The organism is Alteromonas sp. K632G, from assembly GCF_017653625.1.
In the GTDB taxonomy this organism is placed as follows: Bacteria; Pseudomonadota; Gammaproteobacteria; order Enterobacterales; family Alteromonadaceae; genus Alteromonas; species Alteromonas naphthalenivorans.
In genome coordinates this window covers 1-57,671 of record NZ_JAGGDM010000017.1, presented here as the reverse complement: position 1 = coordinate 57,671, position 57,671 = coordinate 1, and the positions used below count along the sequence as shown (strand labels likewise).

Sequence of the window (57,671 nt, the reverse complement as noted above, 5' to 3'; positions counted from 1 at the left end):
CCACCGTCGCAATTTGGTACATCAGGTATCCGTGAGTTGTTTACCGGTACGTTAAATCCTGATGAGCACCCGTTTTACAAAGAAATAGCAGGAATTAGGGTATCTGCCCATTGTGTAATTTACCGCAACGGTGAAATAGAGCAGTTTGTTCCCTTTAACAAGCGGGCGTGGCATGCAGGGTTATCGACATTTCAAGGTCGCTCTCGTTGTAACGACTTTACCATTGGTATTGAATTAGAAGGCACGGATACTCTGCCTTACACGGATGCTCAATATGAGCAACTATCGATATTGAGTAAGTTTATATTGCAACAGTACCCGCGAATTACGTTGGGTCGAATTGTGGGTCATAATGATATTGCGCCAGGGCGAAAGACCGACCCAGGTGTAGCGTTCGATTGGCCACGCTACAGACAGTCACTTGATGCAACTAACATATCAAGCAACACGATTATTTAAATCGGTAAGCAAGGCGATTATGCGTCTGCCTATTACCTATAATTCTACGGTAGGAAATAAACATGATACTAATGAGTTTACTGCTGGTATTAAGTCTTGAAAGGCTCATTACTAAAACGCCGGTATGGCACATAGAACGTTATGCAGTTGCCTATCAAAATTGGCTTTACGAGCGAAAATGGCTAGAAGAAGGCACGTCATCGATTGCTTTTTATTTATATATGTTGCTGCCAGCACTAATCATTGGGCTAATTGAGCATTGGCTGTTCGGCGCTTTTCTTACCTTTATTGAACAAAGTATCATTTTATTTATTTGTATAGGCTGCCCGGTATTGCGTGCCACATATAAGCAATTTTTGAACGCCGCAGACCGTGGCGATTTACAAGCTTGCAGTATGTACACCGACCAACTAGGGCATTGCGGTAGCAAGCGTGATAGCGACGGTACTGCCATGGCTGAGGGAAAAAGCTTCGGCCAACACCTTACTTGGCTGAACTATCAGCACTACGCTGCGGTCATGTTGTGGTTTATAGCATTTGGTGCACCGGGTGCCGTGTTCTACTGTTTCAGTAGAAGTGCCACTGAGCGTTTCTGTGCATCTCAACATCCATTAGCTATGGCGGCGGGCAAGTTAATGTACGCACTTGATTTTATACCGGTACGCATTACGGCGTTTGGCATGTTGATGATGGGGCATTTTTCCCGTGCACTTCCTCAATGGTTGAAAGACGGACTTTCACTTAATGTTCCCGCGTACGATTTGCTTACCCGAGTATCGTCAAAAGCCGAGATGTTAACGGCTGAAGAACGTCAAGCTCAGACAGAAAATGCAGCGGTAGAGCCTAAAGTGCTGGTCAAGTTAGCAAAACGTAATGTTATTTTTCTGCTTGTTATTACCTCTGCGCTAACCGTTGTTGGCACCCTTGCTTAACTATTTCAGTTAACAAACGTATTACCATTCTATCCTGGTCTATGAATTTTTCATTTATAGATCAGGTATTTCACGTCTCATACCCTCGCCACCCCACCTCATCAGACCAGTGAGTGTTTGCTAAATTTTTGCAACAAATTCAACAATAAAGCTTAACAATAAGCAACTCCTTACAAGTTTGCTATGCTTGAGAGTATTTACCTCACTTTCGATCTATCTTAAACTATATAGGTAAAATGGTATTACCAATTGTGACTGTAGACCTTACTTGTTTACAAAATAGTCGCATACTCAAGTAAACGAAGGAATATAGTCACGCATGCGTCAGCAGCGAAAAAAACTTGCCGATGTTATCACCGAGCAGCTTGAGTCCATGATTTTGGATGGGAGCTTATTGGCAGGTCAGAAATTGCCACCAGAGCGTGAACTTGCGATTCAGTTTGAGGTATCACGGCCTTCCTTACGAGAAGCCATAGGTAATCTCCAGGCACGTGGATTGGTTGAGCGCAAGCAGGGCGGCGGCACGTTTGTAAACCGCAACCTTAACTCTGCCATGAAAGACCCATTGATGGCACTTGTCAGTAAACGGCCTGAAACTCAGTTCGATTTACTTGAGTTTCGTCATGCCTTAGAAGGAATGGCAGCGTATTATGCAGCGCTTCGTGGGCAACCTGAAGATTATGAAGCACTAAAAAATGCGCTTAATGAACTGCCCACGCCAGCACCCGAAGAAAGTAAGCGGGAACAAGCTGAAGCGCTAGGTAAGTTCTACATCATTATGGCAAGAGCATCCCATAACATGGTGCTTTTACATGTAATGAGCACCATGCAAAGTATGCTGGTGGAAAACATAGAACGTAACTTTGATATGTTAGCGACTCACCCTGATGCAGTGGCAGATATTGCTCGTCAAAGACAAGAAATTGTTGAAGCTATCGCTGCACGGGATCCAGAAGCGGCACGTCAGGCGTGTAATACGCACCTTGCGTTCATTGAAAAGACATTATTAACCATTAATCAGCGTGACACCCGTGTACAACGCGCGTTACGACGATTAGAAATTTAACATGCCTTCTTGTTTACCCAGTTTTATAAGGCGTGATTATATAAGCAGAGGCTTAAAGAGAATTTTAGCTACTGTGATATGCAAAAAGCACAGGTGAGCCATTAAGGTTCACAGCGAGTACAACGTAATTTGGTCATTCTTCTTTCGATAATTAGGTCGAAGGAAGAATTCTCTATATATAAAGCAAAAATAGGATGGCACCATGACTGATATGATGCACCAAGATGTGGATCCTCAAGAAACTAAAGAGTGGATTGATGCTCTTGAATCTGTTTTGGAAGAGGAAGGTGTAGAACGCGCCCATTATCTACTCGAGAAACTTATTGATAAGGCTCGTCGTAGCGGAGCGCACTTACCGTACGACGCCACCACAGCGTACATCAATACAATTCCTTCAGCGCAAGAGCCAAAAATGCCTGGCGACCTAACGATTGAAGCACGCATTCGTGCCGCCATTCGTTGGAATGCATTGATGATTGTATTACGTGCTTCTAAAAAAGACTTAGAGCTTGGTGGTCACATTGGTAGTTTTGCGTCATCTGCCATGCTATATGATGTTGGTTTTAACCACTTCTTTAAAGCGCCGACAGAAAACGCTGGTGGCGACTTTATTTTTGCCCAAGGCCATATCTCTCCAGGTATTTATGCCCGTTCTTTCATTGAAGGTAACCTTTCTGAAGAACAGCTAAATAACTTCCGTCAAGAATGCGCTGGTGAAGGTCTATCTTCATACCCGCATCCTCATTTGATGAAAGATTACTGGCAGTTCCCAACAGTATCGATGGGCTTAGGTCCACTTCAAGCTATTTATACTGCACGTTTCCTTAAGTACCTCACTAACCGTGGTATTAAAGACTGTTCTGAACAGCGCGTATATTGCTACATGGGAGACGGCGAGTGTGATGAGCCAGAATCATTGGGTGCTATTGGTCTTGCTTCACGTGAAGGCCTAGATAACCTAACTTTCGTTATCAACTGTAACCTACAGCGCCTAGATGGCCCGGTTCGTGGTAACGGCAAAATTATCCAAGAACTTGAAGGCACATTCCGCGGCGCAGGCTGGGAAGTGGTTAAAGTTATTTGGGGCAGTTACTGGGATGAGCTTCTTGCCCGTGATAAATCAGGCAAACTTATTCAGTTAATGGGCGAAACCGTAGACGGTGAGTACCAGAACTGTAAAGCGAAGGGTGGTAAATACACTCGCGAAAACTTCTTCAACAAGTACCCAGAAACGGCTGCACTTGTAGCGAACATGTCTGACGATGACATCTGGCGCTTGAACCGTGGTGGACACGATCCAGTAAAAGTCTTTGCTGCTTATCAAAAAGCGAAAGAGACCAAAGGTCGTCCAACGGTTATTCTTGCTAAAACCGTTAAAGGCTTTGGTTTAGGTGCTTCTGGTGAAGCCTTGAACATTGCGCATAACGTGAAGAAGATGGACGTAGATTCACTTAAAGTATTCCGCGATCGTTTCAATATTCCAATTGCTGACGAAAAAATTGAAGAACTTCCTTACTTCAAGTTCCCTGAAGACAGTGAAGAAATGAAGTACTTGCGCGAGCGTCGTGAGTCTTTAGGCGGTTACTTACCTTCTCGTAGAGAACAAGCTGACGAGCAACTTGAAGTACCTGAGCTAAAAGCATTTGATGCAATTTTAAAAGGCTCTGGCGATCGTTCAGTTTCGTCTACTATGACTTTCGTACGTGTACTTAACGCATTATTGAAAGACAAGAAGATTGGTAAGCGTATTGTGCCAATTATTCCTGATGAAGCACGTACATTCGGTATGGAAGGGCTGTTCCGCCAAGTGGGCATTTACGCTAACGAAGGCCAAAAGTACGTTCCACAAGATGCCGATCAAGTGGCTTACTATCGTGAAGATAAGAAAGGCCAGGTATTGCAGGAAGGTATTAACGAATTAGGTGCAATGGCATCGTGGGTTGCGGCAGGTACGTCTTACTCAACCTGTAACGCTACGACTATTCCGTTCTACATTTACTACTCAATGTTTGGTTTCCAACGTGTTGGCGACTTGACGTGGGCAGCTGGCGATAGCCAAGCAAGAGGTTTCTTGTTAGGTGCTACCGCAGGTAGAACCACATTGAACGGTGAAGGTCTACAGCACCAAGATGGACATTCACATGTTCAAGCGAACCTTATCCCGAACTGTGTAACTTACGATCCAACTTACGGATACGAAGTGGCTGTTATTGTACAAGACGGTTTACGTCGCATGTATGGCAACAACGAAAACGTATTCTATTACCTAACATTGATGAACGAGAACTACCAACACCCAGCTATGCCTGAAGGTGATGACGTAGCTGATCAAATCATTAAAGGTATTTATAAGCTTGAACGAGTTGAAAACAAGAAGACCAAGACCAATGTACAGTTAATGGGTTCGGGTACTATCTTGAATGAAGTACGTAAAGCGGCACAAATTCTTTGTGACGATTACAACGTTTCTTCAGACGTTTACTCGGTAACCTCGTTCAACGAATTGGCTCGCGAAGGTCAAGAAGTGGCGCGCTGGAACATGTTGAATCCAGAAGCAGATCAGAAAACAGCTTACGTTGGTCAGGTCATTACGAAAGATGCAGGTCCTGCTATTTCTGCTACCGACTACGTGAAAAACTATTCTGATCAGGTTCGTGCATTTATCGACACTGATTACCGCTGTCTAGGTACTGATGGCTTTGGTCGAAGTGATAGCCGTGAAAACTTGCGTACTCACTTTGAAGTTAACGCTGCATACATTGTAGTGGCTTCATTGTACGAACTAGCGCAACGCGGTGAGTTTGATAAGAAAGATGTTGCCGAAGCGATTAAACGTTTTGATATTAACGTTGAAAAACTAAACCCACTTTACGCGTAGCCGCAGGCAGATAAGGTATTTTACATATGTCAGATATTCAAAAGATTATCGTACCCGATGTAGGCGGTGACGAAGTTGAAGTTATCGAGCTATGTGTTGCCGTAGGCGACACCATTGATGCAGATGAAGGCGTTGTTACTGTAGAAAGTGACAAAGCCTCTATGGATATTCCTGCACCATTTGAAGGTGAAATCGTTAGCTTATCTGTTGCCGTTGGCGACAAGATTAAAGAAGGCGATGTTATCGGCGAAATGAAAAAAGCAGGTGGCGAAGAAGCCTCTTCTGAAGAGAAAGAAGAGCCAGCTGAAGCAGCACCTGCAAAAGAAGAGCCTAAAGAAGCACCAAAAGAAGAAAGCAAATCAGGAGCGGCGCCAGCAGCATCAGGTGGTGGTGAAGTGATAGAAGTTGCGGTTCCTGATATTGGTGACGACGGCGAAGTAGATGTTATTGATGTACTGGTTTCTGTAGGCGATACCATCGAGAAAGAAGATGGGCTTATTACGCTAGAAACCGATAAAGCGACTATGGATGTGCCTTCTACTCACGCAGGTACGGTGAAAGAAGTATTCATCAGTACTGGCGATAAAGTAAAAGAAGGTACGCTAGTTATTAAACTAGAAACCGCTGGAAGTGGTGAAGCAGCTAGCAGCGATGCGCCTGCTCAGTCAAGTTCTGAAAAAGCGGCACCTTCGGCTGACTCATCTTCTGACGAGGCGGCTTCATCTGCCTCATCTTCAGAATCAGCTGGTGGCGTGGTAGAAGTTGAAGTTCCTGATATTGGTGAAGACGGTGAAGTAGACGTTATCGATGTATTAGTTTCTGTGGGCGACACCATTGAGAAAGAAGATGGTCTTATTACCCTTGAAACTGACAAAGCGACAATGGATGTGCCTTCTACCCATGCAGGTACAGTAAAAGAAGTCTTTATTAAAGCCGGTGACAAAGTTAAGCAAGGTACGTTAGTTATTAAGCTAGAAACTGCCGGAAGTGGCGGTTCAACTAGTAGCGAAGCACCTGCACCGAAGAAAGCGGAATCTGCGCCTGAGAAGCCGAAAGCGGCTGAAAAACCAGCTGCGCAAAATAAGTCTCCTGTACCAGCACAAGAAGCGCCAGAGCCTAAAGGCAACGGTAAAGCACATGCTTCTCCTTCTGTGCGCCGTGTAGCAAGAGAGTTTGGTGTAGACCTTACCCTTGTTAATGGAACAGGCCCTAAGAATCGTATTCTTAAAGAAGACGTACAGGCTTACGTGAAAGCTGAACTTGCTAAGCCGAAAGGCAGTGCTGCAAGTGCCGCTGCACCAGCAGGCGATAACGTACTTCAAATTGTGCCGGTTAAACCGGTCGATCACAGCAAGTTTGGTGAAATTGAAGAAGTTAAGCTTTCTCGTATTCAAAAGATTTCTGGTCCGTTCTTACACCGCAACTGGGCGACTATCCCTCATGTAACACAGTTTGATGAGGCTGATATCACCGATGTAGAAGCGTTCCGTAAAGAACAAAACGCCTATCATGCGAAAACCAAGTCTGGCCTTAAAATCACGCCACTTGTGTTCATCATGAAAGCCGTTGCTAAAGCACTTGAGAAATACGAAATATTCAACTCTTCGCTTTCTGAAGATGGTGAAAGCTTGATTATCAAGAAGTTCATCAACATTGGTATTGCGGTAGAAACGCCAGGTGGCTTGGTAGTGCCGGTAATCAAAGACGTGAACAAGAAAGGTATTGAGCAGTTGTCTCAAGAATTGATTGAAACGTCGAAGAAAGCCCGTGACGGCAAACTGAAGTCTTCAGACATGCAAGGCGGCACGTTCACTATTTCTAGCTTAGGCGGAATTGGTGGAACAGCGTTTACGCCAATTGTTAACGCGCCTGAAGTTGCTATTTTAGGTGTGTCTAAGTCTGATATGAAACCGAAGTGGAATGGTAGCGAGTTTGAACCTCGTCTAATGGTTCCATTAAGTTTATCTTACGACCACCGTGTTATCGATGGCGCAGTAGGTGCAAGGTTCTCTACTGAAGTGGCAGCAAACTTAACCGACTTGCGCAGAATTATACTTTAAATAAAAATACGAGAATGTTTGTTATATCATGAACATTCTCGATGATTTTATAAGCCCTTGGGGCAGTATTTAGGTTATGCTATTACGCACAAGTTGATAGCTAACAAAAAATAGGATTGAGGTTCACAATGAGCGAAATTAAAACGCAATTAGTGGTACTGGGCGGCGGCCCTGGCGGTTACTCTGCAGCATTCCGTGCTGCCGACTTAGGTATAGAAACCGTTATTGTTGATTCACGCGAAGTGTTAGGCGGCGTATGTCTTAACGTTGGCTGTATTCCTTCAAAAGCATTGCTTCATGTAGCGAAAGTGATGAAAGAAGCGAAGCACATGGCTAGCCACGGCGTAACGTTTGGCGAACCAGAAATCGACTTAGACAAAATTCGCGAATATAAAGACAGCGTTGTAAAACAGCTGACTAACGGTCTTGGCGGCATGTCTAAAATGCGTAAAACCAAGCACGTTAAAGGTTACGGTAAATTTACCGGTGCTAATACCCTTGAAGTAAAAAATGGTGACGACGTTACTACTATTACTTTTGAAAAAGCGATTATTGCTGCGGGTTCTGAGCCAGTAAGCTTGCCGTTTATTCCAGAAGACGATCGTATTATCGACTCAACTGGCGCTTTGGAAATGAAAGATATTCCAGAGAAAATGCTAGTACTTGGTGGCGGTATCATTGGCCTAGAAATGGGTACAGTATACGAAGCGCTAGGTTCAAAAATTGATGTTGTTGAATTTTTAGATCAGCTTATTCCAGCTGCTGATAAAGACATCATGAAAGTCTTTATGAAAGACTATAAAGAAAAATTCAACATCATGCTTGAAACCAAGGTTACTGCGGTTGAAGCAAAAGAAGACGGTTTGTATGTAACGTTTGAAGGTAAAAATGCACCTTCAGAACAAGTACGCTACGACAAAGTATTAGTGGCTGTTGGGCGTCGTCCAAACGGTAAAATGGTTGGCGCAGACACCGCTGGTGTTAACGTTGACGACCGTGGCTTTATTAACGTTGATAAGCAAATGCGTACTAACGTTGAGCATATCTTTGCTATCGGTGATTTAGTAGGCCAACCTATGCTTGCACATAAAGCGGTTCACGAAGGTCATGTTGCTGCTGAAGTTATTGCTGGGCAGAAACATTACTTCGACCCACGTGGTATTCCTTCAGTAGCGTACACTGAGCCGGAAGTTGCCTGGGTTGGTGTTACCGAGAAAGAAGCGAAAGAGCAAGGTTTAAGCTACGAAACAGCCGTATTCCCATGGGCTGCTTCAGGTCGTGCTATTGCCTCTGATGCGACTAACGGTATGACTAAAATGATTTTCGAAAAAGACACCGGTCGTGTACTTGGTGGCGCAATGGTAGGTACTAACGCGGGCGAAATGCTTGGCGAGATTGGTCTTGCTGTTGAAATGGGCGCAGATGCGGAAGATGTTGCTTTAACAATTCACGCTCACCCAACGTTAAACGAATCAATTGGTTTAGCGTCTGAAATCTTTGAAGGTAGCATTACCGATTTGCCTAACGCTAAGGCAAAGAAAAAGAAGTAAGTTAGCTAATTAGTTAACGCAGAAACCCGCCACATGGCGGGTTTTTTTATTTTTGGTGCAGCTAACTTGGCGCAATCTACATGTAGCACCTATTATTAATGCAGGTTATTAGCAGTTAGATTTAAACGAGACAAAATGGTCCCGAGCAACATTCATACTATTGGAAAGAACACCTCTCATGCAGAAACTAAACACGCCGAATATGATATTGAGCTCAAAGGAAATGTGCTCAGAGTAGACGGGCGAGGTGTGGTAAACGAAGAAATTTTAAAGCAATACCACGAGGACGTTAAAGATATTGTTATTAGCCTTAAAGGCCAAAAATGGGGCTTTTTAGGATTTGTTCAAGGTACTGGGATTTTAACGCCGGCAGCAGAATCTACCTTAATAGACTCAATCAAACTTCGTAAAATATACGGTATGTCAGCCTGTGCTTTAGTGGTTGCCAACGCTGACATTCCAGCGCTGGTTCAAAGTCAGTTCGAGCGGGTGTACTTGGCAGCAGATATCGATTATTTCTTTTGTGTTGATGAAAAGGAAGGTTTAGCGTGGCTTGCCAGTAAAGAATGCAAGTACAAGTAAGCCTAAGCAGGTGAAAGCTGTCTATCAGAGGGACGGTAATAGCAGCTTATCTTCAATGCTTATTGTAAGCAGACCCCAACACGGCTTATTTAAAAAACTACGCAATTACTTTCCCCTTTGGGTCATTCACAGCGTTATCTAAATTTAAAATGTCGGCCGTCTCGGCTGCGTCTATCTCTTCACCATGCTTAATATGCGATGGCGTACAGTCGCTGCTGTCTATATTACGTTGAGCCAAGAAGCGCTTAACGGTTTCGGCGCAATAGGCTTTACGGCAGCATTGAGATAGCAGCATTTCGTGGCGCTCTACGCGCTCGCGAATGAACTTCACCACTAATTTACGTAACCACTGTAACCCAGCATCTAAGTCTTGGCGTTTGTGCCACATAACAGACATTGGCAGGCCTTTAATTTCAACAGGTGTTTCAAATACTGCGAGCTCACCAGAGAAAATCTCCTTCTCAACGACCAGTGATGGTGCAACACATATTAAGTTGCTTTCTTTTAGCAGCGGCGTGGCGTTGTAGAACTGATTGACCGACATAGCAATACGGCGTTTTAACCCCATGTTAGCTAATACTTGATCGGTAGGGCCGGTAACATCGCCTGTTACCGACACCAATAAGTGATCTGCGGCAATAAAGTCTTCCAAGGTAAGCTGCGCTTTTGCTAGTGGGTGATCGGGGCGCATCACCACTACCCAACTAGGGTCTAAAACGTGCTCGGTGCGTATTACCGCATCGGGTTGATGATATTTAGAAAAGGTCAGTTCAGCCTCTGCGTCTTTTAAAACCTTATCAGTGCCTAAATCGTAACTGGGAATAGCGTGAATATTAATGCCTGGAGCTTCATTTTCAATTACCTTGCGAAGCGGCCCCCACACCATAGCAACAATGCTATCGGTGGCCGATATACGAAAGGTTCGCTTGGCCGTGGCAGGGTCAAATTCCGCCGGGCTGACGGCAACTTCAAGTTGTCCTAATGGGCCTTGAATTTGGCTCCACAAATTGGTGGCAAATGACGTAGGTTGAATACCACGCCCATCCTTTACGAATAACTCGTCTTTCCATGCGGTACGCATGCGAGAAAGGGCGTTCGAGACAGCTGGTTGGGTCATCGACAATCTATCAGCAGCTCGGGTAATCGCGCCCTCTGTCATGATGGCATCAAATATCATCAATAAATTTAAATCATGTGGACGCATCAGTCTCTCCGGTTATTCGTAAATTAGTTCTGTACCAGTATATTAGGCCGAGCAGAGGAAATACTCCGTAAACACGCGGTAAACCCATCCATGGGCGCTCCGCAATCGCATCCAAGCGATTGAGGGGGGCTTCACGTTTACGAGACACGTATTTCCTCACCTCGTCCTCAGTACGATGTGAGGCCGCGGTAAGGAAATACTGCATAAACACGCGTGAACTCATCGCTTTTTATCACGTGAGTTTATCGCTAAACAGCGCGTTTAAGTATTGTCACCACATTTATTTGCTTCATGTTGTGCTGCCAAATTACAGGTAACACCTTGAGCGAAATAGCCTAAATTTCATACTTCTCAATATATATCATTTTATGATGTGTTGCATACGAAAATATAATTATTTTTATTGTATTGCCATGTGCATAATGCACGCCTTCACACTTTTAGAGACTCTTGCAATGACGACTTTAACTCGATTTTTGGCCATTCTAAGCCTAACAGCACTTGTCGCCGCATGTGGTAGCGACGATACGGATCCTGGCCAGCAAATGCATGCGAATGCGGGCATTCCTGTAGATGTTGCGCCAGTGGTCTCGCAGCGTTTAACCGAATGGGACAGCTTTACTGGCCGTTTAGAAGCGCCACAAACCGTATCCCTTCGCCCACGTGTTTCAGGCTACATTGAATTTGTAGCGTTTGAGGAAGGCGAATATGTAGAGCAGGGCGAAACCTTGTTCCTTATTGATAACCGCGCTTTTAAAGCAGAAGTTGAGCGTTTAACCGCGCAACTTGAAGAAGCAAAAAGCCGTTACGACTTATCAGTGCAAAGCTACGACAGAGTCGTCAAGCTTCGTAAAACCCAAGCGGTTTCGCAAGAAGTGCTAGATGAGCGTTTAGCGGGTAAGAATCAAGCTTTTGCTAGCATTAACCAAACAAAAGCGGCGTTAGACGTTGCCCGTTTGAACCGCGGTTTTGCCCGTGTGGAAGCGCCTATTTCTGGCCGTGTGTCTCGCGCAAATATAACTGCAGGCAACTATGTAACCGCAGGGCAGTCTGAGCTCACCAGCATTGTATCTACCCATCAGCTTTACGCTTACTTCGATATTGATGAGCAAACGTACCTAAATTACGTGAGCAGTGATGATAAAGCCGACTCTGCGGTTAACGACCAAGCCGTGGCTATGCGTCTTGCCAATGAGCAAGATTATGGCCATTGGGGACAAATCGACTTCGTAGATAACCAAGTGAATGGCAATACCGGAACCCTCCGTGTTCGCGCGGTTTTCAACAATGAAAATGGTCGTTTAATGCCGGGATTATTTACCCATCTAAAACTTGCGGGTGATACCAACGAACAAGGCATTTTAATTAAAGAAAAAGCCATTGGTACCGACCTTAACAACAAATTTGTGTTGGTGGTAAACGGCGAAAATAAAGTGGAATACCGCGCTGTTACCTTGGGTGACAAAGTAGGCAGCATGCGCATTATTCAAAGTGGCTTAGTGGCAGGCGATACCATTGTAGTAGATGGTCTGCAGCGCGTACGCCCAGGTGCTGTTGTTGCGCCAAACCACGTTGATATGGGTGATAAAGAAGCACTAGCAAGCCTGCAAAACTGGCAGTCTCGTGTAGACAATGTAACCAATTTGGCTAACGTTGATGCTCTTACTGGTAGCGCAGCGGGTACTGGAATTAATTAATGAATTTTTCGCAATTTTTCATTCGCCGCCCAATTTTTGCAGGTGTACTAAGCCTGCTCATTTTCATTGGTGGTGCGATAGCTGTTTGGCAGCTACCTATAACAGAATACCCAGAAGTGGTGCCGCCTACGGTAGTGGTAACGGCTAACTATCCTGGCGCTAACCCCAAAGTTATTGCCGAAACCGTTGCTACGCCCTTAGAGCAAGAGATTAATGGCGTGGAAGACATGATTTATATGTCTTCACAGGCCACATCTGATGGCCGTATGACGCTTACCATCACGTTCGCTATTGGTACCGATCCTGATGATGCTACTACGCTGGTTCAAAACCGTGTTAATCGTGCTACACCGCGATTGCCACAGGAAGTACAGCGCTTAGGTATTGTTACCGAAAAATCATCACCAGATTTAACCATGGTGGTGCATTTAACCTCACCTGATAAACGTTACGACATGCTTTATTTGTCTAACTATGCCGACCAGTTTGTGAAAGATGAACTCGCACGTGTTGAAGGGGTAGGGCAAGTTCGTTTATTTGGTGCTGGTGAATACAGCATGCGCGTATGGCTAGACCCCAATAAATTAGCCTCGCTGCAAATGAACCCTGGTGATGTAGTTGCTGCTATTTCCGAGCAAAACCAACAAGCTGCGGCAGGGAGTTTAGGCGCACAGCCCACGGGTACCAGTGAGTTTCAACTGCTTATCAATGTACGCGGTCGCCTAGAAGATGAAAGTGAATTTGAAAACATTATTGTTAAGGTGGGAGACAACGGCCAAATTACCCGCTTAAAAGACGTCGCTCGCATTGAGCTAGGTGCCGATTACTACACCTTGCGTTCATTGTTAAACAACAACCCAGCAGCTGCACTACCTATATTTCAGGCACCAGGTTCTAACGCCATACAAATTTCTGACGATGTGCGTGCTCGCATGGCCGAGCTTGAAAAAATGTTTCCAGAAGGGTTGGAATACGACATTGTTTACGACCCTACCGTCTTCGTACGTGGTTCCATTGAAGCGGTGGTAAATACGTTATTTGAAGCTGTGCTACTGGTTGTTTTGGTTGTAGTGCTGTTTTTACAAACCTGGCGCGCGTCTATTATTCCTTTAGTGGCCGTTCCCATTTCATTGGTTGGTACTTTTGCGTTTATGCAATTGATGGGCTTTTCGTTAAACGCGCTATCGTTGTTTGGACTAGTACTCGCTATCGGCATTGTAGTTGATGATGCCATTGTGGTGGTGGAAAACGTAGAGCGGAATATTGCCGATGGCAAAGCGCCATTCGATGCCACTGTGCAAGCTATGAAAGAAGTAACAGGCCCTATTATTGCGACCACCTTGGTATTGGCAGCGGTGTTTATTCCTACCGCGTTTATGAGCGGCTTAACGGGGCAGTTCTATAAGCAGTTTGCGTTAACCATTACCATTTCTACGTTTATCTCAGCGATAAACTCATTAACCTTAAGCCCAGCGCTGTCGGCGTTATTATTAAAGCCTCATGGGCAATCGAAAGATTGGTTAAGCCGTGGTATGGATAAACTATTTGGCCGTTTTGTATTTACGCCATTTAATAAAATGTTCGATCGCGGAGCCAAAAAATACACAGGCGCTGTAGGTGGGCTTATTCGCAAAAGCGGTGTGGTAGTGGTGCTTTATGCCGGTTTATTAGGCCTAACCTATTTCCAGTTTGCTAACACGCCTACTGGCTATGTACCACCGCAAGATAAGCAGTACCTTATTGCATTTGCTCAACTTCCTAATGCATCGTCGCTAGATAGAACCGAGGAAGTGGTACGTGAAATGTCACGAATTGCGATGGAGCACCCTGGGGTTTCTGATGCAGTAGCGTTTCCAGGTTTGAATATTAATGGCTTCACCAATAGCCCAAGTTCCGGTGTGCTGTTTACGCCGCTAAAGCCTTTTAGTGAGCGCCAAAGTCCAGAGCTTTCAGCCGGTGCAATTGCGATGCAATTAAACCAGCAATTTGGTTCTATTAAAGGGGCGTATGTGGCTATATTCCCGCCACCACCGGTAATGGGGCTTGGCACCATTGGTGGGTTTAGGCTGCAAGTTCAAGACAGAGGAAATTTGGGTTTTGCTGAACTTGAAAAAGTAACTCAAGAGGTGATTGGCAAAGCGTGGGCGCACCCTGCATTAACCGGTAACTTCACTAGCTTTACGGTTAATGTACCTCAGTTAAATGTGGATGTAGATCGCGAGAAAGCCGTTAGCCAAGGGGTAAATATTGGCACCTTGTTTGACACCATGCAGGCGTATTTAGGCTCGGTGTATGTGAACGATTTCAACTTGTTCGGTAGAACCTATCAGGTGAATGTTCAGGCCGATGCACAGTACCGCCAAGACGTTGAAAACATCACTCAATTTAAGGTGCGAAACGATAAAGGGGATATGATCCCGCTAGGTTCATTCCTAGATATTCAGCACAGTGCAGGGCCAGACAGGGTGATGCATTACAACGGCTATGTCACCGCTGAAGTAAATGGCTCACCAGCGCCGGGCTACAGTTCAGATCAAGCCAAAGCCGCGATTGAGCAAATTCTTGATGAAACGCTTCCGCTAGGCATGACCTACGAGTGGACCGAGCTAACCTATCAGCAAATATTGGCAGGTAATGCGTCGGCCTTTATTTTCCCGTTAGTCGTACTGTTGGTGTTCTTAGTGTTGGCGGCACAGTATGAAAGCTTACGGTTACCACTGGCTATTATATTAATTGTTCCCATGACCTTGCTAAGCGCATTAATTGGTGTGGTGATTTATGGCGGCGACAACAACATATTTACCCAAATTGGCTTAATTGTGTTGGTGGGGCTTGCTACTAAAAATGCCATTCTGATTGTGGAATTTGCCAAAGAACTACAAGACAAGGGTATGGACGCACTATCAGCCATTAAAGAGGCCAGCAAGTTGCGTCTTCGCCCCATCCTGATGACATCGATTGCTTTCATTATGGGTGTGTTACCTATGGTGCTTTCCACTGGTGCGGGTGCAGAAATGCGTCAAGCCATGGGCGTAGCGGTATTCTCAGGCATGATAGGGGTTACCGTGTTCGGCTTAATTCTTACCCCTGTATTTTACTATTTGTTGAAACGTAACGGTTAACTCTCCCGTTTACCCAAGCGTTGCCTCCTCCTCGTACTTTGGAGGCACTACAGGCCACTTAATTTAAGTGGCCTTTTTTTATGGTAGGCATAGGGGATGGGCCACAATGGCTCAACGCTACACCCCTTTATTTTGTGATAGCAGAATGCATTTGTACTGTATATTTATACATGATATAACGGCTTTGTAATCTAAAAACCACCTATAAATACACACTTCTATTTTCGTATTTTATTACCGAACCCGCTGATTTTGTGTATTTGCTTAGAGAAAGTGACAATTTGCAATGCATGACAAACTGATTCAAAAACTCGAAATTCTCTCAGATGCAGCCAAGTATGACGCTTCCTGTGCAAGCGGTTCGGCAGGTAAACGAAAGGCAGGTAAAACTGATAAAACTGGTATTGGTTCTCTTACTGGCGGAATGGGTATATGCCACAGTTTTACTCCTGATGGACGGTGTGTTTCTTTACTGAAGATACTCATGACAAACTACTGTATTTACGATTGTCACTATTGCATCAATAGAGTATCGAGTAGTGTTCAACGTGCCCGTTTCACGGTCAAGGAAACGGTTGAGCTAACACTGAATTTTTATAAGCGTAACTATATCGAAGGTTTATTTCTTAGTTCAGGCATTGTCGGTTCGCCAGACCTTACAATGGAAAGCATGGTGCGTATTGCCAAATCCTTACGTATCGATCACGGATTTAAGGGGTATATTCATCTTAAAACCATTCCCAATGCATCGCCTGAACTTCAGGCCGAAGCAGGTTTATACGCTGACAGGCTTAGTATTAATGTAGAAATGCCTACCCAGCCTTCATTAAATCAATACGCGCCCGAAAAAGATCTCGGCGCTATTCATAGCGCGATGAATACCCTGAAAGACAAAATTACTGAGCATAAAGTAGATAAAACGCATACAGGCAAACGTCCTCCTCGTTTTGCCCCTGGCGGGCAGTCCACTCAAATGATTATAGGAGCCGATGGCTCAAATGATAAAACCATCTTGGGAGCGAGTGTTCAACTTTATAGCCAACAAAAGCTGCGCCGAGTTTATTATTCTGCGTTCTCGCCAATACCTGATGCATCAGAAGTTTTGCCTTTGAAACCTGCGCCTTTGGTGCGAGAGCATCGTCTTTATCAAGCTGATTGGCTACTGCGTTTCTATGGATTTACGCTTGACGAAATCGTGCACGATGACATGCTTGATATGGACCACGATCCTAAACTTGCGTGGGCATTGCGCAATCGTCATGTGTTTCCCATTGATTTAAATAAAGCAGACAAACTCATGTTGTTAAGAGTGCCAGGTCTTGGTGCACGCACCGTACAAAAAATTCTGGCGATTCGTCGTTATACAAAGCTTAGCTGGATGGATCTCACGAAATTGCGTCTGCCATTACAAAAGCTGAAACCTTTCATTAGCGTAAGTGATTACTCACCTGCTATTCACTTACTCGATAGTAATAATTTTGAGTTGCAGTTCAAACAGCCGAAGCAGTTTGAGTTATTCGGCGCCTAACTGAAGTAGGATTAGCAGTAAGATCAAGATGAAAACAATTACAATCACTTCGGTGCCTGGGTACGATGAGTGGCGCATTGCAGCAAGAGAATGTTTGGCGCAAGCTATCCCCCCTGAAAATATTATCTGGCAAAATTCAGAGTCGATACAAGACGACCTGTTTGGCGATGGGGAACAAGACATAGCAGCCAGTAAGCCAAAAACGCAACACACTATTCCCAAGTCAGTCTTAATACTTTTTAAATATGCACTGTGTCATCAAGATGCGAGCCGATTCGCATTGTGTTATCGGGTGTTATGGCGCGTTATTTTCGAGAACAAAAACCTTATTCAGTTAAAGACTGACCAAGATATACTGCAACTTACTACGTTAGCCAAAGCGGTAAAGCGCGATGCATATAAAATAAGTGCTTTTTTGAGATTTCGAGAAGTTACGCTTGACGGACAAGAGCACTTTATCGCTTGGTATGAACCAGAACATTTTAGCTTAGAGATTAAACTCGACTTCTTCCAAACTCGCTTTAAGAATATGCGGTGGTCTATATTGACGCCTTATCGGGCTGCTCATTGGGATACTGAAAAGCTAGTTTTAGAAGATAATCCCGATCCGAGAGTGTTTCCTGATGAAGATCGTATCGAAAAATATTGGCTCACTTACTACGCTAATATATTTAATCCCGCCCGTATCAAAAAGAGCGCAATGTTGAGCTCAATGCCCAAAAAGTACTGGAAGAATATGCCCGAAACAGCTTTGATTGACGATATGATTCGAAATTCGGATGCGAGAGCGCGCAAAATGATAGTTGATGGGAATAAACGCTAATTCATTTCTCCAGCCTCTTTGCGGCCACAATTGGTCATTATGTATCGTTAAGTATCAACAATCTCGGCTTTTTTCATCCCTAAATTCGACTCCAACTGAACGTAAGCTAGCACTATCAACAATAAAAACTGGAACGAGAGTTATGAAGATAGGTGCAGCAGTGGTAGTGGCAATAGGGATGGTGAGTGCGCTTGGCGTATTGGGTCAACAGGTGTCTTCGGCCTTAAACGAGATGCAAACGTGGGACAGGGTAGTTACCGTTAAAGGATTATCAGAACGAGAATACGTGGCTGATCGCGTGATTTGGCCTATTCAATTTGTTGATGCGGGCAATGATTTACCCGCGCTATACAACCACATTGAAGCTAACAGCATGAAAGTATCTACCTTCTTACAGAATAACGGTATTGCCAAAGAGGGAATTTCCATCGGTAAGCCAGACATTACCGACAAGCTAGCCCAGCAATATGGAGGAACAGAAAAAGCGCCGTTTCGTTATAGCGCAGTGCAAACCATTACCGTGTTTTCAAACGATGTAGAAAATGTGCGCTTAGTCATGAGCCAGATAGGTAGCTTATTAAAGTCTGGTGTTGTGCTAACCAATCAACACTATCAAGCACAGCCCGAGTATGTATTTACGCGTTTAAATGAAGTGAAGCCGGCAATGATTGAGGAAGCCACAGTTAACGCTAGAGAAGTGGCTGAAAAATTCGCGCAAGACTCAAAAAGTACTTTAGGGAAAATAAAACGGGCTAATCAGGGACGGTTTTCTATCTCTAGTAGAGACCATCATCACCCCTATATTAAACAGGTGCGGGTAGTTTCGACTATTGACTATACACTGGTAGATTAATACTCATGTATTATTACAGAGTTGCTATTTTGGTGAGTTTGCTCAAAATATACTGGAGTAATGTAAAAGCTATCTTAGTTTACGTGGCCAGTAACACTATATTAGTGGCATTAAGAACGTGTTTTTAATTTAACGCAACGCGTTTTAGCAAACGCATACAGGTAAACATGACAGACCAAAAGCCACCAGCACAGCAACTGGAGTTCTTTGAAATTCCAAGCCCCTGTATTGGTGTTTGCGAGTCTGGACCGCGAGGGTATTGCAAAGGATGCTACCGCAGCCGAGAAGAGCGATTGTATTGGCTCAAGATTGACGACGGAACTCGCCGAAAAGTCATAGTGGCATGTCAGCGCCGTAAAAAATCGGCCTTAAGCAGAGCCCGTCGTCAAAACGAAGCAACAAAAGAAGTCCGAGAGCCTAGTCAAATTTCTATGTTTGATACGCCTCCCGAGAAAATTGATAAAGCATAAGTGGTGTAGTTTTTATCTTTATACACCCTCATGCAATAGTTAAAAGTGGAACCTTTGCATGTCTTTAGATAAATATGTGTCGTTTGCTACAAAGTCATTTGCCTTGCCAGATATATGTATACGCATCCGCTCGGTATTAGATAACCCGCGTTCAAGTGCAAGCGACCTTGGCGATTTAATTAGTTTGGATGCGTCATTAACAGCCAAGGTGCTGCGATTGGCAAATAGTTCACTGTTCCGATTTCCTTCACAGGTAGAGTCTGTTTCAAAAGCCATTAACATTATTGGTGGTGAAGCATTGTATAATTTGGTAATGGCAGAAACCGCCAACACCGCGTTTAAATACTTTGATACCCAACTTATTAATCTTGATAAACATTGGTTCGATTCGGTGTATTGTGGAATGGTGGCGAAGCAATTGGCCAAGGCTAGTAATATACGTGGTAGCGAGCGTTTCTTCGTGATGGGTATATTGCAAAATCTCAGTGAGTTGGTGATTGCTAAACGCTCGCCCGAGCTTTACAAAAACTACATTGAGCAAGATAACGATATGCTGCTAGGGGCAAGACAAATTCACCATTTTGGTTTTACCTTTTCTAACTGTAGCGGTACCATATTAGAAAGTTGGAAGCTTCCTCTTGTGCTCTATTATCCGGTTATGCACGCTAATGATATGTCTAGGCAGGCTGCAGATAGCGATATTGCGCTACTGGCATTAGCGTCAAGGGTCACTTCCATGCAGCAAAATAAAAAAACTGATGCTGACATTGAACTTTTTTTAGAAGACATAGCCAATAATAGTGGTGTGAATCTAGATGACGTGGCAAATGCCATAGAGTTCGCCGATAGAGAAACAGCAAAAATTTCTATGCTTATACATTGATTTACCGGCAGTGAGGTAAAACAATGGTAAGTAGCTTTGGGCTTTATGTGGCGCAAAGCAGCTTGATGGTTGTTGAATATGAATTTAGAAACCGTTCTACAAGCGCTCGATTGTACAACTAAGCGGTAAAAAGCAAAGCGGTAAAAAGCTAAGCGGTAAAAACACATAGCTTACGTAATACCCACGGAAGGGCATAATAGGGTGTTAAATGGCTATGCCATAACAGCACCGAACCTATAAAAAATTACTAAAAATTATGCTTAATCTAACCAAATTATTTTGTGCAGCATGCTGTCTACTCAGTATAAGCACTGCCGTCTTTGCGGCAGATCGCGATTTAATTCAAACGCTTTATCACGCCGATTTTACGCCAGACACCGACGACGAAGTACCTAGATTTTCGCTGAACGGTGAGTTAGGTATTCTGTCAAATACTGGAAATACATCTGCAGCGAGCATCAAAGCGGGTATTAACGCCGATCATGAAACTGAAAATTGGAGCAGTCTGTACTTTGCAGAAATGCTTTATCAAGAAAGTAATACCGATGGCACTGGTCGCGAAGTATCGGCCAAACGCTTCTATGGTAGCGCTCAGTTCGATTACAAATTAAACCAGCCTGGTAGACGTTTATTCATGTACGGCGATTATGAAGATGATTCTTTTAGCGGGTATGATCATCGTGCTTCACTGGCTGCTGGTTGGTCACAGCGTGTGTGGCGAGACGAAGTCAGTGAGTTTCGTTACAGTGTTGGGCCTGGTTATTCTTTTGTCGAGCTTGAAGAGCCGTTAGATGAAGATATCAACGACGGTGTAATTGTAAGGGCATCTGCTGAATACAAATACCATTGGGCATCGGGTGCTAACCTTCGACAATTTGTTAGCACTGAAGCGGGTGATGAAAATACTAAATCTCGTTCTGAGACGTCTTTGTCAGCCAACGTTTTCGGCTCTTTAGCCATGAAGCTGTCGTTTATTTTAAATCACGAAACCGATACTACCGAAGATGTAGATGGGTTAAGTACAGAGACTTCGGTTGCTTTGGTTTATCAATTCTTCTAATAATCAGGCTCAAAGCTTGTCAATAAGTGTAAATTTTGCGTCTTATAGTCTAATTTTTATTCGACCCTCATTGACTCGCTCTATTAGGTAGGTACTATTGGCGCAGATTTTTCAGGCTATGCTGGCTAGCGCTTACGCTGGGTATTCACAGCATGGCAAAAGGATAAAACACTACTAGGATTGCTAATGAAAAAACAGCTTATCGCATCACTTTTGGCCTTGTCTTTCTCTTCTGTTACTTTTGCTCAAGATGACGTTAAACCTTTCACTATGGAAGGTGAGCTAGGCATTATCGCAACAACAGGTAATACTGAAACATCATCAATTAGTGCCGGTATTACTGCTCACCAAGAATTAGAGCAGTGGAGCAACGACTACATTCTTGAAGGTTTATACAAGAAAGAAACGGTAGATAACGACGATGGTACCGAAGAAGAATACACATCGGCACAAAAGTTTTACGGCTCTGCACAGGGTAACTACAAGTTAGATAACCCTGATTATCGTTTGTTTGGTTTCGCATCGTATGAAGATGACCGTTTAAGTAACTTCGACTATCAATCAACACTTGCTGTGGGTTGGAACCAAAAAGTACTTGAAAATAAACGTCACACTTTAGAGTACTCAATCGGTCCTGGTTACTCGTTTGCTGAAACACAAGAAGGCGAAGAGCAGAACAGCATGATTGTTCGTGCTTCAAGTGCTTACTCTTGGAAAATTTCAGACACAGCTAAATTTACTCAAACAGTGAGTACGGAAGTGGGTTCTGACAACACGAAATCTCGTGCTGAGTCTGCGCTTACGGCTACTATTAGCGGTAACCTTTCTATGAAGGTGTCGTTTAAGTTAGACCATAACTCAAACGTATCTGACGACGTTGAAAAGCTTGATACTGAAACTGCAGTAACGCTAGTTTACAACTTCTTCTAAAACCGTATTAACGGTTGTAGAAACAAAAAACGCTGTCAATTGGCAGCGTTTTTTTATGTCTTCAAAAGAGTATGACGGTAACTAACGACCGCCACCCCTAGCATTAGTGAAGAATACGGGTCTTAATCGTACCGTCAATCTGTTGTAGTTGTGCAAGCGCGTCATAAGCTCTGTCTTGCTGAACATCTACCACTACATAACCAATTTCTGCGTTAGTTTGAAGGTACTGGGCTTCAATGTTAATGCCTTTCTCTGCAAATGCTTGGTTAATCTGTGTAAGAATACCCGGCTGGTTTTTGTGCACGTGAAGCAGACGAGAGCGGCTAATGTGCTCTGGTAATGATACTTCAGGGAAGTTAACTGCAGATAAGGTAGAACCATTATCACTGTACTTCGCCAATTTACCGGCTACTTCTATGCCAATGTTTTCTTGGGCTTCTTGAGTGCTACCACCTACATGCGGCGTAAGAATCACGTTATCAAACTTACGTAGAGGTGATTGGAATTCTTCGTTATTCGACTTAGGCTCAACGGGGAATACGTCAATAGCAGCGCCATTTAACTGCCCGCTTTCAAGTGCATCGGCAAGAGCGTCAATATCTACAACCGTTCCGCGTGAAGCATTAATAAAAATGCTGCCTTTTTTCATTTGCGCAAACTGCTCAGCTGCAAACATGTTTTGCGTTTGCTGAGTTTCAGGCACGTGAAGCGATACCACATCAGAAGTGTTTAATAGCTTCTCTAACGACTTTATCTGCGTAGAGTTACCTAATACCAACTTATCTTCAATATCGAAAAACTGTACGCGCATACCAAGGTGTTCAGCAAGAATACTTAGTTGGGTACCAATGTGTCCATAACCAATAATACCCAGTGTTTTTCCACGGGCTTCGTATGAACCATTTGCTGTTTTTTCCCACTCACCGCGGTGCGCTTTAGCACTTTTGCTAGGCACTTGGCGAAGCAAAAGAATAAGCTGACCAAGTACAAGCTCTGCTACTGAACGGGTGTTAGAAAACGGCGCATTAAATACCGGAATACCACGGCGCTGTGTTGCTTCTAAATTCACTTGGTTAGTACCAATACAGAAACAACCAATAGCTACCAATTTCTGAGCAGCATCTACTACCTTCTCAGTAATTTGAGTACGTGAACGAAGGCCAATAAAATGCGCATCTTTCACTTTCTCAACAAGCTCTTCTTCAGGAAGGGACGTTTTGAGATACTCAATATTGGTGTACCCATTATTCTTAAAGGTTTCTAGTGCACTTTGATGCACACCCTCTAACAACAATATCCGGATCTTATCCTTCTCTAGTGAAACTTTGCTCATGGATTTGCTATCTCTTAAAAAGTATTAGTATTTACAGAGCTCGAGGCTGGTGCAGGCGGGGTAGGTAAGACTGGAGCAAACCCTCCGCCGCATGGATGCGGCGGCGGAGCTCCCATGGATGGGTTCACAGCGTGTTTGCGGAAGTCTTACCTACCCCGACTAGTACTAACCTCAAACTCTCGAAAGGCCATCTAGACGTCTAAACGGAAATCTAACAGAAATCAGTTTAACTTGAAAGCTATTATTTAAAGGTATCAACACCGGTTTCGGTGGCCGATAGTACGATGTCTGCGCCACGTAGGGCGAATATGCCGTTGGTGACCACACCAGGAATATTATTAATCGACTGTTCAAGCTCTCTTGGGTTTAAGATTTCAAGGTTATGTACGTCTAAAATAACGTTGCCGTTATCGGTTACTACGCCTTGACGGTATTCAGGATCGCCGCCTAGTTTTACCAACTCGCGAGCCACAAAAGATCGCGCCATTGGAATAACTTCAACAGGAAGAGGGAATTTGCCAAGCACGGGAACGCGCTTGCTATCATCTACAATGCACACGAATGTGGTTGATGCACCGGCCACAATTTTTTCCCGGGTAAGGGCTGCACCGCCGCCTTTAATCATGTGTTTGTGCTCGGTAACTTCATCAGCACCGTCGATATACACTGAAATATTGCTAACATCGTTTAATGCGAATACTTCAATGCCTAGGGCTTCTAGCAACTTGGTAGAGGCATCAGAGCTTGATACTGCTCCTTCAATGTTATTTTTAATTTTGCCGAGTTCTTCAATGAAAAAATTAACCGTGGAGCCAGTACCTACACCAACAATACTGCCGTTTTCAACATATTCGATGGCTGCTTTAGCGACTGCTTGCTTCTTTGCATTTTGATCCATAGTGACTCTCCTAACTAAATTTTCATCAGTTTACCGGAAAACCGCTAGCTAACCCACCGTGATAGGGGAATTTACGGTGCGTTATGTACGATTAAAGCTCAACTGCTGTGTGGGGGTGACAATTGCGTTTACAGGAATGTCCCATTGCTGAACGGGAAGTTGGTCTACTTGCTGGCAATCGTGGGCAATACCAATGAGTTTTGGCTTTATCATTTGTGCTTGAATACTAGCTAACGTGCGGTCGTAATAGCCACCGCCCATGCCCAAACGATTTCCACTCGCATCGAACCCTACCAATGGCATAAGTATCACCTGATGATGGAAAGTCGGAATAACATCTGGGCAGGCTAAAACTGGCTCTTCAATGTTGTATTTGTTCACGCGCATTGGCGTTTTTTCTGAATATCGAAGAAAAAGCAGGTGACCTTTGCAAACCGGATGCAACACAGGCAAAGAGGTATAAAGGGCAGATGCGTTGTTCAGCTTCCAGCAAGCATGCATAAAAGGGCGTAAGTCAACTTCACCGTCGTTAGGCAGGTAACAAGCAATAGATGATGCGTTGGTAATATCGGGCAATGACATGAGGTTGTCGCGTACTGCGATAGCAGCGCGCTGCTGCTGTGATTCAGGTAATTCGTTGCGCAATGCTCTTAATGCCTTTCGCAATGTTACTCGTGATGTTTTTTTTGGCATAATTTGTGACGTGTTCCGTTCCATACAGCAGGCTTCCAGTGGCTCCACGTTGTCTTACTTTCCTAAATAGTGATTAAGTACCCTAATAAGCTCTGCGTTTTCAACGGGCTTGGTGAGTAGGTCGTCTAAGCCATTTTTTAATAACAAATCTCGTTGCGTGATAACATCTGCGGTTAAGGCTATAACAGGTAGTGTGGCGCGCACTTTCTTAATTTGCCGAGTGGCTTCTGTTCCGTCAATTCCCGGTAAGTTGATGTCCATCAGCACCAAATCTACAGGATTAGATTTTACATACTCTACGCCTTCTTCACCGCTACCTACAACTGATATTGGCAAACCAAGTTTATCAAATATGGTTTTTATCACTATCTGATTAATATAATGATCTTCCACTACTAATACGTAAGAGTCAGTAGGAATATTTAGCTTTTGGGGCTGTAAAAGCGCGGGGTCGTGTTCGTTAGTATTGGCACTAACTTCTTCAGCAGGAATGGCTACGCTTACACGCGTACCTTCGTTTAGCTTACTGTTAAGTTTTATAGACCCCCCCATCAACTCAACCAGTTTCTTGGTAATATTTAGGCCTAAGCCTGTACCATCAAATTGATGCGCGTTCTGCATTCGCTCGAATGGTGCGAAGAGCTTTTTTTGTTCCTCTTCGCTAATGCCAATACCTTCATCTTTAATCGCCAGCAACAAATTCCCTTGCTTGTACTTTACTTGAATGGAAACGTGCTTGTTGGCATGGGTATATTTAATGGCGTTCGACAATAGGTTTAGGGCTACTTGGCCAAATTTAGTGTCGTCAAAATTGAGAGAGTGGGGAACATTGTCATCAATAGCTGAATTAAAAATAACATTCCCGTCTTCAGCGCGAATTCGGGTTAATGAGAATAAATGAGTGAAAAAGTCAGCTGTACCTACAGCGCGGGGCATGACGCGCATTTTACCCGCTTCTATTTGCTTCATATCCAACACAGAGTTCACTATTTCAAGCAAGCGCTCACCGCTTTTGCTTATATGCCCAAGCGAGTCTGTAAAGTTAGTGGGCAGTGAAAGTTGCTTGGCTTCGCCTTCAAGCAAGTTGCTGAACGTGTTTATCGCATTTAGGGGCGTTCTAATTTCATGGCTAATGTATGAAAGAAAGTCAGATTTAAACTGGCTGGTTCGCTCAAGTTCTCTGTTCTTACGTTTCAATTCCAAATGCGCAACCACTGATTCACTTAATGTCTTAAGTGCATTGCGTTGAAGACTAGTTAGGGTTTTGGGTTTATCGTCTATTGCGCATAACGTGCCAATGGCATGTCCTGATGGCGTTAATAGCGGTGCGCCGGCGTAGAATCGAATATTGGGCTCGCCCGTCACTAACGGGTTATCATGAAAGCGCGGATCTTCTTTTGCGTTAGATACTTCGAACACTTCACGCTGTAAAATAGCATGTGAGCAAAAAGCGATATTACGAGAGGTTTCGGTGGCTTCAATCCCTACACGAGATTTGAACCATTGTCTGTCGGGGTCAACTAGGCTAATTAATGCAATGGGCGCGTCACAAATTTGTGAAGCAAGTTGAGTTAAGTCGTCGAAGAGTTGTTCGGCGTCCGTATCAAGTACATCGTAGCTTAATAGCTCTCTAAGACGCTGTTCTTCGTTTGCTGGAACCTTGGCAGGGATCATTCTTTCACATTACCTCAACTCAACTAAAATGTGAAAACAGGAGGCCGACTACCATAGAAGAGCCTCCTTTCACATCTATAAAGCGTAGGTGTCTATGAACAATTGTTCCAATTTAGCGTGATCTACTTTTGTAGCCACTTTAATAGTGTTCGCATTGTTCCACAGTGGGCTAGGGGTTGTACCCTTAGGGGCCACTGCTGTTTGACCACGATCCAGCTCGCCAGTACCAACACGAACATGACCTTCGGTGAGTTCGAATAACTCAGGGTGGCGTAAATGTGCAAGCGGGAATGCATCGTGGAAGAAACAAACACGATCCTCACGATTGGCTGAATAGAAATCCATATAGAACTGGGCAGTGTCTTTTACAAAACCACCAAGCTTCGCATTCTTTTCTTCTAATGTTTCAACAAAAGAAGGAGAAAACGGCGTGTCGTTAGTTACGTCTAAGCCGAACATGGTTAAGTCCCAATCTGCACCAAATACAATTTCAGCAGCGTAGGCATCGTTCCAAATATTTGCTTCGGCAAGTGGTGTTACGTTACCACGTACAAAGGCTGCGCCGCCCATAATGGTAACGCCCTTGACTAACTTGGGCAGTTCTGGCTCTAAACGTAGTGCTAGCGCTAAGTTACCTAATGGGCCGATAGCTACAAGCGTCACTTCGCCAGGGTATTTACGGGCCATATCCACAATAAACTGAGCAGAACTACGAGGGTCTAGTTCGGTTTTAGGCGCTTCTGGTTTAATGTGACCAAAACCATAATCACCATGTACAAAATGCGCGTACGTTGATTCAGGGCCCACCCAAGGCATACCAACACCTTTGGTTACTGGAATGTCTTTACCTGCAATTTCGCAAAGGGTAAGGGCATTCTGTGCCGCCATGGTGACAGGTACGTTGCCGTAAACTGTGGTTAAACCAAGTACTTCAATATCTGGAGACTGAAACGCAAAAAATATTGCCATCGCATCATCGATGCCAGGATCCGTATCTAAAATTATCTTATGTGCCATTAATAATACTCTAGTGCGTTTTTTATTTAGTGTGCTTTGCCAAGAAACGGTCTACTTCTTTCTGCGTAGGAATACTCTGCGCAGCGCCCTCTCGGGTAACCGCAATAGCAGAAGCTGCACAACCTCTAATTAATGCACGTTTCGCATCAGTGTGAGTACTGTAAGCAGATAAAAAGTAACCTATAAAAGTATCGCCAGCGGCGGTGGTATCTACTGCATCAACAGAAAACGCTTCCACTTCTATGGTATCGTTTCCTCTTAACATCATTACACCCGCTTTACCTAGTGTAATAATAACTTCGCAATGAGACCACTGCTCTTTAAATACCGTGAGAATATCGTCTAATTCTTCTTTATCCGTTAATGCTGCTGCTTCCGTCTCGTTTACAATCAGTAAATCGATACAATCTAAAGGAAGGGCTTTAACCGACTCACTCATAGGTGCAGGGTTAAAGGCAACTTTAAGCTGACTTTCTTTTGCCAAGCGAAGTACGTCAGCAATACTGCTGGTTTCGTTTTGGGTAAGTACCCAATCGGAAGACGACGTATCTAACAAGGCTTTGTTTACGGTATCGGCAGTAATGGTTTGGTTTGCGCCACCAAATAACACAATAGCATTTTCGCCACTGGGCGTTACTTGAATAATGGCATGACCTGAAGGGGTTTCAGAGCATTTAACACCACGACAATCTACGCCTTTTTTAATTAGCGTTTGTTTGAACGTTGCGTCATTTTCATGAATGCTACCTACGTGACGAACATCTGCACCGGCTTGCGCTAGGGCAATTGACTGGTTCGCACCTTTACCACCAAGTAATTGTTGGTAGTGAGTAGACGCAAGAGTTTCACCAGGTTGAACGAAGTGATCTACCTGATAAACATGATCGATATTAATAGAGCCAAAATTTATTATTGCCATTTCTTCTTCCGTCGAAAGAGGGCGTCTCCCGAAATGCCGCTGTTCATCGTTCGCCCGTGAACCGAAAGTTCAGGGCGGAAGCATCACTATGGCCGTAGGCTTCTCGATACGAGCCGAGCTTGCACAGTAGCCATGGTTTCAACTTCCTAGTTTAATAGCATCGGCCAGGGACAAGAGTGAACTGGCGAACATTCCAGGAAACATTGTTATTGTATAACGCAACAGGGTATATCAAACGCGGTGTGGGGTGAAGTAGATCACCAAAGCGCCAATGAATTATTTGCGTAGCTAATTTAACCATTACTGATGAGATTCGATAAATCTAATCTTGACCAGTTGGTCAGCAATTATACACGCTATTCACTTAAGCTCAAATTTGCTTCGCTTAAGTAAGGTCTACTTTACTCATTTACCTTAATCTGCTGCAAAGGAAGTTCCATATCCAGTAACGACGATCATAGAGCAATTGATCCTATGTTGCCAGTTAAAACCCATAAGACCAGTACTACTTGAATAACATCTGACCAAATCACCAATGGTGTGTTTTATAGCGCTATTTTGCTAATATTAAGTTTCAACGAAAAAGGAAACCTATTTGTGGAAAAACAGCTCGATTACGACAGCGTTAGCAACAAGTTATCGCAACACGGCATAGTGGTAGATGGCGCCGAAGTTCACGGGATTTTATGTGGCATGTTGTGTGGCGGAATGTCGCTAACCGATCAGAAGTGGCTTTCTGCATTAAGTGACACTGTTAATCAAGGTGAAAACTTCAACGATGCGACCACTTATCTGTTAAACACATTGTTTAATCAAACGTGTCAGCAGTTACTTGAACCTGAGTTCGCCTTACAGTTAATGCTGCCTGACGATCAAGCCCCTATCAATGACAGAGGCGAAGCGTTAATTAATTGGGTGCACGGCTTTATGTTAGGGTTTGGCTTACACCAGCAAGATTTAATGCAATGTTCTGCCGATGTAAAAGAAGCATTAGAAGATTTTGCTGACATCGCCCGTATGGAAGAACCTATGGATGCCGATGAAGAGTCGGAACGCGCCTTATTTGAAGTGATGGAATATGTGAAGATATCCGCTATTTTGTGCTTTAGCGAATTAGGGCAGTCTTTGCTTGATGATCAGCAAGATAAGCCATCTGTTCATTAAATAAACAATCTCAAGCTTGTTGGAGCGCGTAAGCAATAAAACGTTGTTCCATAAGGCATGAGTGAAGTGACAAGCAAGGGTAATCTTTCGAATAGCATGATCGTCATTAGATGCATGAGTTTTATAATATTGATGAAGAAAGGCGAATGAGATGATTAGTGCGCAAGAATTTATCGCTCGTCAAGATAGACTGTTAGCGCAATGTTTGCCTAATAGTGTCTGTGTTATTCCGGCAGCAGGTTTAGTGACCCGAAGCCGAGATACTGAATACTTGTTCAGACAAAACAGCGACTTTTGGTATTTAACCGGGTTTGAAGAAGCCGACGCTTGGTTAATTTTATCGAATCATCCACGCTATGGTGAAAGTTATCGTGCCATGGTGTGTTTACCAAAAGATAAAGACGCTGAAATTTGGCAAGGCAGACGTTTAGGCGCAGAAGCGGCACTATCACGCTTTAGCCTAGATGAAGCCTTTGAGCTATCTGAACTAGGTGATGCTTTGCTTGAATCACTTCAAGGCCAAGACCATCTTTATTTCGCCTTAGGTGAAAATGAAGAAGCCGATGCACAGGTGAATAGCGCTGTTGCTACTTTGCGCAATGCACCAAAAGAAGCCTTAGCACCCAAAACTATTACCGACGTTCGCCCTATTTTGCATGAAATGCGGGTGTTTAAATCGGCCTGTGAAGTGGCCATGATGAAAGCCGCCGCAGAAATTACCGCCCGCGCGCACAAGCGGGCTATGCAATATGCCAAACCTGGCTGCTTCGAATATCAACTGGAAGCGGAATTACATCATGAGTTCGCTATGGCTGGGGCTCGCGCGCCGGCTTACAGCACAATTGTGGGTAGCGGTGAAAATGCCTGTATTTTGCATTACACCGAAAATTCATCCCAAACCCAAGACGGCGATTTAGTACTAATAGACGCAGGCGCTGAATTTCAGGGTTATGCCGCTGACATTACCCGTACTTTCCCCGTAAATGGTAAATTTACTAAGCCCCAGCGCGAGATATATGAGCTGGTGTTAAAAGCACAAGAAAGCGTATTGGCCATGCTTGGGCCAGGTATTACCTTAACCGATGCTATGACCCACAGCGCTGAAGTCATCACCGAAGGCTTGGTTGCCCTTGGCGTGTTAAAAGGCTCGGTAGGTGAAAACCTTGACCAAAAAGCATGGCGGCAGTTTTACATGCACGGGCTAGGGCACTTTTTAGGCTTAGATGTGCATGATGTAGGTAACTACAAATTGAACGGCCAAGACCGCTTATTAAAACCCGGCATGGTGCTTACCGTAGAGCCGGGTATTTACATTGCTAGCGACAGCGATGTGCCTGAACAATACAAAGGTATTGGGGTGCGTATTGAAGATGATGTTGTGGTGACAGCAACAGGCGTAGATATTCTAACCGCCGATGTACCTAAAACCGTGAAAGACATCGAAGCCCTGATGCAGCCAGCTAATAAAGAAAATACGGCAGAAAGTAAAAAAGAAAATACAAAAGAAGGTTCAAAAGCGTGAGCCAGCAAGACGTAGTGATTGTAGGTGGCGGCATAGTAGGCTGCGTGTTGGCTAAAGGCCTATCTGAACAAGCCGGCCTTTCGGTGACTTTGGTAGATGCTGCCAGCCCCTCAAATGCAGCTAGCTCTTCCAATGCAAGCAGCTTCTCTAATGAAAGCAACGTCTTTAACCCGTTAACCGATACGCGGGTAATCGCCCTTGCTAGGCGAACAGTCAATGAGTTAGATGCCATGGGCGTAGGGCTAGCTGAGCTAGCAAAACAAAACCAAGGCAAAATTGAACATATTGAAGTAAGCGATAAAGGTGGTATTGGCTTAACGAATTTATCGAGCAGTGAATTTGGTATTAACACCTTTGGGCAAGTAGTGTCGCTAAGTGCGCTTACCCATAATGTGATGTCGCAAAGCAAGCAGTATCAGCACATTGCACCCGCCACGGTCACTCATTTAGCCCGCGAAACCGACGGTACTGCAGTTACGCTTAATAACGGCAGCACTATTAATGCAAAACTATTGGTGATTGCCGATGGTGGTCGCTCTTCACTTGCTCAGCAAGTAGGGCTTACCCGCCACACTGACGACTACCAGCAAGTGGCTATTATCTTCAATGCCCATACTAGCGAGCCTCATCACAATAAAGCTTACGAGCGTTTTACCAAAAACGGGCCCGTTGCATTTTTGCCTTTCGACAGTGAAATTAATAGGCATGTGGCGAAAGGAAAAGGGTTTTCCGTAGTATGGACGGTTGCTCGTGAGCACGCGGAATCACTTATTCAGCTTAGCCCTGAAGCGTTTATTCGGCGGTTACAGCAAGAATTTGGTTACCGGCAAGGGCAAATTACAGCCATCAGTGAATTGGCTAGCTACCCACTAGCATTAAGTTACACCGATGCACTTACCAGCCATCGTGCGGTAGTGGTAGGTAATGCGGCCCAAGCATTGCACCCAATTGCAGGGCAGGGGTTTAATCTTGGACTTCGCGATATTATTACCTTGGTGAACACGCTTAAAGGCGTGGCCGATCCGGGGGAATTCAACGTACTTAATGATTACGCCGCCAAGCGCAGTAAAGACAGAACCGCCACTATTACGTTAACCGACACGTTAGTACGTACGTTTTCAAATAGTTATTTTCCCTTAGTGGCAGCAAGAAACATGGCACTAACTGCATTAAATGTGATGCCAAGTGCGAAGCGTGCGTTTGTGCAGCAAACCACAGGATATGGGCGCAGTGTTTAAGCTATAGGGCTGGCAAGATACAGCTAAAACCAAGACCTAGAACCCAAAAAAACAGAAAAAAAGAGAGCCGATATGCAACATGCCGATATCGCCATTGTAGGCGGTGGAATAGTAGGGTTAACCCTGGCCGCAGCGCTAAAAGACGCGCCGTGCCGTATCGCTATTATAAATAAAGGCTTGATAGACCAGCCACTAGGCGACAAGCCAGGGGCACGGGTTAGCGCAATTAATCAGGCTAATATTAGCGCGTTGAAAAAAGCCGATGTTTGGCAGCATATCGATGCAAGCAGAGCTAACCCGTACAATGCCATGCACGTGTGGGATAAAGACAGCTTTGGTGATATTCACTTTGCAGGTAACGATACTCACTTTGCTGGTAAAGATACTGGGGGTGAACTAGAAAGCGATACCTTGGGCGTTATTATCGAAAATCAGGCTTTAATTAATGGCCTAGCCCATTCGGTACTAAAGCAAGATAACGTTGTGGTAATTGATACCACCATAGAGCGTGTATTAAGTAGCGCTCAGCAAAACATGCTAATGCTAGAAAACGGCGATGCGCTGTCGTGCAGATTATTAGTAGGCGCCGACGGTGCTAATTCCTTCGTGCGCAAACAAGCTAATTTTCCTATTACGTTTCGCGATTACGAACACACCGCCATTGTTGCTAACATTCGTACCCAACAACCTCATGAAAACGTAGCGCGCCAAGCATTCACGCCAACAGGGCCATTAGCGTTATTGCCTATGCGCGACCCCAATGTATGCTCTATTGTATGGTCGCAAACCCCAGATGCCGCTAAAACCTTACAAGGGTATTCCGATAGCGAATTTTGTAATGCGCTAGTAGCGGCAAGCAACAATGCATTAGGCCCAGTATCGCTTGAAACCTCTAGAACCGCATTTCCGCTAACGATGCGTTATGCTCGAGAATGGGCAAAAGATGGCATAGTGCTGGTGGGTGATGCTGCCCACACTATTCATCCCTTGGCGGGGCAGGGGGCCAACTTAGGTATGCAAGACGCATTAGCCTTGGCTACATTACTCGGTACCTTGTTAGAGGAACAAAAAGACATAGGCCAGCTTCGTTACCTGCGCCCTTACGAGCGAGCGCGTAAAACCGAGGCAATGAAGATGATTGCCGCGATGGATGGGTTTAAATTTTTATTCGATGGCAACGACCCGCTTAAAAAGCTAATTAGAGGTGTAGGCTTAGCCGCTACCGATAAACTTAGCGCGGTTAAACAGGCTTTTGTCAACCACGCAATGGGGCTTTAAACACATTCAGGCACAACCGATCACATTTTCAGTCACGTTATCAGCCACATTCAAGCCGCATACAAAAGCAGCCAAATACGCCCAAATGCATACCAACGATTGAGCTAGGCGCTGTATAACGATACTCTTAAGGTATCTGTTTTATACAAGCGCCTAAATTAATGATAATTCGTCAATTTATCCAGAAAGTTTGTTTTACTTCTTCGTTTACTGTTCGCACCTCTTCACTTACTACCAGTAAGTCTGGGCTAATGGCTTTTGCCTTATTGGCGCTAGCCAGTATAGGATCAGCCAGTGTAGCGCTACCCGCGTTAGCGCAGGCAGATACGCCTTCAACGCTTGCCATCAGCGACAGCGACTTAGACTTATATCGTACTCATGTTAGTACGTTAGCAAGCGACAAGTTTGAAGGCCGCGGGCCCTTGTCAGCAGGCGAAACCCTTACCGTTAATTATTTAGTGGAAGCCTACAAAGCCCTTGGTTTAAAACCGGCTTTTGGCGATAGCTACACCCAGCCTGTGCCCTTGGCAAAAATTACCCCTTCAAGTGATATGGCCTTAACCTTAGGCCAGCACACCTTTGCTGGTGGCAGTGCATTCACCGCTAGAACTCAACGAATTGTGAAAGACATCACATTAAAAAATAGCGATGTCATTTTTGTGGGCTACGGCATTAATGCGCCTGAATATAATTGGAATGACTACGCTGGGTTAGATGTGAAAGGCAAAACAGTGGTTATGCTGGTGAACGACCCTGGCTTTGCGTCAAAAGACCCTGACTTATTCCAAGGCAATGCCATGACCTACTATGGCCGCTGGACTTACAAGTACGAAGAAGCCGCCCGTCAAGGCGCTGAAGCCGTATTTATTGTTCACGAAACCATGCCTGCTGGTTATGGCTGGGGTGTGGTTGAAAACTCTAACTCAAATACCAAATTCACCTTAGTAGATAACAATAAAAACTTATCTCAAGTTGGCGTAATGGGGTGGTTACATCTTAATACGGCACGTACGGTGTTCGAACAAGCTGGGCTAGATTACGCCGCACTTAAAGAACAAGCATCAACGCCAGGGTTCAAACCTATTCCTATGAAAGTGAAAGCCTCGTTGACCTTTTCAAATACCATCACCCATGCTCAGTCGCTGAACGTAGCCGCCATATTGCCCGGCGCATCGGCCGCAGACGAGTGGGTAATGTTGCATGCCCATTGGGATCACTTAGGGAAAAGTGAGAAAAACGGTAAAACCGTGATTTATAATGGCGCGGTAGATAATGCCTCGGGCGTGGCCGGAGTGCTAACCCTAGCCAATAACTTGGTAGCACAAAGCGAGCAAACACCGTTTGAACGTACCCTAATGTTCAGTGCATTTACTGCCGAAGAAACCGGCTTACTGGGCGCCGATCACTTTGCCAAAAATCCGCCTATTCCAACCGCTAATATGGTGGCGTTTTTAAATATAGACGGCATGAACGTAAATAACGCGGTAGATTATATTTTGCAGTATGGCGAAGGGTACTCTTCACTTGAAGATGATTTAAGTGCTACTGCCGCAGCGCAAGGGCGCTCGGTGAAGCTCGATCCGCGCCCACAAAATGGGTTGTTCTTTCGCTCTGATCATTTCGCGCTTGCTCGCCAAGGCGTGCCTTCATTATTGTTTATGAGCTTAGGCGATACCGACCCTAATTTTATAGCCAAACGCTATCACAAGGCCGACGACGATTACCTACCAAGCTGGACATTGGGCGGCGTACAGCAAGACTTAGCCTTAATTGGCACTATGATGTCTAATTTAGCAAACGGCGAGCAATGGCCGGTTTGGAAGCGCGATTCTGATTTTAAGAAAAAGCGTGCGCTGGATACCGCCGCGCCCAAAGCATTAGATGCACCACAATAAGCGCTAGCTCGGTAAGTAGCTCGGTAAGTAGTTCGGTATGTGACATGCACAGGTATATCGGGTACCGCCTGTAACACGAAGTTAGCAACAAAAAGCGAATCTATATCGATGAACTGGGTATTTTACACCCTAGGCGCGGTAGTCTTACAAACTGTTCGTAATGCCCTGCAAAGCAAACTTAGCACCCACGTAGATACCGTGGGTGTAACGCTTTCTCGATTTCTATTCGCGCCGCCTATAGCGCTTATTTACGTGGTGGCGCTGCATACTACATCGCCACAGCAGATACCTAGTTTTAGCCACCATTTTATTATCATGGTGTTGCTGGCTTCGGTGCTGCAAATAGCTGCCACGGCATTCATGGTTATGCTATTTAAACAAAAGAATTTTGCCATAGGAGCCGGGCTAGCCAAAAGCGAAGCGCTGGTAGCCGCTGTGTTGGGCATGCTTTTCTTTGGTAGCTATTTAACCGTGCTTGGCTGGATAGGTATTGCCGTAGGAGCTGTGGCTGTATTTGTACTAAGCAGCGGGAATAGAGCAAAAGGCTTAAGCTTAAAAACCCTAGTAATAGGTATAGCTTGCGGTACGTGTTTCGCGCTTACGTCGTTATTCGTAAGAGAGGCTAGTCATATGCTTGCTATGCCATTTGTTCACGGGGCTGCATGGGTACTTCTATGGGTGCTATGTACACAAGCAATAGGGTTAAGTGTATATATATTATTTACTAACCCGAATGTTTTCAGGCAGCTGTTTGAACGATTCACCCATACGTTGGTTATCAGCACGGTAAGCTGTTTAGGCTCTATATGCTGGTTTACAGCCATGGCACTTCAACATGTGGCCTTAGTAAAAACACTGGGGCAACTAGAAGTGCTATTAACCTTATTGTTAGCGCACTATTGGCTTAAACATAAAGTGACTGTTCAGGAAATAGCAGGCTTGTTCTTAATTGCGATTGCCGCAGTACTTGTTATGTGGGCGTAGGCAAAGCCAAAGCCTTCACCACTATTATTACTAAAGGAATGATAATGAAAAAACGCGATTTTCTTAAACTTTCAGGCGCGGCAGCATTAGCCCCTTTGGCGTTAACGCCACTAACCAGCCTGGCAGCAGCTAATGCAACAGCCAGCGCTAAAAACAGTTCATTATCGTTACAACCTATTACTTCTGGTATTTCGCCCATTACCAATGCCGAGCGTGAAGCGCGTATTAAAAAAGCGCAGTCGTTAATGGCGCAGCATAATATGGCGGCCATGATCATAGAGCCGGGCGCGGCCATGGATTATTTCTCGGGTATTCAGTGGTGGCGCAGCGAGCGCTTAACGGCATTAGTCATTCCGCAAAAAGGTGAGGTAGCCGTGGTTACTCCCTTCTTTGAACAACCCAGTGTGTTAGAAAGTTTAAAAGTGGGCGACGACGTACGTGTATGGCAAGAACACGAAAGCCCGTTCGATGTGGTCGCCAACATATTAAAATCTCGCGGCATCGAAAAAGGCAATATTGGCTTTGAAAGCAGCGTTCGCTATTTTGTGGTAACAGGCGTAACCAAGGTACTGCCAAACATGAATATTGTGGCAGCCGAGCCGGTTACCCGTGGCTGTAGAATGTATAAAACGGCGGCTGAACTTACCCTTATGCATAAAGCCAACGAAGTTACCCTTCGTGCTTACGAGTATGTATTCAGCAAGCTTGAAATTGGCATGAGCCAAGCCCAAGTGAAAAGTTTAATGAATAGCGCACAGCAACAATTGGGCGGTAGCGGCGCATGGTGCTTGGCATTGTTCAACGACGCCAGTGCGTACCCGCACGGCACCAATGCCAAACAAACCATTAGTGAAGGCTCGGTAATATTGTTAGACAGCGGCTGCAGCGTACATGGGTATCAGTCGGACATTAGCCGTACATTGGTATTTGGTAAAGCATCACAGCAGGTGGTAGATGTTTGGAATACCGTGCGTAAAGGCCAAAACGTAGCGTTTTCTGCGGCTAAAATTGGTACGCCAGCAGGCAAAGTAGATGATGCGGTTCGCAAATATTATGTTACCCAAGGCTACGACAAAGACTACGCGTTGCCAGGCTTAAGCCACCGTACAGGCCACGGCATTGGTATGGAAGGCCACGAAAGCGTGAACTTTGTGCGCGGCGAAACCACACCACTTAACAAAGGCATGTGCTTTTCAAATGAACCCGGCTTATACATACCAGGCAAATTCGGTGTGCGCCTAGAAGACTGTTTATACATGACCGACAAAGCGCCGGTTTACTTTACCGAACCACCAGAAAGTATTGAGAAACCCTTGGGTAAGTTGGTGCCTTTAAGAGCGTAAAGCAAGGTGACGGTGGGCTAGTTTCTGGCATGTGGCCTGGTATTCAGCAGTTATCTAGTAGCTATCTCGTAGCTATCTCGTAGCTAACGCCTAACAGTGCGTCGGCTTTTAAACGCCAATATCTGCGGTTTTCAAAAGTATGAAAGCCGCGGCGTTTAGCGTTAGCGCTTATGCACTGTCTTTGAGTCGCGAGGTTATAAACTCCGCCAACGTTTTACTAATAACCGGGTGTTGGGTGTCTTGGTTGAATAGGCAAATATTTACTCTGCCTAGTTTAGGGAGTTTGGGGTGGTTAAGGGGTGATAAGTTTTGCGGCAAACTAGAGCGGGCAAGGGCGGTAATGCCTAAGCCTTGTTGAATAGCCGCCACCAAGCCGCCTAAATCGGCGTTGGTATAGGTAATTTTCCACGCAAAGGTTTGCTGTTTTAATTGCTCTATTACCCGGCTTCGGTACATGCAGCCATCAGGGGCAAGCACCAACGGAATACTGTCGCCTACAAATGGGCGGGTGGCATCACCTACCCATACTACTTCATCTTCAAGTACCACTTCCCCTTCGGTATCTTCACTAGGGTTTACCAGCGCTAAAATTAAATCGAAATGATCGCGTTGGCTGGGGTGCAGTAAATCGCGGCTAAGTGATGATGTTACCTCTAGCGACACATCAGGGTAGCGCTTTGAAAATTCACCAATAAGCCCAGGCAGTAAGGTTGATGCAAATTCGTTGGGAATACCCAAACGCAAACGGCCACTTAACGGCGCAGGAATTAGGCTTCTAAATATGTTGTCGTTAAGCTCTAGTAGTTCCTTGGCTTTAGGGTAAAGCCAATTGCCATCGGCGCTAGGTAAGTGCCGTTGACCTACTTTGGTAAACAGCTTTCGCTCTAGCTGGGATTCTAGTTTTTTTATTTGCAAACTAATAGCAGGCTGAGAACGGCCCACAAATTCACCGGCTTTGGCATAGCCGCCAAGCTCTATAACACTCACAAAAGTGCGCAAATTATCTAGCGATAGCTGCTTCATTAAGATTTGAATTCCTGATGTAGTAAATCGTATACATTACCTTTATAAATGTATTGATAAGAATTTTCAATTTGTTGCGCCTTATTTCACTCACTATACTCGGTGGTGTTTTCTACCCTTACCTAAGAGAAAGTGGAATGTCTAACACCACCGCCCTACATGCCAAGCACCTAGAATCTGGTGCCAAAATGGTTGATTTCTTTGGCTGGGATATGCCAATTAACTACGGTTCTCAAATAGAAGAGCATCACGCAGTTCGCCAAGATGCAGGCATGTTCGACGTGTCGCACATGACCATTGTTGATGTAAAAGGCACACAAGCCAAAGCATATCTTCAACACCTTCTTGCCAACGACGTGGCCAAACTTCAAGTAAAAGGCAAAGCGCTATACAGCGGCATGCTTAATGAAGAAGGCGGCGTGGTAGACGATTTAATCGTGTATTACTTCGATGAAACTAACTATCGCCTAGTAGTAAATTCAGCCACACGCGAAAAAGACATGAACTGGCTTAATAGCAACGCCGAAGGTTTCGACGTATCTATTACCGAACGCCCAGAATTCGCCATGATTGCCGTGCAAGGCCCTAACGCCAAAGAAAAAGCCGCAACGCTTTTCAGCGCCGCGCAAAAAGAAGCGGTAGCAGGCATGAAGCCATTTTTCGGTGTACAAGCTGAAGATTTATTTATTGCCACCACGGGTTATACCGGAGAAGCAGGCTACGAAATTATGGTACCAACCGCGCAAGCCGCAGGCTTCTGGCAAGACTTGCTAGACGCAGGCGTTAAGCCTTGCGGTTTAGGTGCACGTGACACCCTTCGTTTAGAAGCAGGCATGAACTTGTACGGTCAAGATATGGATGAAACCGTATCGCCACTAGCCGCTAACATGGGTTGGACCATTACGTGGGAACCAAGCGACCGTAACTTTGTTGGCCGCAGCGCACTAGAAGCACAGCGTGAAGCCGGTACCGACAAGTTAGTTGGCTTGGTTATGACAGATAAAGGCGTGTTGCGCCACGGTCAAAAAATTAAAACCGAAAGCGGCGAAGGCATTATTACCTCGGGCACATTTTCACCTACATTAGGCCACTCTGTTGCGTTAGCACGAGTACCTTCAGATGTTGGCGAAACTGTTGAGGTGGAAATGCGCAAAAAGTGGGTTACAGTAAAAGTGGTTAAGCCCTCCTTTGTTCGCAACGGAAAAAGTGTTTTATAAGTTAACAGAGAATAACAGGAACGATTATGAGCAACATTCCAACAGATTTACGTTACGCATCTACCCATGAATGGGTTCGTCCAGACGGCGACGGTGTTTTCACAGTAGGTATTTCTGAGCACGCTCAAGGCTTGCTTGGCGATATGGTATTTGTAGAACTGCCAGACGTTGGCGATACAGTAAGTACTGGCGACGATATCGCTGTTGCTGAATCGGTAAAAGCGGCTTCAGACGTTTACGCGCCTATTAGCGGCGAAGTCGTTGGCGTTAATGAAGACCTAGAAGATTCACCAGAGCTTGTAAACTCAGACCCTTACGGCGATGGCTGGTTATTCAAAATTAAAGCAGATGATGCCGAAGAAGTTGAAGGCTTGTTAGACGCTGAAGGTTATGAAAACAGCATTGACGAAGAGTAATTCGTTAGTTGCTTCTAAACCGGAGCGTAGTAACCAGTAATAATTAAAAAGGGGCTTCTAATTGGCCCCTTTTTATCTTTACGTTTTTATTTGTGTTTTATCCTGCCTTTCGGGGCAATACATTGCGAGTGCTTAACAACGTTATGTCGAATACTTCCCCTACATTAGCTCAACTAGAGCAAAAAGACGCATTCATTCGCCGCCACGTAGGCCCAGGCGAAGAAGAAATTCAACAAATGCTGTCGGCCATTGACGCAACATCGTTAGACGATTTAATTGCGCAAACCGTACCGGCTGGCATAGCGCTACCCGAGCCGCTAAAAGTAGGCGAAGGGGCAACCGAAGTAGATGCACTAGCCGCATTAAAAGCAGTTGCTGGCAAAAACGTAGTGAACCGGTCTTTCATTGGTATGGGTTATTACGACACCCACGTACCTAACGTTATTTTGCGCAATGTATTGGAAAACCCAGGTTGGTACACCGCCTACACCCCGTATCAGCCAGAAATTGCTCAAGGCCGTTTAGAAGCTATTCTTAACTTCCAACAGTTAACCATCGATTTAACCGGCTTAGAGCTAGCGTCTGCTTCATTACTTGATGAAGGCACCGCCGCCGCTGAAGCCATGTCATTGGCAAAGCGCGTATCAAAAAACAAAAAAGCCAGCAGTTACTTTATTGCTGATGACGTACACCCACAAACTCACGACGTAGTAGCCACACGCGCTGAAATGTTTGGTTTTGGTATTATTACCGGTCCAGCTAGCGAAGCTGCCGATCACGATGTATTTGGTGCGTTACTGCAATACCCAAGTACTACCGGTGAAGTAACCGACATTTCAGACATTATTGCCGCTGTACAGGCCAAAAAAGGCATAGTGGCAGTAGCCGCCGACCTAATGAGCTTGGTGTTATTAAAATCGCCCGGTGAACTAGGCGCAGATGTTGCCTTAGGCAGTGCACAACGCTTTGGTGTACCAATGGGTTACGGCGGCCCACATGCTGCCTTCTTCGCCACACGCGACAGCTACAAGCGTTCATTGCCTGGCCGTATTATTGGCGTAAGTAAAGATACTCGCGGCCGCCCAGCACTACGTATGGCGTTGCAAACTCGCGAGCAACATATTCGCCGCGAAAAAGCCAACTCGAACATTTGTACCGCGCAAGTACTGCTAGCCAACATGGCCAGCTTTTACGCCGTATACCACGGCCCTAAAGGCTTAAAAACCATTGCGCAGCGCATACACCGCTTAACCAATATTTTAGCGGCAGGGCTTACAAACAAGGGTGTAGCCCTTAAGCACAGCACCTACTTCGATACCCTAACTGTATTGGTAGATAACAAAGACGCTGTACTAAACAAAGGCTACGAACACGGCCTAAACCTACGTGCCGATTTAGAAGGCGCAGTAGGGGTTTCACTTGATGAAACCACTACCCGTGACGACATTGCTACCTTGTTTAACGTTATTCTAGGCAGCGACCACGGCCTAAGCGTAGAAGCACTAGATGCCGATGTAACCACGCAGCCAGCTAGCGCTATTCCAGAAAACCTATTGCGCACTAGCGATATTCTTACTCACGAAGTGTTTAACCAGTACCATTCAGAAACTGAGGTGCTGCGTTATATTAAAAGCTTAGAGAATAAAGATTTAGCTTTGAACCACTCAATGATTTCATTGGGTTCGTGCACCATGAAGCTAAACGCTACCGCGGAAATGATACCCGTAACATGGGCAGAGTTTGGCCAAATTCACCCGTTTGCACCACTAAACCAAGCAGAAGGCTATCAAGAAATGATTGCCGAGCTAGCCGAGTGGTTAATTAACGTCACTGGGTACGACAACCTGTCTATGCAACCTAACTCAGGCGCACAGGGTGAATACGCAGGCTTGTTGGCCATTCAGCGTTACCATGAAAGCCGCGGTGAAGGGCACAGAAACGTATGCTTAATACCAAGTTCAGCACACGGTACTAACCCAGCTTCGGCACAAATGGTTAGCCTAAACGTAGTGGTAGTAAAGTGTGACAACAACGGTAACGTAGATTTAGACGACCTTCGCAAGAAAGCCGAAGAAGTGGGCGATAACTTATCGTGCGCTATGATCACTTACCCATCTACCCACGGTGTGTACGAAGAAACTATTCGTGAAATGTGTGAAATTGTGCACCAGTACGGCGGCCAAGTGTATATGGATGGCGCGAACATGAACGCGCAGGTGGGCATTACGTCACCTGGTTATATTGGCTCAGACGTATCGCACTTAAACCTACACAAAACCTTCTGTATTCCACACGGTGGCGGCGGCCCAGGTATGGGGCCAATTGGTGTTAAGTCGCACCTTGCGCCTTTCTTACCAAACCACACGGTAGTGAATATTGAAACAGCAGGTAAAGACTGCGGTGCGGTTTCAGCAGCACCATGGGGCAGTGCGTCTATTCTGCCAATAAGCTACATGTACATTAAGATGATGGGCTCGGCAGGCCTACGTAAGGCAACCGAAGTAGCCATACTTAACGCCAACTACGTAGCCAAGGCATTAGAAGGGCACTACAACGTATTGTACAAAGGCCGAAACGGCCGCGTAGCCCATGAATGTATTATTGACCTGCGCCCCTTAAAAGAAGCCAGCGGTGTAACCGAAGTAGATATAGCAAAACGCTTGAACGACTACGGTTTCCACGCGCCAACCATGAGCTTCCCAGTAGCGGGCACGCTAATGATTGAGCCGACTGAATCGGAAGCGAAGTACGAGCTAGATCGCTTCGTAAACGCCATGATAAGCATTCGCCAAGAAGTGGCGAAAGTAGAAAGCGGCGAGTGGGATGCTACCGACAACCCGTTACATAATGCACCACATACCCTAGCCGATATTTGTGACAGCGACTGGAACCGCAGCTACGACCGCAACCTAGCGGCGTATCCAGTACCAGAAGTACACAGAAACAAATTCTGGCCGTCGGTTAACCGCATTGATGATGTGTTTGGGGACCGTAATTTGATTTGTTCTTGCCCTAGTATAGAGAGTTATATTGACGGGTAGGGGGAATTGACAGCTTTACTGTTATAGCTAGATCTAATTTGGAGCGAGCCATTTGGCTCGCTTTTTTGTGCCAGTATATACCTTTGAAGTGCTAGTGTTTAATCGACTGCTGTGTACGTATTGCAGACCTTCAGGCCTTTGAAAAATAGATACGACTACAAAACTTTAGATTAGCGGTCATTTATTAATTTCTAAGGTTAATCACCTAAATCAATATACAACATCCACCGTCCCTTTTGAGGGCTAGCAAGAATTTTTCATCGGCCAATAAATATGCGTATACTTAAAGCTCAACACGATGAACAGAATAATCAAATAGGCCAGTAAAATGAGAGTGCTCAGCATAACCAAACACCTAAGAGAGCAAAATTGGGTCGCAGTTTTTTTAGATTTTTTAATTGTGGTAGTTGGTGTGTATATGGGTTTGCAAATGCAAGAGTGGTCTTCTAAGCGTGCTCAAAATGCCGAAGCCGCTGCTTATCATGAACGTCTGGCCTATGAATACGCAGCGCTAAGTGACACGCTCAAAAAACACAGCGAGCATTATGAAACTTACCTTCGAAACGGCATTAATTTAACTGCTTTGCTGCTTACAGTGCAGGAGATTGATCAAGGCAGAGCTAACCAACTGATGAATACTAGTTTATTTTCGATTCCACCTTTAAAAGATCCTGCCGTGTTGGATGAAATGATTTCTGCTGGAAAAATGGGATTCATAGCAGACCCAGCGCAGCGCACACAATTGCTAAATGCTCGATATAGCTTACAATTTTTAGGAACATACTATGAGTTTCTGAATGATGGACTTGACCAAATACTACCGATAGTACAACGATGCACCGTTATTGATGAAGTACAGCCTTTAGCAGAAAACGCTAATATACCAGAAGATTTAGTCACCTTTCACTATGATTTTACCTGTATGCAATCTGAACCATTGATGCCAGCCTTAATGTCAGAGTGGCTGCAAAGGCTACATGGAACGCGCAACCTCTATATTGAAGCAAACTTAGAATTTGAAAGGATTGCTAAGAAACTACAAGACTTAGCTAATAAAAGTCGTTAGCGTTCGTATAGAAGTATTTTCTAATTTTAGCGACATTTTGTTAGTGCTAGCGTTCACAAGCCAATCACGAAATTGTTCGTTCTTTCCTTTCGTTGATGATTTTGAATTGTGGCCTTGTGACATGAAACTGAAGTAGCAAAACAAAAGCTCTGACGCCTGCTCCTTGACTCAAGGTGATTCTGACACCGTTAGGCTGCTCCGTACGTATGGCAGACAGTCGGAAATGTTTTCCTATGAAAACACAGATTATGGTTTTTCAGGGGAAACGGGTGTTACTATGAATACTCAGTGATAAGCTGTTATGTAGCTAAGAAGGGAGTCCACCAAATGAACGTTGTCGCTGACCTTAAGCAGATAAAAAACAACATCGCCGAGCTGGAGCGAGGAAGGAGATCACGCGGCAAGGAGCAAGAGGAATACCAGGCACTGGTTAAGCGCGGTACTTGCTTTTTGCCATACGAATCAAAAACTGGGCTGTCATTTGCACCCTCAAGGTTTTTGGGATACATCGGCAACAACTTGGCAACCCATGCAAATAACCCTAACAGAGACGGACGTGTTACTAACGCAGCTATAACTCTGGTGCTTGGAACAAAGCCAAGTACGAACACTGCGCTCGAGCGGGCTTATATTGATTTCTGCGGGTCAATTGGGGTGATTCCATCTAAAACGGGAACGTTTGGGGTTGAAAGAAAATATTGGGTAACCCCAGAGGTTTCAGAGTTGCTTGAGAACAGAGCTGAGAGTGAAATTTCTCAAGACCCCAACATCACAGAGACAGAAAAACTACAGTTGATAAAGGCACGTATCGGCCAAGGTGCGTTTCGAGAGAGCCTGCTCGCTATGTGGGGTGAGTGCTGTGTTACTGGCTGCGACTTCGTCAATATTCTTCGTGCCTCACATGTCAAACCATGGAGAGACTCTACGAACGCCGAGCGCCTCGATAAATTCAACGGTCTTCTTCTTTCACCTAACTTCGACGCACTTTTTGACAAAGGACTGATCTCGTTTGCAGATTGTGGTGATGTGCTGATATCAAAATCATTATCAGCCTCCGTATGCAAAGCGCTTGGCTGTTCCAGTGAAGCTAAGGTGAGCCTAGAAGCACAACATGCAAAGTACATGAAGTGGCATAGAGAAATGGTGTTCGTCGATGGTGCAGCATAACATGGCGCTCAATTCCGCTACCCTTGGGCACTTGAGGCTGCGCTATAAAGCCGCGTAGCGCCAGTTAGCTCTATGTTAAATGTCCGCTTTGTCTTTAGCGGACTAACGCATTATGATTATTTGAAATTCGTTAATCGCTCATTTATACATTAGACAGCTGTTTTCAAGAGTCCAATTGGTCAAAAGCAGATATCTTGGCCCTAGCTCCCCAGGGCTGCTTTGTACGTTAAGCGGACCTTGAGATAAAGAATTTTTCCACCTCAAAGGACAGTAGACTAAACCTATCTACTTATGGACTCTAATGGGTTGTTATGTGGACTCTGTGTTTTCCTTCAATTCATTGAATAATAGTGGTTAAATCTTATATTTCGGGTTTTATTTAGCATACTGTATCTAGATATAGTATCTAAGCTTTGTTAAAAAAGAGCCTAATCAATAGTATTAGGAACTGCAGATGAGTGAGATAACAAGTTTATTCAAAACAATATTGAGTCTACCGACGGAGCATCTTGCGCTATTACTAGTCGGTTTTTCGCTGGTAGTAGTGTTTTGTGCGTTGCGAATAGTGATAAAAGTATTGGAACCAGCCAAAGCTAAGGAGAGTAACTAATGCTTGAATGGACAAAAATGCCCAGTGTTAGGTTTTTAGATGTTGCGGATTCTCCACTGCATAAAATGAAATGGAGTGGAGACGCCAAGTCAGATTACATTGCTGCCCTTATGTTACTTATAGTTTTGTCTCATCATGCTAGCGACAAAGATAGTTTAGCGAATGGGCGGTTGGGTGATACCCAAATGTCTTACGATAAGCTCACAGAATTGTTGGGCATAAGTAGAACGAAGGTCTCTAATGGTATAAGAGTTCTTGAGAGCCTTTCACTCATAAAGGTGAGTACTAATAAGAGACCTAATATATTCACAATAATAGGTCTTGCCGATGGAGTAAGATGGGGTAAGTTGCCAGCAAAAGGGCTATATGACAAAAAACTTTCAAAGGTAAAAGTTTTTGAGTCATTCAAATTAAGAAGCAAAGTTGAATTAAACGCTCTTAAGATTTATTTTGTCGTTGTTGCATTTAGAGATAGTCAGATTGGGTATACTAAGCTCGGGTATGAAAAAATTACCCAATACGCTGCTGTACAACGAAATGATATTAAACCTGCTTTGTCTTTCTTAATCGCAAATGACTTTTTGCAAATCGATACTGAGGCCACCGACTTAAATCAGTTCAGTACTGCAAATGTATATTGGCTTAGACATATCGAGCCCCATAAACACCGAGGAACTATTGGGCGAAAGGATGTAACTCAAAGCGCGGAAGTTGAGCCCTCGTCATAGTTCACCAAAAACATGATTTTTGACATGATATCATAGAGATGTTGGACAATTTATTAGGAAATCCAGAATCCCTGAACAGTGAACTTAGCCGTATTTTTGAATATGGACCTGTTGATGACCGTCAGCGTATTACCGCGAGTTGCATTATGTGCTTTGGGCACTAGGGTATTCCGGAAGTTTACGGCATCTATCTATGAGCGGGAATTTCATTAGATTATTAACCGAGCCCTGTACTCTCATTTGTACGTAGAGCGTACAATCTCATAATTGACTGATGGTCTGGGTGGAACAAATCAGCAGTCGATACAAAGCAGACCTCTAATTAAGGACAATTACTGTGTACCTATCCGAGCTTAATATTAGTAATTTTAGATCATTTGGCCCTGACGGCATTACAGTTAAATTTCGCGAAGGATTAACAGCGCTTGTGGGGGAAAATGACTCTGGTAAGACAGCAGCAATTGATGCTCTGAGATTTCTCCTCGGAACAACAGATCAAGAATGGCTTCGGTTTAGCGATGATGATTTCCACAAGACAAGTGAAGGCAACTCTGAATCAAGTGAGATTAAAATATCTGGCACATTTAAAAAATTAACGCACGGCGATAAGTTAGGATTTGCAGAATACTTAACCTACGGAGTTGGTCAGGGAGATGAACCTATCCTTCACCTTACGCTTACAGCAAAGCGCATGGGAACTAGGGCAGGAAGGCCATATATCGCCACAGACCTTCGATCTGGTAAACATGGAGAAGGTCCAAATCTGGATAACAACTGCCGTTTATTACTCGCGGCTACATATCTAAGGCCACTTCGTGATGCTGAGCGAGAGCTTTCTTCTGGGCGTAACTCAAGGCTTTCGATGGTTTTAAATTCACTTGATGGCGTAGATGTAGGCGAGCTGTTCGATGCGGAAAGCGCTGATCTATCTTTGTTTAGTCCCGATGAAATTAAAAAGCTGGGTTTGCTAGGACTAGGTGATTTATTCAATAAACTTATAGTAAGTCATCCTCATATAGAGAATGGGAATTCAAAAGTTAACAATCACTTAGAAGAATTGCAACTTCATGGGGATTCACTAAAAAGTTCGATATCTGTTAGTCAGAGTGGCTCTGATTCACAGAGGCTGAGACAACTTTTAGAAAAGCTAACTCTTAATGTGGACAATACATCTGGGCGGCTGGGACTTGGATCAAATAATATCCTTTTTATTGCATGTGAATTAATACTTTTAGCCGATGACCAAGATAACTTTCCATTATTGTTAATAGAAGAACCCGAAGCACATGTGCATGCACAGCGCCAACTTAGGCTAATACAATATCTTCAGAAAATAGTTAATTTAAAAGAAGATAAAGAAAACAAACCACAAGTAATAATCACTACGCATAGCCCAAATCTAGCATCTGAGGTTGCTCTCAACAATTTAATTATTATTCGAGCTGGCAAGGCTTTTTCTACCGCTGATGGTGAAACTAAGCTTGATTCAGATGATTATAAATTCCTCTCACGTTTTCTAGACGTAACAAAAGCGAATCTATTTTTCGCTCGTGGTGTCATGATTGTAGAGGGCGATGCTGAAAATATTTTGATGCCGACCTTAGCAACGTGCATTGGGAAAGATTTTACTGAACATGGAGTTTCCATGGTTAATGTCGGAGGCGTTGGGCTGCGACGATACGCTAAAATCTTCATGAGAAAAAATGCTGAACAAGATGGAATACAACCTACGCCAGTTGCTTGTGTCACCGACTTGGACGTTATGCCAGATTGTGGCCCCTATATTATTAAAATCATCAAAGACAATAGTGATTGGCCAATATTAGAGAATGGGGATGAGAGAAAGTGGCGTGCTAAGCGAGATTTTCAAGGGACGGGATTAGATGAACATAAGGAAAAGATTAAATCCAAGGCCCATGGGCAGAGTGTTAAGTCATTTGTGGCAGATGAGTGGACGTTAGAGTATGACTTAGCATTTGCAAACGACAACGCTTTGGCTGAAGAGGTCTATATTGCTGCTCAATTAGCGATATGGGATGAGGGTGAAAATCACTCTGGAAAAACAGCTAAGGAAAAATTTGATATGGCTCAAACCAAATACGCTGTCTTAAAGGAAGAAGCTGACAAACTTGCAGCAGACAAGGATTGGGAAAAGAAGGAAGTTTTAGCCAGTAAAGTCTATGCAATGTATGTCACAGGCTCTAAAGCATCAAAGTCCATCGCGGCACAGTATTTGTGTGAAATTATCTTGGATAAGACAAAGCGTGACAAAGATTATGATTTAAGGGCTAGTCTCCCAAGCTACGTTGTTGAAGCAATAGACTACGTTACATCGAATCTTAATACAGCTCCAGGAGGCTAGATTCGTGGAAGTTGGTCTGCAAAAGATTACGGATGATGATATTGCTTGGGTGGTGAGAGTATTGGGCTTGCCTGCTGATGCTTTTTCCCCAGAAAAAGATGGGGGCGCGAGGGAGCGAATACTTAAGTCTATTAGTGAAACTTTGGATGTATCTGCTTGCCCCGGCAGTGGTAAAACAACTTTGCTTGTTGCTAAGCTGGCAATACTCGCACGTAACTGGCCTTATCGACGCCAAGGTATGTGTATTTTATCGCATACGAATGTTGCGAAAGAAGAAATTGAAAAGCACCTAGGAGGAACGGAGGTTGGCAGGTCGCTTCTGTCGTACCCACATTATATTGGAACTATACATGGGTTTGTTAATGAATTTATGGCTCTCCCTTGGCTGAGAGCAAAGGGATTTCCCATAAAAGTTATTGATTCAGAATTCGCATATAGTTGGCGCTGGAATAAATTAAAACCGTGGACTAGAGAAAACGCTGAAAAAGCATTTGTGTCTAAAAGTGTGATAACGGCTACTAATGCTCAACTCTCTATTGGTCAAGTGCCCTGGGGGAAAGGCATATTGGGTGTAGATAAGCAACCATATAAGGACATGTCAGACTCTTGTCGAGAATCTATCCAAAAATTCGGTATTCATACGCATGATGAAATGTTTATGTGGGCAAATGATCTTATGGATTGTTTACCTTCCATAAAACAGCATATCCGAGGTCGCTTCCCCCTTGTATTCTTTGACGAAGTTCAAGATAACAGTGAGGCTCAATCATCTATTCTTCACAGAGCATTCATCGAAGGTGATGGCGCAGTTTGCCGTGTACGATTCGGTGATAGTGACCAAGAAATATTCGATCATGCTGGTAAGGTTAACAGGGCAAATGCTGATAAATTTCCATCAGACGACGTTAAGTATGACCTTCCCAATAGCCATCGCTTTGGTAAATCAATAGCAAATTTAGCTTCTCCTTTATCGGTAGCAAAAATGAGTTTGGTAGGCCAAGGGCCTAAGGTCGGTTCATCAAAAGACACAGCTCACGCTATATTTTTAATTGACGAAGGTAGCACTGGGGCTGTTTTAAAAGCCTATGGGCAGTATCTGCTCTCAGTATTTGATGAAGAACAAGAATTGTTGGATCGATTTACTTTTGTCGCAGTTGGAGCCGTACACCGAGATAAAGATGGGGCTGAAAAAAATAAGCCCCACAATTTATCTCATTACTGCATTGGATACGATCCAGATATCGCTAGTAAAGACCCACGGCCTAAAACTTTTTTGCAATATGTCAAAGCTGGTCATAGGCTGGGACAGAAATTTTCCACCGAAGGGACTGGAGGTGAATCATTCACTACAGTTGAACGTATTACTTTGGGAATCATGAACTTCGCTAAAGAAGTATCCACTCAATTCGATCCTAAACCAAGGAACAGAAATCATAGATTCATTTTGGAGTTGCTAAGGAATGACAAAGCGAGTTGTGATAAATACCTTAAGCTTATTGGCTATCTCGCTATTGACCGAAATTTTCCTTCGGAAGCTGATTGGAGTGCCACATGGAAGGATATTGTAATCGACGTCGTAGCTTCGCTATCCGGAGTAGCTCCAAATCGCGACCACCCTTTCCTAGATTATCAACTATTTGAAGGCTTTTGTTCAAATCATATTGGTACTCAGAACAATACATATACTGTAGGGGATGACGAACGGAAAGTGAATATTAAGTTAGGATCAATTCATTCCGTAAAAGGCGAAACGCATACCGCAACTTTAGTGATGGATACATTCAATAAAACGCATCATTTAAAAAAGATTTTTCCGTGGATAAAAGGCAAACCCAAAAAAACAATTCCTGATTCTGATGTAAAGCGATTAAAGCTTCATTACGTAGCTATGACACGGCCCTCACATCTAATTTGCTTGGCAATGAAAAAGAGCCATATCGAAAATGAAAATGGAGAAATAAAACAAAAGGAAGTCGACATGTTGAAGAAGCATGGATGGAGTAAAGTGGCTGTTGTTGATAACACAGGTAAGTGTAATTGGTTGTGATGTACCTAGTGTCCGCTCTTTGTCTATTGATGCCCGTCAAGGCAAGCTGTAGGTCAGCTCCGTACGTATTGCAGACATTGAGGCGTTGAGATTCTAGCTGATTTTCTTGACGGGCAAGTTAACGCCCAAACAGGACGGTCAGCCAGTCGTAAATTAGCTAGCTGTTAGTCACACTAGCCTACAAAGAATTCAAGGAAGAATGCATGTGCTGGCAACGCAACAAAGTGAAGCATACAAACGGCATCGCCCGGAAACAACGCTACTCTATCAATTGGTTGAACGTTACTACCCAGGTTTTACCGCAAACTTAGCCGACCAAGGCAAGTATTTACCCAAGTATGTTGAGCGTGAGTTTGATGATTTCTTGCGTTGTGGTCGGCTAGAGCACGGCTTTTTACGCGTGGTGTGCGGTGACTGCAAACATGAGAAGTTGGTTGCATTTAGCTGTAAGCGACGTGGATTTTGCCCTAGCTGTGGCGCTAGGAGAATGGCAGAAAGTGCAGCCTTGTTGGTTGATGACGTATTACAAGGCTATCCAGTTCGCCAGTGGGTATTGAGTTTGCCCATCCCCCTTCGATTACTACTAGCAAGATACCCAAATGAGCTGAGCAAAGCGATGCAAATCATTCATCGCGCCATTTCCACTCACAGTGTGAACAAAGCAGGCTTTACCAACAAACAGGCAAAAACCGGTGCCGTTACGCTCATTCAGCGATTCGGTAGCGCTCTTAACCTAAATATTCACTTCCACATGCTGTTTCTGGAAGGCGCAATAAGTGAAAATCCATGGGCAAACGCTTAGCTCCTATCACCAGCAACACTAAACTATTTGAGCCAGCCGCCTGCAGCGCAGGTGGCCCCCATCAAGGATTACAATGGCGCTTCTGCTTCGTTTTTGTCGGCAAAGATTTTGCCTAAAAGTGCCAGGGTTGGCGTTTGCAATAAGGCCAGCCACATTTGCGATATCTCAAAGTAGGTTTCAAACGACATGCCTTTAAAGCCAACTAAGCCAATTAACGGCATCACCAGACAAAAGATATAAAAATACACGAACGCCTCGGCTAACCCCGCGGCCATGGAATGCACACGTTCATTACCAGTACCGGTGCGCGCTACCGCCAGCCAGAGGCCAATAATTAACCCCGTTGCCGGCATGATCGACGTGGAATACCACGAACCTGCCGCTTTGGCTAAGTCAGGGTGGCTACCCACCAGGGCAATTAAATAAACAAACAGTATTGCCGCAGCAATCAGCCAAATAAGAGTGATGCGTTTGCGAATTTTGAGTAAGTCTTTCATATTGTCCTACAACTGAATGTTAGTGGTAGCGAGATGATGTTTTGCCGATAAGCCCGAGCGGTGGATTTCTGCCCCTGTTGCAGCGCGCTTGCGGGCCATTTCGTACACTAATACATTAAGGTTAAAGTCATCTGCAATGGGTATCTCCCGGATATCTTCAGGTAGTGTAATGGCACCGTCATTGGCAAGGGCTGCAACGGCGGCCTCGTTTTCGAGCGGTTCGTCAAACACAATCACCTGATTCTTATCGATAACTACAAACACCAGCACGCGATAATAGCCCGGCTCAGCACCCACCAGCACTCGTACAAGCTGAGCAAGACTAAAGCTGTCTAACGACGCGCTGATATTATTAATATCCCAGCGTTCCGGCATCGGGAAGGGTTTGCCCTGCTCATCAACCCGCTCCAGCTGTGTTGCCATGGCAATACCCATTGGCAGGTTGTAATACTTAAATTCTGCGTAGCCCGCCTGCCCTAAAACAGATTCCAGCGAGTCAGTCATTTCACCAATTGACGTTTTGCTTATATTGGCCAATTCGTTATCACGCAGGATCAGATAACTACTCGGTTTCGGGATTGGCCAGGGAAAAGCCGGTAAATCGGCGATGCACTCAAAGGTGACCGGATTAGTTAAACACGGCGGCGGACTGCCAGGCCCCGGAGATGTGGTCGGTGGCGGAGGCGGAGGAGGCGGAGGAGACGGCGGATAGCCATTTTCATTGTTGTACTCTTCGGCATAGAGCGTGCAACCATCGGCATCCACGCTGCTGTCCAGGGGTGTGTTTGGGCACATATCTGCACTATCCACAACGCCATCAGAGTCACTGTCAAACTCTCCAGACTGTTTAACTGGTTCCGGCGCTGGTGCAGGCGGTTCTTCAGTTTTAGGGGCGTTACACGCACTCAGCAGAAGCAGCGCGACAAAACAAATCATTAATCTAAAGCGGCTCATTGTCTGTCCTTAACAAGCAGATGAAAGCGCTACTTAGGCCTACTACTCCATCAGTAACTTTAACTCAAATTTTGGATATTTTTTAAACAATAAACTACATACTTAATCTATTCAACTGGTGCTCATTTGCGGGATTTACAACAGTGGGGGGAATTTACTGAATTGTGTTGCGCTGTGAAACCATTAAGCAAGCAAACGCCAGTAATAGCATTTAAGTCAGTTTTCTTTGACTACCGTCAGAATTAGAAAATAGCAGCGTTTAATATCTGCTCCTTGTCTAAATAAATACCTGACGCTGTGGGGCTGAAAAGTACGTGAAACGGTCATAGCCTACCAAAATTCAAACATGATTTTAGATTCATTTTTTCAATAGCAATTGATGCCTTGACTGGCTCCTATGGGGGCAAAAGCTGACATACGATTTTCACTAATTTGCTGTTTTAGAATCTCTAAATTCAGACCGGTGGCACTGCACGGCGGGATATCAAGGCACGAAGTGATGAATCTTTGCAGTATGACTAGAGATCAGTCGTACCTGTTATTTAAAAACTTCTCGCCGTATTGCCCATTTTTCATTTGATTGGTTTTACTACACCAACACAGTTTACGATATTTACTCCTTACATTATCAATGTATTTAGAATTCGTAAATCTTCTACAATTGGGGTAAGTATTCCATGAAAAACTGATTAATTGAATTTATGAGACCCCAATTGAACAAAAAGTTTAATACCATTAACGACGGTAAAAGTACGGCAAAAAATATTCTTGTTTTAAATATCACCAATATAAAAATAGAGGCTGCAAAACCGTACGCGTAATACTCATCTATACGCGAGAACGCAAAAATGAAACACAAGTAATTGATATAGGCCAAAGTTGCCTGTACTACATATTTTCTGCCTCTTTCAGGATCTAAAAACCAATCTGAAATGTACAGAATTAGCCCCATAAGCCCTAAAGCAAAAATGAGTAAGAGAGCAAAAGATGCATAGGTATAATAATTCGCGTAAGAGGCCGTGAATTCAAATGACATAAAAAAAGACATAAAAAAAGCATTCAGTGTTTGTATTACGCCTGCAACAAACCAACCAACAATAACCAACACGATCACAAATGAGATCAATTTTGAGGAGCCGGAATTATCAAGTCTTTGCTGCTCTGCGGCTCGTATTTCACGGCCACCATGATGATTTAACCACACATATTCATTATTTTCATTTTCAGTTGGCATAGCATTATTCCATATATAGTTTTTTAAGTTATGATTGACAATATATCATATTGACTACTTGAAAATTTGAATGTTAACTGTACGTAATCCAGCTCAAGTGGTAATGAAATCCTACCAAAAAAGTAGCATTTTTATTTCCTGAGTTGGCCGTACATAATATTTATATGAGTTTTTCACCACGCCAAACTACTAAAAAATAATTGTAAAAATGCTCCCAATACAAATTAGAAGGAGCCAGAGATAACAAAACCCAATAAGCAACAAATATAGTGGGTCGCCGAGCAGAGCAAGGCTGTTTATTGCCGTCAAGATATCAGAAGTTGCATCCGTTTTTATATTTTTGACGTTCATGATTTTTTTCATGTCTAAAAACAATTTGGCTCGTTCGATGAGCTCTGTTGTTTTGATTTTAGTTTTTCCTTTTCCCATTGAGCTTTTAATATCATCAAAAGATTTTTGAAACTTTTCTTTGATACTTTCTTGATTAGATATAAGACGAATAAGCTCTCCCCTCCCACTATCCAGTTTTTTAACATGTAACAATTTTTGAGCTAGTCTTAAAATAATAAAAATGGGAATACAGCTCACTAACAGAAAAGGTATGGCTAAATAAAGTGTAGAGGCAAAAAATAACGAAACAAGAAGCAGTGCGACCGAAACATACACAAATAGCGATAGATGTTTACTGACACCAGTAACTTTAAAAACGGTGTTATCTATCAAGGTATTGAGTTGGCTTACCAACTTGGATTCTGACATTAAAAAGATCCCTTTTATTGATTATGTCTCTATACACGCAAACTTCGATTAAGTATGCGATCACCATATAACATCAGTATAAATAAAAATTAAAACATAGCACTGTTGCAGTATGATGTATGGATTAGATGCCTTCCGTTGTGGAACGAAATTATAATAGCTGATGGCAAAATTGTAGCCTGACAATAAAGTTTGATACGTTACAAAAAAGTATAATACTATTTTTGATGATTGACTCAGGGCGTGAGGCCGACATATTGGAAACTGTCTGATAGTCAGTATATAGGTCATTTTTCGCCCCCAAAAATACAAATCACTTTATTCAATCGTGCGAGCACAAGAAGAATAAACGCTGTGTACTACCACCCCTTGGTTACAACTCCCTTTTAGACTAGCTCAGTTTGTTAAAATGTTAAAATGTTAAATTGTGTGAATTTTTTAATGATTTAGTTTGCAATGTCATGCGACGATAGGCGTTTGGTGCAGTATTAGAAAATTAGCGCTCGAATTTTCCAATTATTTAATAGTATGTTTTTTTGACTATTTCAGTAAAGTTGGTCTATACCCCAAAGTCAAACCAACGTTGAATAGTAAAGTCGTTTGCGTATTATTCATCCGATGGCACACGCATAGATTGCAACACCGTTGTTTGCGCAGATGTTGGGTACTTTTTATCTAAATGTGCGAATATTCTTGTTACAATTAGCATTCTAAATTTGAACTATTTCAATGTCCGCTATGGGCGTAAGCTAGGCTTAATCTACCAAACTAATAATTAGGTACCATACTTATACCTCCGTTAAATAGGAGAATTACCATGTATGCATTAACCATTTATGTTCCCAAAGAACCCTGGAACAAGAATAAACTTATTGGGCAGAAACTTCCGCTCAAACTTCAACAAATTTGGTCTATTCGAATACGGTTAGAACTATCCAAAAAGATAAGAGATCTAGCACTTTTTAATCTGGCAATAGACAGTAAGTTGCGTGGTTGCGATCTCGTCGCATTACTGGTCAGAGATGTTTGTCATGGCAATATTGTCCAATCTCGGGCAATTGTTATTCAGAAGAAAACACAGCAACCTGTTCAGTTTGAGATAACTGAAAATACCAGAAAATCTATTTCAGTATTGATTGCCACACAAAACCTAAGTCCAAACGATTACTTGTTCAAATCGAGATCCAAGCCCTCAGACCATATTTCTACGAGGCAACATGGCAGAATTGTTGATAATTGGGTTGATTCAATCGGTTTGGACAAAACTCAATATGGTACGCATTCGATGCGACGAACAAAGCCATCACTCACTTATAAAAAGACGAAAAACTTAAGAGCTTGTCAGTTATTGCTTGGGCATAGAAAACTTGAAAGTACCGTTAGATATTTGGGTATAGAAGTGGATGATGCGCTTGAGGTATCTGAAAGTATTGATGCGTAGCTAGATTGCCAAAGGATACACAACCCTTTGGCAAGTTCTCTCATAAACAGGGGGGCGGGTTTGATGGTTTGATGAGTCTTGATTTCGTTCGTACCTTTTTAATGCTTCAATTTTTCGCCTAATATAGACAAATACGAACAGGAAGGAGCTTCGATAATATGCGAAATGTTAATAGCCCCCTGTGTCAGGATAGTTGTCGCCTCAGTTTTTCATAGTATTAGACAGGGTGCGGAAGTTAGGCATGAGTGAGAC

The 57,671-nt window shown here is 44.1% G+C and carries 44 protein-coding genes, 1 other RNA gene and 1 pseudogene (1 of these 46 running past the window's edge); 33 read left to right on the top strand and 13 right to left on the bottom strand.

What is annotated here, in order from left to right:
* From ampD to J5X92_RS21130, 7 genes are all read left to right on the top strand, one after another.
* A protein-coding gene (gene ampD / locus J5X92_RS15995) for a 1,6-anhydro-N-acetylmuramyl-L-alanine amidase AmpD (RefSeq protein WP_208806108.1) crosses the window boundary here: on the top strand, positions 1–459 show its 3' portion. It extends 102 nt beyond the left edge of the window; only the last 459 of its 561 coding nucleotides appear in the window; its start codon lies off the left edge, out of view; it ends in the stop codon at positions 457–459.
* A gap of 62 nt (positions 460–521) precedes the next feature.
* Complete coding sequence (gene ampE, locus J5X92_RS15990; RefSeq protein ID WP_208806107.1) at positions 522–1,391, top strand: beta-lactamase regulator AmpE; 870 nt, start codon at positions 522–524, stop codon at positions 1,389–1,391.
* 319 nt (positions 1,392–1,710) lie between these two features.
* Positions 1,711–2,457 carry a GntR family transcriptional regulator gene (locus J5X92_RS15985; protein WP_208806106.1) on the top strand — a complete coding sequence of 249 codons (747 nt, stop codon included), beginning with the start codon at positions 1,711–1,713 and terminating at the stop codon, positions 2,455–2,457.
* A 202-nt stretch (positions 2,458–2,659) separates the two neighbouring features.
* Positions 2,660–5,335 carry a pyruvate dehydrogenase (acetyl-transferring), homodimeric type gene (gene aceE, locus J5X92_RS15980; protein WP_208806105.1) on the top strand — a complete coding sequence of 892 codons (2,676 nt, stop codon included), beginning with the start codon at positions 2,660–2,662 and terminating at the stop codon, positions 5,333–5,335.
* A 26-nt stretch (positions 5,336–5,361) separates the two neighbouring features.
* Positions 5,362–7,395: a pyruvate dehydrogenase complex dihydrolipoyllysine-residue acetyltransferase gene (gene aceF, locus J5X92_RS15975; protein WP_208806104.1), complete on the top strand. Its 2,034-nt coding sequence runs from the start codon at positions 5,362–5,364 to the stop codon at positions 7,393–7,395.
* A gap of 128 nt (positions 7,396–7,523) precedes the next feature.
* A complete protein-coding gene (gene lpdA / locus J5X92_RS15970; RefSeq protein ID WP_208806103.1) occupies positions 7,524–8,945 on the top strand; it encodes a dihydrolipoyl dehydrogenase in 1,422 nt (473 codons plus the stop codon).
* A gap of 135 nt (positions 8,946–9,080) precedes the next feature.
* Positions 9,081–9,527 carry a hypothetical protein gene (locus J5X92_RS21130; RefSeq protein ID WP_244360907.1) on the top strand — a complete coding sequence of 149 codons (447 nt, stop codon included), beginning with the start codon at positions 9,081–9,083 and terminating at the stop codon, positions 9,525–9,527.
* Positions 9,528–9,624: 97 nt separating this feature from the next.
* Here the strand turns inward: J5X92_RS21130 and J5X92_RS15960 are convergent, their stop codons facing one another.
* Positions 9,625–10,731 (bottom strand): LysR family transcriptional regulator, encoded by a 1,107-nt coding sequence (locus J5X92_RS15960; RefSeq protein ID WP_208806102.1) that lies wholly within the window; start codon positions 10,729–10,731, stop codon positions 9,625–9,627.
* A 455-nt stretch (positions 10,732–11,186) separates the two neighbouring features.
* Between J5X92_RS15960 and J5X92_RS15955 the strand changes: the two genes are divergently transcribed.
* From J5X92_RS15955 to J5X92_RS15915, 9 genes are all read left to right on the top strand, one after another.
* Positions 11,187–12,428, top strand: coding sequence for an efflux RND transporter periplasmic adaptor subunit (locus tag J5X92_RS15955; protein ID WP_208806101.1), 1,242 nt, complete (start codon positions 11,187–11,189; stop codon positions 12,426–12,428).
* Positions 12,428–15,550: a multidrug efflux RND transporter permease subunit gene (locus tag J5X92_RS15950; RefSeq protein WP_208806100.1), complete on the top strand. Its 3,123-nt coding sequence runs from the start codon at positions 12,428–12,430 to the stop codon at positions 15,548–15,550. Before J5X92_RS15955 ends, J5X92_RS15950 begins: the two co-directional genes overlap by 1 nt.
* Positions 15,551–15,836: 286 nt before the next feature.
* On the top strand, positions 15,837–17,078 hold the full coding sequence (locus J5X92_RS15945) for a putative DNA modification/repair radical SAM protein (RefSeq protein WP_013782966.1): 1,242 nt from the start codon (positions 15,837–15,839) through the stop codon (positions 17,076–17,078).
* A 28-nt stretch (positions 17,079–17,106) separates the two neighbouring features.
* Positions 17,107–17,901: a TIGR03915 family putative DNA repair protein gene (locus J5X92_RS15940; protein ID WP_126873761.1), complete on the top strand. Its 795-nt coding sequence runs from the start codon at positions 17,107–17,109 to the stop codon at positions 17,899–17,901.
* A 142-nt stretch (positions 17,902–18,043) separates the two neighbouring features.
* Positions 18,044–18,754 carry an SIMPL domain-containing protein gene (locus J5X92_RS15935; RefSeq protein ID WP_208806099.1) on the top strand — a complete coding sequence of 237 codons (711 nt, stop codon included), beginning with the start codon at positions 18,044–18,046 and terminating at the stop codon, positions 18,752–18,754.
* Between the two features lie 167 nt (positions 18,755–18,921).
* Entirely contained in the window at positions 18,922–19,224 is a 303-nt protein-coding gene (locus J5X92_RS15930; RefSeq protein WP_129739848.1) for a DUF1289 domain-containing protein, read from the top strand.
* Positions 19,225–19,282: 58 nt separating this feature from the next.
* A complete protein-coding gene (locus tag J5X92_RS15925) occupies positions 19,283–20,107 on the top strand; it encodes an HDOD domain-containing protein (protein WP_208806098.1) in 825 nt (274 codons plus the stop codon).
* Positions 20,108–20,363: 256 nt separating this feature from the next.
* Positions 20,364–21,167 carry a DUF481 domain-containing protein gene (locus J5X92_RS15920; protein WP_013782971.1) on the top strand — a complete coding sequence of 268 codons (804 nt, stop codon included), beginning with the start codon at positions 20,364–20,366 and terminating at the stop codon, positions 21,165–21,167.
* A 186-nt stretch (positions 21,168–21,353) separates the two neighbouring features.
* Positions 21,354–22,097, top strand: a complete 744-nt coding sequence (locus tag J5X92_RS15915; RefSeq protein WP_208806097.1) for a DUF481 domain-containing protein — start codon at positions 21,354–21,356, stop codon at positions 22,095–22,097.
* Positions 22,098–22,200: 103 nt separating this feature from the next.
* On the opposite strand, the gene serA is transcribed toward J5X92_RS15915, so the two are convergent.
* The 7 genes from serA to ssrS form a co-directional block, all read right to left on the bottom strand.
* Positions 22,201–23,430, bottom strand: a complete 1,230-nt coding sequence (gene serA / locus J5X92_RS15910) for a phosphoglycerate dehydrogenase (RefSeq protein ID WP_013782973.1) — start codon at positions 23,428–23,430, stop codon at positions 22,201–22,203.
* 241 nt (positions 23,431–23,671) lie between these two features.
* Entirely contained in the window at positions 23,672–24,328 is a 657-nt protein-coding gene (gene rpiA / locus J5X92_RS15905; protein ID WP_013782974.1) for a ribose-5-phosphate isomerase RpiA, read from the bottom strand.
* A gap of 81 nt (positions 24,329–24,409) precedes the next feature.
* Positions 24,410–25,021, bottom strand: coding sequence for a 5-formyltetrahydrofolate cyclo-ligase (locus tag J5X92_RS15900; RefSeq protein ID WP_244360903.1), 612 nt, complete (start codon positions 25,019–25,021; stop codon positions 24,410–24,412).
* A gap of 54 nt (positions 25,022–25,075) precedes the next feature.
* Positions 25,076–26,695: a GAF domain-containing hybrid sensor histidine kinase/response regulator gene (locus J5X92_RS15895; protein ID WP_208806095.1), complete on the bottom strand. Its 1,620-nt coding sequence runs from the start codon at positions 26,693–26,695 to the stop codon at positions 25,076–25,078.
* Between the two features lie 75 nt (positions 26,696–26,770).
* Positions 26,771–27,712: a nucleoside hydrolase gene (locus J5X92_RS15890; protein ID WP_013782977.1), complete on the bottom strand. Its 942-nt coding sequence runs from the start codon at positions 27,710–27,712 to the stop codon at positions 26,771–26,773.
* Positions 27,713–27,734: 22 nt separating this feature from the next.
* Positions 27,735–28,631 carry a ribokinase gene (locus J5X92_RS15885; protein WP_013782978.1) on the bottom strand — a complete coding sequence of 299 codons (897 nt, stop codon included), beginning with the start codon at positions 28,629–28,631 and terminating at the stop codon, positions 27,735–27,737.
* A gap of 21 nt (positions 28,632–28,652) precedes the next feature.
* A non-coding RNA gene (gene ssrS, locus J5X92_RS15880) (6S RNA) lies at positions 28,653–28,834 on the bottom strand.
* A gap of 394 nt (positions 28,835–29,228) precedes the next feature.
* On the opposite strand from ssrS, the gene J5X92_RS15875 reads away from it, so the two are divergent.
* From J5X92_RS15875 to J5X92_RS15845, 7 genes are all read left to right on the top strand, one after another.
* Positions 29,229–29,795, top strand: coding sequence for a UPF0149 family protein (locus tag J5X92_RS15875; RefSeq protein WP_208806094.1), 567 nt, complete (start codon positions 29,229–29,231; stop codon positions 29,793–29,795).
* Positions 29,796–29,946: 151 nt separating this feature from the next.
* The gene (pepP, locus tag J5X92_RS15870) at positions 29,947–31,317 is read left to right on the top strand and encodes a Xaa-Pro aminopeptidase (protein ID WP_208806093.1); all 1,371 of its coding nucleotides are present in this window, start codon (positions 29,947–29,949) and stop codon (positions 31,315–31,317) included.
* Entirely contained in the window at positions 31,314–32,555 is a 1,242-nt protein-coding gene (locus J5X92_RS15865; RefSeq protein ID WP_208806092.1) for an FAD-dependent oxidoreductase, read from the top strand. Before pepP ends, J5X92_RS15865 begins: the two co-directional genes overlap by 4 nt.
* A 72-nt stretch (positions 32,556–32,627) precedes the next feature.
* Positions 32,628–33,833 carry an FAD-dependent monooxygenase gene (locus tag J5X92_RS15860; RefSeq protein WP_208806091.1) on the top strand — a complete coding sequence of 402 codons (1,206 nt, stop codon included), beginning with the start codon at positions 32,628–32,630 and terminating at the stop codon, positions 33,831–33,833.
* 251 nt (positions 33,834–34,084) lie between these two features.
* Positions 34,085–35,728 carry a M28 family metallopeptidase gene (locus J5X92_RS15855; RefSeq protein WP_208806122.1) on the top strand — a complete coding sequence of 548 codons (1,644 nt, stop codon included), beginning with the start codon at positions 34,085–34,087 and terminating at the stop codon, positions 35,726–35,728.
* Between the two features lie 108 nt (positions 35,729–35,836).
* Positions 35,837–36,712 carry a DMT family transporter gene (locus tag J5X92_RS15850; protein ID WP_208806090.1) on the top strand — a complete coding sequence of 292 codons (876 nt, stop codon included), beginning with the start codon at positions 35,837–35,839 and terminating at the stop codon, positions 36,710–36,712.
* A gap of 44 nt (positions 36,713–36,756) precedes the next feature.
* Positions 36,757–38,055: a Xaa-Pro peptidase family protein gene (locus J5X92_RS15845; protein WP_208806089.1), complete on the top strand. Its 1,299-nt coding sequence runs from the start codon at positions 36,757–36,759 to the stop codon at positions 38,053–38,055.
* 168 nt (positions 38,056–38,223) lie between these two features.
* Here J5X92_RS15845 and J5X92_RS15840 read toward each other — a convergent pair whose 3' ends face one another.
* The gene (locus tag J5X92_RS15840; RefSeq protein ID WP_208806088.1) at positions 38,224–39,078 is read right to left on the bottom strand and encodes a LysR family transcriptional regulator; all 855 of its coding nucleotides are present in this window, start codon (positions 39,076–39,078) and stop codon (positions 38,224–38,226) included.
* A 137-nt stretch (positions 39,079–39,215) separates the two neighbouring features.
* Between J5X92_RS15840 and gcvT the strand changes: the two genes are divergently transcribed.
* The 9 genes and pseudogenes from gcvT to J5X92_RS15795 all read left to right on the top strand — a co-directional run.
* Positions 39,216–40,295: a glycine cleavage system aminomethyltransferase GcvT gene (gene gcvT / locus J5X92_RS15835; protein WP_208806087.1), complete on the top strand. Its 1,080-nt coding sequence runs from the start codon at positions 39,216–39,218 to the stop codon at positions 40,293–40,295.
* A 26-nt stretch (positions 40,296–40,321) separates the two neighbouring features.
* Complete coding sequence (gcvH, locus tag J5X92_RS15830; protein ID WP_208806086.1) at positions 40,322–40,711, top strand: glycine cleavage system protein GcvH; 390 nt, start codon at positions 40,322–40,324, stop codon at positions 40,709–40,711.
* A gap of 143 nt (positions 40,712–40,854) precedes the next feature.
* On the top strand, positions 40,855–43,752 hold the full coding sequence (gene gcvP, locus J5X92_RS15825) for an aminomethyl-transferring glycine dehydrogenase (RefSeq protein WP_208806121.1): 2,898 nt from the start codon (positions 40,855–40,857) through the stop codon (positions 43,750–43,752).
* A gap of 328 nt (positions 43,753–44,080) precedes the next feature.
* Positions 44,081–44,818, top strand: coding sequence for a hypothetical protein (locus J5X92_RS15820; RefSeq protein WP_208806085.1), 738 nt, complete (start codon positions 44,081–44,083; stop codon positions 44,816–44,818).
* Positions 44,819–45,145: 327 nt separating this feature from the next.
* Positions 45,146–45,985 (top strand): HNH endonuclease, encoded by an 840-nt coding sequence (locus J5X92_RS15815; protein ID WP_208806084.1) that lies wholly within the window; start codon positions 45,146–45,148, stop codon positions 45,983–45,985.
* Between the two features lie 609 nt (positions 45,986–46,594).
* The gene (locus tag J5X92_RS15810; RefSeq protein ID WP_208806083.1) at positions 46,595–47,323 is read left to right on the top strand and encodes a hypothetical protein; all 729 of its coding nucleotides are present in this window, start codon (positions 46,595–46,597) and stop codon (positions 47,321–47,323) included.
* Between the two features lie 337 nt (positions 47,324–47,660).
* Complete coding sequence (locus J5X92_RS15805) at positions 47,661–49,685, top strand: AAA family ATPase (RefSeq protein WP_208806082.1); 2,025 nt, start codon at positions 47,661–47,663, stop codon at positions 49,683–49,685.
* Positions 49,686–49,689: 4 nt separating this feature from the next.
* Positions 49,690–51,732, top strand: coding sequence for a UvrD-helicase domain-containing protein (locus tag J5X92_RS15800; protein WP_208806081.1), 2,043 nt, complete (start codon positions 49,690–49,692; stop codon positions 51,730–51,732).
* A 199-nt stretch (positions 51,733–51,931) separates the two neighbouring features.
* Positions 51,932–52,513: pseudogene (locus J5X92_RS15795) on the top strand (transposase zinc-binding domain-containing protein); the annotation flags it as partial.
* Positions 52,514–52,602: 89 nt separating this feature from the next.
* Here the strand turns inward: J5X92_RS15795 and J5X92_RS15790 are convergent.
* The 4 genes from J5X92_RS15790 to J5X92_RS15775 form a co-directional block, all read right to left on the bottom strand.
* Complete coding sequence (locus tag J5X92_RS15790; protein ID WP_208806080.1) at positions 52,603–53,031, bottom strand: hypothetical protein; 429 nt, start codon at positions 53,029–53,031, stop codon at positions 52,603–52,605.
* 6 nt (positions 53,032–53,037) lie between these two features.
* Positions 53,038–53,985, bottom strand: coding sequence for a hypothetical protein (locus tag J5X92_RS15785; RefSeq protein ID WP_208806079.1), 948 nt, complete (start codon positions 53,983–53,985; stop codon positions 53,038–53,040).
* Positions 53,986–54,640: 655 nt separating this feature from the next.
* Positions 54,641–55,219, bottom strand: coding sequence for a hypothetical protein (locus tag J5X92_RS15780; RefSeq protein ID WP_208806078.1), 579 nt, complete (start codon positions 55,217–55,219; stop codon positions 54,641–54,643).
* Between the two features lie 189 nt (positions 55,220–55,408).
* Positions 55,409–55,978: a hypothetical protein gene (locus J5X92_RS15775; protein ID WP_208806077.1), complete on the bottom strand. Its 570-nt coding sequence runs from the start codon at positions 55,976–55,978 to the stop codon at positions 55,409–55,411.
* An 817-nt stretch (positions 55,979–56,795) separates the two neighbouring features.
* Here J5X92_RS15775 and J5X92_RS15770 point away from each other — a divergent pair.
* Positions 56,796–57,419, top strand: coding sequence for a tyrosine-type recombinase/integrase (locus J5X92_RS15770; protein ID WP_208806076.1), 624 nt, complete (start codon positions 56,796–56,798; stop codon positions 57,417–57,419).
* The last annotated feature ends 252 nt before the right edge of the window (positions 57,420–57,671 follow it).

Excerpts from the sequence above, each read along its gene's own strand:
- ampE (WP_208806107.1), top strand. The coding sequence starts at position 522 with ATGATACTAATGAGTTTACTGCTGGTATTAAGTCTTGAAAGGCTCATT.
- J5X92_RS15985 (WP_208806106.1), top strand. The coding sequence starts at position 1,711 with ATGCGTCAGCAGCGAAAAAAACTTGCCGATGTTATCACCGAGCAGCTT.
- aceE (WP_208806105.1), top strand. The coding sequence starts at position 2,660 with ATGACTGATATGATGCACCAAGATGTGGATCCTCAAGAAACTAAAGAG.
- aceF (WP_208806104.1), top strand. The coding sequence starts at position 5,362 with ATGTCAGATATTCAAAAGATTATCGTACCCGATGTAGGCGGTGACGAA.
- lpdA (WP_208806103.1), top strand. The coding sequence starts at position 7,524 with ATGAGCGAAATTAAAACGCAATTAGTGGTACTGGGCGGCGGCCCTGGC.
- J5X92_RS21130 (WP_244360907.1), top strand. The coding sequence starts at position 9,081 with ATGGTCCCGAGCAACATTCATACTATTGGAAAGAACACCTCTCATGCA.
- J5X92_RS15960 (WP_208806102.1), bottom strand. The coding sequence starts at position 10,731 with ATGCGTCCACATGATTTAAATTTATTGATGATATTTGATGCCATCATG.
- J5X92_RS15955 (WP_208806101.1), top strand. The coding sequence starts at position 11,187 with ATGACGACTTTAACTCGATTTTTGGCCATTCTAAGCCTAACAGCACTT.
- J5X92_RS15950 (WP_208806100.1), top strand. The coding sequence starts at position 12,428 with ATGAATTTTTCGCAATTTTTCATTCGCCGCCCAATTTTTGCAGGTGTA.
- J5X92_RS15945 (WP_013782966.1), top strand. The coding sequence starts at position 15,837 with ATGCATGACAAACTGATTCAAAAACTCGAAATTCTCTCAGATGCAGCC.
- J5X92_RS15940 (WP_126873761.1), top strand. The coding sequence starts at position 17,107 with ATGAAAACAATTACAATCACTTCGGTGCCTGGGTACGATGAGTGGCGC.
- J5X92_RS15935 (WP_208806099.1), top strand. The coding sequence starts at position 18,044 with ATGAAGATAGGTGCAGCAGTGGTAGTGGCAATAGGGATGGTGAGTGCG.
- J5X92_RS15930 (WP_129739848.1), top strand. The coding sequence starts at position 18,922 with ATGACAGACCAAAAGCCACCAGCACAGCAACTGGAGTTCTTTGAAATT.
- J5X92_RS15925 (WP_208806098.1), top strand. The coding sequence starts at position 19,283 with ATGTCTTTAGATAAATATGTGTCGTTTGCTACAAAGTCATTTGCCTTG.
- J5X92_RS15920 (WP_013782971.1), top strand. The coding sequence starts at position 20,364 with ATGCTTAATCTAACCAAATTATTTTGTGCAGCATGCTGTCTACTCAGT.
- J5X92_RS15915 (WP_208806097.1), top strand. The coding sequence starts at position 21,354 with ATGAAAAAACAGCTTATCGCATCACTTTTGGCCTTGTCTTTCTCTTCT.
- serA (WP_013782973.1), bottom strand. The coding sequence starts at position 23,430 with ATGAGCAAAGTTTCACTAGAGAAGGATAAGATCCGGATATTGTTGTTA.
- rpiA (WP_013782974.1), bottom strand. The coding sequence starts at position 24,328 with ATGGATCAAAATGCAAAGAAGCAAGCAGTCGCTAAAGCAGCCATCGAA.
- J5X92_RS15900 (WP_244360903.1), bottom strand. The coding sequence starts at position 25,021 with ATGCCAAAAAAAACATCACGAGTAACATTGCGAAAGGCATTAAGAGCA.
- J5X92_RS15895 (WP_208806095.1), bottom strand. The coding sequence starts at position 26,695 with ATGATCCCTGCCAAGGTTCCAGCAAACGAAGAACAGCGTCTTAGAGAG.
- J5X92_RS15890 (WP_013782977.1), bottom strand. The coding sequence starts at position 27,712 with ATGGCACATAAGATAATTTTAGATACGGATCCTGGCATCGATGATGCG.
- J5X92_RS15885 (WP_013782978.1), bottom strand. The coding sequence starts at position 28,631 with ATGGCAATAATAAATTTTGGCTCTATTAATATCGATCATGTTTATCAG.
- pepP (WP_208806093.1), top strand. The coding sequence starts at position 29,947 with ATGATTAGTGCGCAAGAATTTATCGCTCGTCAAGATAGACTGTTAGCG.
- J5X92_RS15860 (WP_208806091.1), top strand. The coding sequence starts at position 32,628 with ATGCAACATGCCGATATCGCCATTGTAGGCGGTGGAATAGTAGGGTTA.
- J5X92_RS15855 (WP_208806122.1), top strand. The coding sequence starts at position 34,085 with ATGGCTTTTGCCTTATTGGCGCTAGCCAGTATAGGATCAGCCAGTGTA.
- J5X92_RS15850 (WP_208806090.1), top strand. The coding sequence starts at position 35,837 with ATGAACTGGGTATTTTACACCCTAGGCGCGGTAGTCTTACAAACTGTT.
- J5X92_RS15845 (WP_208806089.1), top strand. The coding sequence starts at position 36,757 with ATGAAAAAACGCGATTTTCTTAAACTTTCAGGCGCGGCAGCATTAGCC.
- J5X92_RS15840 (WP_208806088.1), bottom strand. The coding sequence starts at position 39,078 with ATGAAGCAGCTATCGCTAGATAATTTGCGCACTTTTGTGAGTGTTATA.
- gcvT (WP_208806087.1), top strand. The coding sequence starts at position 39,216 with ATGTCTAACACCACCGCCCTACATGCCAAGCACCTAGAATCTGGTGCC.
- gcvH (WP_208806086.1), top strand. The coding sequence starts at position 40,322 with ATGAGCAACATTCCAACAGATTTACGTTACGCATCTACCCATGAATGG.
- gcvP (WP_208806121.1), top strand. The coding sequence starts at position 40,855 with ATGTCGAATACTTCCCCTACATTAGCTCAACTAGAGCAAAAAGACGCA.
- J5X92_RS15820 (WP_208806085.1), top strand. The coding sequence starts at position 44,081 with ATGAGAGTGCTCAGCATAACCAAACACCTAAGAGAGCAAAATTGGGTC.
- J5X92_RS15815 (WP_208806084.1), top strand. The coding sequence starts at position 45,146 with ATGAACGTTGTCGCTGACCTTAAGCAGATAAAAAACAACATCGCCGAG.
- J5X92_RS15810 (WP_208806083.1), top strand. The coding sequence starts at position 46,595 with ATGCTTGAATGGACAAAAATGCCCAGTGTTAGGTTTTTAGATGTTGCG.
- J5X92_RS15790 (WP_208806080.1), bottom strand. The coding sequence starts at position 53,031 with ATGAAAGACTTACTCAAAATTCGCAAACGCATCACTCTTATTTGGCTG.
- J5X92_RS15785 (WP_208806079.1), bottom strand. The coding sequence starts at position 53,985 with ATGAGCCGCTTTAGATTAATGATTTGTTTTGTCGCGCTGCTTCTGCTG.
- J5X92_RS15780 (WP_208806078.1), bottom strand. The coding sequence starts at position 55,219 with ATGCCAACTGAAAATGAAAATAATGAATATGTGTGGTTAAATCATCAT.
- J5X92_RS15775 (WP_208806077.1), bottom strand. The coding sequence starts at position 55,978 with ATGTCAGAATCCAAGTTGGTAAGCCAACTCAATACCTTGATAGATAAC.
- J5X92_RS15770 (WP_208806076.1), top strand. The coding sequence starts at position 56,796 with ATGTATGCATTAACCATTTATGTTCCCAAAGAACCCTGGAACAAGAAT.